The organism is Streptomyces sp. NPDC093568 (assembly GCF_044764945.1).
Classification (GTDB): Bacteria; Actinomycetota; Actinomycetes; order Streptomycetales; family Streptomycetaceae; genus Streptomyces.
Genome location: NZ_JBIWJD010000014.1, coordinates 61,043 through 117,550, shown reverse-complemented (window position 1 = coordinate 117,550; position 56,508 = coordinate 61,043). Strand labels below are relative to the sequence as shown.

The 56,508-nt window shown below is 69.1% G+C and carries 49 protein-coding genes and 5 pseudogenes (1 of these 54 running past the window's edge); 15 read left to right on the top strand and 39 right to left on the bottom strand.

Going from position 1 to position 56,508, the window contains the following annotated elements:
* On the top strand, window positions 1-551 hold the 3' portion of the coding sequence (locus ACIRD7_RS37665) for a hypothetical protein (RefSeq protein ID WP_403460424.1). It extends 1,120 nt beyond the left edge of the window; only the last 551 of its 1,671 coding nucleotides appear in the window; its start codon lies off the left edge, out of view; it ends in the stop codon at window positions 549-551.
* Window positions 552-666: 115 nt separating this feature from the next.
* On the opposite strand, the gene ACIRD7_RS37660 is transcribed toward ACIRD7_RS37665, so the two are convergent.
* Window positions 667-960, bottom strand: coding sequence for a hypothetical protein (locus ACIRD7_RS37660; RefSeq protein ID WP_403460423.1), 294 nt, complete (start codon window positions 958-960; stop codon window positions 667-669).
* 224 nt (window positions 961-1,184) lie between these two features.
* Here ACIRD7_RS37660 and ACIRD7_RS37655 point away from each other — a divergent pair, with 224 nt between their 5' ends.
* Window positions 1,185-3,347, top strand: a complete 2,163-nt coding sequence (locus ACIRD7_RS37655; RefSeq protein ID WP_403460422.1) for a DUF4139 domain-containing protein — start codon at window positions 1,185-1,187, stop codon at window positions 3,345-3,347.
* Window positions 3,348-3,351: 4 nt separating this feature from the next.
* Entirely contained in the window at window positions 3,352-4,911 is a 1,560-nt protein-coding gene (locus ACIRD7_RS37650; protein WP_403460421.1) for a mucoidy inhibitor MuiA family protein, read from the top strand.
* Window positions 4,912-4,963: 52 nt separating this feature from the next.
* Here the strand turns inward: ACIRD7_RS37650 and ACIRD7_RS37645 are convergent, their stop codons facing one another.
* The 5 genes from ACIRD7_RS37645 to ACIRD7_RS37625 all read right to left on the bottom strand — a co-directional run bounded on the left by ACIRD7_RS37645 (window position 4,964) and on the right by ACIRD7_RS37625 (window position 10,287).
* Window positions 4,964-6,193, bottom strand: a complete 1,230-nt coding sequence (locus ACIRD7_RS37645) for an MFS transporter (protein WP_403460420.1) — start codon at window positions 6,191-6,193, stop codon at window positions 4,964-4,966.
* Window positions 6,178-6,741: a GNAT family N-acetyltransferase gene (locus ACIRD7_RS37640; protein ID WP_403460418.1), complete on the bottom strand. Its 564-nt coding sequence runs from the start codon at window positions 6,739-6,741 to the stop codon at window positions 6,178-6,180. Before ACIRD7_RS37640 ends, ACIRD7_RS37645 begins: the two co-directional genes overlap by 16 nt.
* Window positions 6,738-7,931, bottom strand: coding sequence for a type III PLP-dependent enzyme (locus ACIRD7_RS37635; protein WP_403460416.1), 1,194 nt, complete (start codon window positions 7,929-7,931; stop codon window positions 6,738-6,740). Before ACIRD7_RS37635 ends, ACIRD7_RS37640 begins: the two co-directional genes overlap by 4 nt.
* A complete protein-coding gene (locus ACIRD7_RS37630; protein ID WP_403460494.1) occupies window positions 7,928-9,187 on the bottom strand; it encodes a DUF6271 family protein in 1,260 nt (419 codons plus the stop codon). The genes ACIRD7_RS37635 and ACIRD7_RS37630 overlap by 4 nt, the downstream gene beginning before the upstream one ends.
* A gap of 68 nt (window positions 9,188-9,255) precedes the next feature.
* Entirely contained in the window at window positions 9,256-10,287 is a 1,032-nt protein-coding gene (locus ACIRD7_RS37625; RefSeq protein WP_403460414.1) for a phytanoyl-CoA dioxygenase family protein, read from the bottom strand.
* 473 nt (window positions 10,288-10,760) lie between these two features.
* On the opposite strand from ACIRD7_RS37625, the gene ACIRD7_RS37620 reads away from it, so the two are divergent.
* Together ACIRD7_RS37620 and ACIRD7_RS37615 are read left to right on the top strand one after the other, a co-directional pair.
* Window positions 10,761-11,537 (top strand): GntR family transcriptional regulator, encoded by a 777-nt coding sequence (locus tag ACIRD7_RS37620; protein ID WP_403460412.1) that lies wholly within the window; start codon window positions 10,761-10,763, stop codon window positions 11,535-11,537.
* 443 nt (window positions 11,538-11,980) lie between these two features.
* Complete coding sequence (locus tag ACIRD7_RS37615; protein ID WP_403460410.1) at window positions 11,981-13,315, top strand: helix-turn-helix domain-containing protein; 1,335 nt, start codon at window positions 11,981-11,983, stop codon at window positions 13,313-13,315.
* Between the two features lie 462 nt (window positions 13,316-13,777).
* Here the strand turns inward: ACIRD7_RS37615 and ACIRD7_RS37610 are convergent, their stop codons facing one another.
* Entirely contained in the window at window positions 13,778-13,927 is a 150-nt protein-coding gene (locus ACIRD7_RS37610; RefSeq protein WP_403460409.1) for a hypothetical protein, read from the bottom strand.
* 407 nt (window positions 13,928-14,334) lie between these two features.
* On the opposite strand from ACIRD7_RS37610, the gene ACIRD7_RS37605 reads away from it, so the two are divergent.
* The gene (locus tag ACIRD7_RS37605; RefSeq protein ID WP_403460408.1) at window positions 14,335-14,907 is read left to right on the top strand and encodes a cutinase family protein; all 573 of its coding nucleotides are present in this window, start codon (window positions 14,335-14,337) and stop codon (window positions 14,905-14,907) included.
* 148 nt (window positions 14,908-15,055) lie between these two features.
* On the opposite strand, the pseudogene ACIRD7_RS37600 reads toward ACIRD7_RS37605, so the two are convergent.
* A pseudogene (locus ACIRD7_RS37600) lies at window positions 15,056-15,280 on the bottom strand (DUF5133 domain-containing protein); the annotation flags it as partial.
* A gap of 411 nt (window positions 15,281-15,691) precedes the next feature.
* Between ACIRD7_RS37600 and ACIRD7_RS37595 the strand changes: the two are divergent.
* Window positions 15,692-17,209, top strand: coding sequence for an MFS transporter (locus ACIRD7_RS37595; RefSeq protein ID WP_403460406.1), 1,518 nt, complete (start codon window positions 15,692-15,694; stop codon window positions 17,207-17,209).
* A 118-nt stretch (window positions 17,210-17,327) separates the two neighbouring features.
* Here ACIRD7_RS37595 and ACIRD7_RS37590 read toward each other — a convergent pair.
* From ACIRD7_RS37590 to ACIRD7_RS37580, 3 genes and pseudogenes are all read right to left on the bottom strand, one after another.
* Window positions 17,328-17,456 (bottom strand): annotated as a pseudogene (locus ACIRD7_RS37590) (NADP oxidoreductase); the annotation flags it as partial.
* Between the two features lie 443 nt (window positions 17,457-17,899).
* Window positions 17,900-18,232 carry a hypothetical protein gene (locus tag ACIRD7_RS37585; RefSeq protein WP_403460404.1) on the bottom strand — a complete coding sequence of 111 codons (333 nt, stop codon included), beginning with the start codon at window positions 18,230-18,232 and terminating at the stop codon, window positions 17,900-17,902.
* Between the two features lie 152 nt (window positions 18,233-18,384).
* Window positions 18,385-18,855: pseudogene (locus tag ACIRD7_RS37580) on the bottom strand (IS5 family transposase); the annotation flags it as partial.
* 105 nt (window positions 18,856-18,960) lie between these two features.
* On the opposite strand from ACIRD7_RS37580, the gene ACIRD7_RS37575 reads away from it, so the two are divergent.
* Window positions 18,961-19,218, top strand: coding sequence for a hypothetical protein (locus tag ACIRD7_RS37575; protein WP_403460403.1), 258 nt, complete (start codon window positions 18,961-18,963; stop codon window positions 19,216-19,218).
* Window positions 19,219-19,254: 36 nt separating this feature from the next.
* Here ACIRD7_RS37575 and ACIRD7_RS37570 read toward each other — a convergent pair whose 3' ends face one another.
* The 3 genes from ACIRD7_RS37570 to ACIRD7_RS37560 all read right to left on the bottom strand — a co-directional run bounded on the left by ACIRD7_RS37570 (window position 19,255) and on the right by ACIRD7_RS37560 (window position 21,768).
* Window positions 19,255-20,268 (bottom strand): alpha/beta hydrolase, encoded by a 1,014-nt coding sequence (locus ACIRD7_RS37570; protein WP_403460401.1) that lies wholly within the window; start codon window positions 20,266-20,268, stop codon window positions 19,255-19,257.
* Window positions 20,269-20,581: 313 nt separating this feature from the next.
* Window positions 20,582-21,367, bottom strand: a complete 786-nt coding sequence (locus ACIRD7_RS37565; protein WP_403460400.1) for an SDR family oxidoreductase — start codon at window positions 21,365-21,367, stop codon at window positions 20,582-20,584.
* Window positions 21,368-21,405: 38 nt separating this feature from the next.
* Entirely contained in the window at window positions 21,406-21,768 is a 363-nt protein-coding gene (locus ACIRD7_RS37560; RefSeq protein ID WP_403460398.1) for a nuclear transport factor 2 family protein, read from the bottom strand.
* Window positions 21,769-21,846: 78 nt separating this feature from the next.
* On the opposite strand from ACIRD7_RS37560, the gene ACIRD7_RS37555 reads away from it, so the two are divergent.
* A complete protein-coding gene (locus tag ACIRD7_RS37555) occupies window positions 21,847-22,641 on the top strand; it encodes a MerR family transcriptional regulator (protein ID WP_403460396.1) in 795 nt (264 codons plus the stop codon).
* A gap of 293 nt (window positions 22,642-22,934) precedes the next feature.
* A pseudogene (locus ACIRD7_RS37550) lies at window positions 22,935-23,822 on the top strand (transposase).
* Here ACIRD7_RS37550 and ACIRD7_RS37545 read toward each other — a convergent pair.
* Window positions 23,703-23,996, bottom strand: coding sequence for a hypothetical protein (locus ACIRD7_RS37545; RefSeq protein WP_403460394.1), 294 nt, complete (start codon window positions 23,994-23,996; stop codon window positions 23,703-23,705). The pseudogene ACIRD7_RS37550 and the gene ACIRD7_RS37545 sit on opposite strands and share 120 nt — an antisense overlap.
* Before the next feature lie 453 nt (window positions 23,997-24,449).
* Here ACIRD7_RS37545 and ACIRD7_RS37540 point away from each other — a divergent pair, with 453 nt between their 5' ends.
* A complete protein-coding gene (locus ACIRD7_RS37540; protein WP_403460393.1) occupies window positions 24,450-25,289 on the top strand; it encodes an MBL fold metallo-hydrolase in 840 nt (279 codons plus the stop codon).
* A 308-nt stretch (window positions 25,290-25,597) separates the two neighbouring features.
* Here ACIRD7_RS37540 and ACIRD7_RS37535 read toward each other — a convergent pair whose 3' ends face one another.
* From ACIRD7_RS37535 to ACIRD7_RS37525, 3 genes are read right to left on the bottom strand one after another with little or no spacing between them, the layout of a single operon-like run.
* Entirely contained in the window at window positions 25,598-26,311 is a 714-nt protein-coding gene (locus ACIRD7_RS37535) for an LmeA family phospholipid-binding protein (protein WP_403460390.1), read from the bottom strand.
* Window positions 26,308-28,647: an MMPL family transporter gene (locus ACIRD7_RS37530; RefSeq protein ID WP_403460389.1), complete on the bottom strand. Its 2,340-nt coding sequence runs from the start codon at window positions 28,645-28,647 to the stop codon at window positions 26,308-26,310. Before ACIRD7_RS37530 ends, ACIRD7_RS37535 begins: the two co-directional genes overlap by 4 nt.
* 12 nt (window positions 28,648-28,659) lie before the next feature.
* Window positions 28,660-29,229 (bottom strand): hypothetical protein, encoded by a 570-nt coding sequence (locus tag ACIRD7_RS37525; protein ID WP_403460387.1) that lies wholly within the window; start codon window positions 29,227-29,229, stop codon window positions 28,660-28,662.
* Between the two features lie 157 nt (window positions 29,230-29,386).
* Between ACIRD7_RS37525 and ACIRD7_RS37520 the strand changes: the two genes are divergently transcribed.
* The 3 genes from ACIRD7_RS37520 to ACIRD7_RS37510 all read left to right on the top strand — a co-directional run bounded on the left by ACIRD7_RS37520 (window position 29,387) and on the right by ACIRD7_RS37510 (window position 31,754).
* Window positions 29,387-30,073, top strand: coding sequence for a response regulator transcription factor (locus ACIRD7_RS37520; protein ID WP_403460385.1), 687 nt, complete (start codon window positions 29,387-29,389; stop codon window positions 30,071-30,073).
* Window positions 30,070-31,464: a sensor histidine kinase gene (locus tag ACIRD7_RS37515; protein ID WP_403460383.1), complete on the top strand. Its 1,395-nt coding sequence runs from the start codon at window positions 30,070-30,072 to the stop codon at window positions 31,462-31,464. The genes ACIRD7_RS37520 and ACIRD7_RS37515 overlap by 4 nt, the downstream gene beginning before the upstream one ends.
* 119 nt (window positions 31,465-31,583) lie before the next feature.
* Window positions 31,584-31,754: a hypothetical protein gene (locus ACIRD7_RS37510; protein WP_403460381.1), complete on the top strand. Its 171-nt coding sequence runs from the start codon at window positions 31,584-31,586 to the stop codon at window positions 31,752-31,754.
* A gap of 100 nt (window positions 31,755-31,854) precedes the next feature.
* Here the strand turns inward: ACIRD7_RS37510 and ACIRD7_RS37505 are convergent, their stop codons facing one another.
* The 20 genes and pseudogenes from ACIRD7_RS37505 to ACIRD7_RS37410 all read right to left on the bottom strand — a co-directional run bounded on the left by ACIRD7_RS37505 (window position 31,855) and on the right by ACIRD7_RS37410 (window position 50,673).
* On the bottom strand, window positions 31,855-32,067 hold the full coding sequence (locus tag ACIRD7_RS37505; protein WP_403460379.1) for a hypothetical protein: 213 nt from the start codon (window positions 32,065-32,067) through the stop codon (window positions 31,855-31,857).
* 129 nt (window positions 32,068-32,196) lie between these two features.
* Window positions 32,197-32,610, bottom strand: a pseudogene (locus ACIRD7_RS37500) (hypothetical protein); the annotation flags it as partial.
* Window positions 32,611-33,071: 461 nt separating this feature from the next.
* Window positions 33,072-33,725: a hypothetical protein gene (locus ACIRD7_RS37495; RefSeq protein ID WP_403460377.1), complete on the bottom strand. Its 654-nt coding sequence runs from the start codon at window positions 33,723-33,725 to the stop codon at window positions 33,072-33,074.
* Between the two features lie 58 nt (window positions 33,726-33,783).
* Window positions 33,784-34,614, bottom strand: a complete 831-nt coding sequence (locus ACIRD7_RS37490) for a glycoside hydrolase family protein (RefSeq protein WP_403460376.1) — start codon at window positions 34,612-34,614, stop codon at window positions 33,784-33,786.
* A gap of 18 nt (window positions 34,615-34,632) precedes the next feature.
* Window positions 34,633-35,130, bottom strand: a complete 498-nt coding sequence (locus tag ACIRD7_RS37485; RefSeq protein WP_403460374.1) for a CAP domain-containing protein — start codon at window positions 35,128-35,130, stop codon at window positions 34,633-34,635.
* Between the two features lie 133 nt (window positions 35,131-35,263).
* Window positions 35,264-36,517 carry an ROK family protein gene (locus tag ACIRD7_RS37480; RefSeq protein ID WP_403460373.1) on the bottom strand — a complete coding sequence of 418 codons (1,254 nt, stop codon included), beginning with the start codon at window positions 36,515-36,517 and terminating at the stop codon, window positions 35,264-35,266.
* 86 nt (window positions 36,518-36,603) lie between these two features.
* Window positions 36,604-37,302, bottom strand: a complete 699-nt coding sequence (locus tag ACIRD7_RS37475; protein ID WP_403460371.1) for a response regulator transcription factor — start codon at window positions 37,300-37,302, stop codon at window positions 36,604-36,606.
* Window positions 37,193-37,438: a winged helix-turn-helix transcriptional regulator gene (locus tag ACIRD7_RS37470; RefSeq protein WP_403460493.1), complete on the bottom strand. Its 246-nt coding sequence runs from the start codon at window positions 37,436-37,438 to the stop codon at window positions 37,193-37,195. Before ACIRD7_RS37470 ends, ACIRD7_RS37475 begins: the two co-directional genes overlap by 110 nt.
* A gap of 192 nt (window positions 37,439-37,630) precedes the next feature.
* Entirely contained in the window at window positions 37,631-38,506 is an 876-nt protein-coding gene (locus tag ACIRD7_RS37465) for a helix-turn-helix domain-containing protein (protein WP_403460369.1), read from the bottom strand.
* Between the two features lie 163 nt (window positions 38,507-38,669).
* Window positions 38,670-40,157 (bottom strand): sensor histidine kinase, encoded by a 1,488-nt coding sequence (locus ACIRD7_RS37460; protein ID WP_403460368.1) that lies wholly within the window; start codon window positions 40,155-40,157, stop codon window positions 38,670-38,672.
* A 160-nt stretch (window positions 40,158-40,317) separates the two neighbouring features.
* On the bottom strand, window positions 40,318-41,802 hold the full coding sequence (locus ACIRD7_RS37455) for a sulfatase (protein WP_403460367.1): 1,485 nt from the start codon (window positions 41,800-41,802) through the stop codon (window positions 40,318-40,320).
* A 249-nt stretch (window positions 41,803-42,051) separates the two neighbouring features.
* Window positions 42,052-43,077, bottom strand: a complete 1,026-nt coding sequence (locus ACIRD7_RS37450) for a trypsin-like serine peptidase (protein WP_403460366.1) — start codon at window positions 43,075-43,077, stop codon at window positions 42,052-42,054.
* A 148-nt stretch (window positions 43,078-43,225) separates the two neighbouring features.
* Complete coding sequence (locus ACIRD7_RS37445; protein ID WP_403460364.1) at window positions 43,226-43,960, bottom strand: chitinase; 735 nt, start codon at window positions 43,958-43,960, stop codon at window positions 43,226-43,228.
* 61 nt (window positions 43,961-44,021) lie between these two features.
* On the bottom strand, window positions 44,022-44,438 hold the full coding sequence (locus ACIRD7_RS37440) for a cysteine/serine endopeptidase inhibitor (RefSeq protein WP_403460363.1): 417 nt from the start codon (window positions 44,436-44,438) through the stop codon (window positions 44,022-44,024).
* Window positions 44,439-44,542: 104 nt separating this feature from the next.
* On the bottom strand, window positions 44,543-45,748 hold the full coding sequence (locus ACIRD7_RS37435) for a beta-1,3-glucanase family protein (RefSeq protein WP_403460362.1): 1,206 nt from the start codon (window positions 45,746-45,748) through the stop codon (window positions 44,543-44,545).
* A 269-nt stretch (window positions 45,749-46,017) separates the two neighbouring features.
* Window positions 46,018-46,545, bottom strand: a complete 528-nt coding sequence (locus ACIRD7_RS37430; RefSeq protein ID WP_403460491.1) for a methyltransferase — start codon at window positions 46,543-46,545, stop codon at window positions 46,018-46,020.
* A 723-nt stretch (window positions 46,546-47,268) separates the two neighbouring features.
* Window positions 47,269-47,730, bottom strand: coding sequence for a hypothetical protein (locus ACIRD7_RS37425; RefSeq protein ID WP_403460361.1), 462 nt, complete (start codon window positions 47,728-47,730; stop codon window positions 47,269-47,271).
* A 466-nt stretch (window positions 47,731-48,196) separates the two neighbouring features.
* A complete protein-coding gene (locus ACIRD7_RS37420; RefSeq protein ID WP_403460360.1) occupies window positions 48,197-48,760 on the bottom strand; it encodes a cysteine hydrolase family protein in 564 nt (187 codons plus the stop codon).
* A gap of 519 nt (window positions 48,761-49,279) precedes the next feature.
* Complete coding sequence (locus tag ACIRD7_RS37415) at window positions 49,280-49,441, bottom strand: hypothetical protein (protein WP_403460359.1); 162 nt, start codon at window positions 49,439-49,441, stop codon at window positions 49,280-49,282.
* A 632-nt stretch (window positions 49,442-50,073) separates the two neighbouring features.
* Entirely contained in the window at window positions 50,074-50,673 is a 600-nt protein-coding gene (locus ACIRD7_RS37410) for a hypothetical protein (protein ID WP_403460358.1), read from the bottom strand.
* Window positions 50,674-50,923: 250 nt separating this feature from the next.
* Between ACIRD7_RS37410 and ACIRD7_RS37405 the strand changes: the two genes are divergently transcribed.
* Window positions 50,924-54,712: a helix-turn-helix domain-containing protein gene (locus ACIRD7_RS37405; RefSeq protein WP_403460357.1), complete on the top strand. Its 3,789-nt coding sequence runs from the start codon at window positions 50,924-50,926 to the stop codon at window positions 54,710-54,712.
* A 372-nt stretch (window positions 54,713-55,084) separates the two neighbouring features.
* On the opposite strand, the gene ACIRD7_RS37400 is transcribed toward ACIRD7_RS37405, so the two are convergent.
* Window positions 55,085-55,393, bottom strand: a complete 309-nt coding sequence (locus ACIRD7_RS37400) for a hypothetical protein (protein WP_403460356.1) — start codon at window positions 55,391-55,393, stop codon at window positions 55,085-55,087.
* Between the last annotated feature and the right edge of the window lie 1,115 nt (window positions 55,394-56,508).

The following is a 56,508-nucleotide window of genomic DNA, read 5'->3' as shown; positions in this document are numbered from 1 at the left end:
GCTCACGCCGGGTCGTCATGCCGGACCTTCTCGGCGAGAGCTTCGACGACGCCTCACGTGTCCTCGACGACATCGGTATGGCTCACATCGCAGCCTGGCACGCTCACACCGGTAAGCGTCTCGATGAAAGGTCGCAGGACCTGGACGACTGGCGGGTGTGCCGGCAGGAGCCGGAGCCCGACAGCGAGGTCCTGGCGTCCGTGCAGGCCGGCCTGTGGTTGATCGGCCCCGGTGCCCCCTGCACTCAGCCAAGTCCGAAACCGACCCCCAAGCCGAAGCCCAAGCCCGAACCGAAGCCGCGCGCCGATCCCCCGTCCCGCTCCGGCACCGTCGCAGGCACGACAGGAGGCGGCTCCGACAACGGTGGCTCGACCGGCGGTTCTTCCAGTAGCTCGGGCGGTGCCACCGGCGGCACCGGCAGCCAGGCAGGGATCCAGTTCGGGCAGCACTGCTCCCCGGTGGGCGCCACGGCGACCACCGATGACGGGCGCCCCGCGAAGTGCTTCATGGGAAAGGACGGCCGGCCTCGGTGGGGCTACAACTCAGGGTGATCCGCAGGATCGGTACTCCGGGAGACCGCGATCTGTGAGGCAGTCGGAGCGTGCCCTTGCCGGAGCCTGCTGCTGCCCGTCGACCGACCCCGGCGCCAGGCACGCCCGGCAGTTGTCAGGCGCGGGCGTGGCGCGCGGTAGTGGCTCCCTGTGCGACCGCTCGGTCCTTGACCCCCGCTCCCGCGACCGGCGCCATGCGCCGCAGCCACCAACTCGACAGCGCCAGCAGACCGGTGAAGACCACCAGGAGCAGGACGGACGTCCACATGGGCCCACTGCCGGGAGACGACCACGCCGTCACGATGCTCGACGCCGCCCACAGCAGCGCGCCCGCGGCGTACAACGCACGCATCCGACGCAACTGCCGTACGACCGGCCAGAACCCCAGGGACTCACTCTGTGCAGCCATGGGACGCCGGGTACCCCTTCGCTCCCTTTCACACCTGTCACATCATCAGGCGCTGCGGTGGGGGACCGTGTCGTCGCGCGGCTGAGTCGATGCCTCATCGGTGTTTGCGGCCGGCAGTGGGACTGCCAAGTTCCACCCGGACGGTAGAGGCGATCAGAGAGTAGCCGTGAAGGCATGGCCTGGGCGTAGGCTTCGGTCGGCTGGGGACACGGGGGGCGGAGTGCATGAAATCTGAAGCTGCAGCGGAGTGGGCGTCATCGCTCGACGCGGTTGTGGTGTACGCGCAGGGTGCGCTCTGCACCCGGGTGGCCAGGGGAAGCGTCCCGGCGGACGGCCGGGTGCGAGTGACTGGGCTGCCCCGGTCGATGGACGCCGGCTCGCTGCGGGCGAAGGTCGTGGGCGATCGCGGCGTACGCGTCACCGAGGTGCGCGTGGAGGTCGATGCCGAACCGTCCGGCTCCGACACCGCTGGCACCCTGCGGCAGGAGATGGAGAGGCTCCGCGACGCGTGTGCCGCAGCGCAGGGGCGGCGTGACCGGCAGGTGAATCTGATCGCGGAGGTGGCGGGGCTCCGTCCGGTTCCGCCGGCCCGCAAGCGGGAGGACCCGCCGCGCCGTACGGCCGCCGATGCCTGGCTGCGGCTCGCCGAGTTCGTCGACGAGCGGCTCCGAGGGCTGCACGAGCGGCTCGTCGAGCTGGAGGAGGAGCTCCGCCGGGTCCAGCACGAGTTCTCGGTTGCCACGGACCGCTGGATGCGTGCCTCCACCGACGATCCGTCCGAGCATGTCGCGACCACCGTCGTCGCACTCCTGACGCTCGACGGAAGCGGAAACGGGAGCTGGACCGTGGAAGTGGAGCTTGAATACGGTGTGCCGGGAGCCGTCTGGGTACCGGCCTATCGCCTGACCCACCATCAGGGCGACGACAGCGGCACTCTGGTGTTGCGTGCTTCGGTCGCCCAGCGCACCGGCGAGGACTGGAACGGGGTGCGCATCGCCCTCGCCACCGCGGACCTGCGGCGCCGCACCGATCTGCCGAGGCTGCGTTCCATCCGGGTGGGACGGCGCCAGCCCGCGCCCGCGCCCTCCGGCTGGCGCGAGCCGCCCGCAGGGCTCGCCGACCTCTTCTCCGGCTACGACGCGGCGGGCCCCCGTCCCGCTCCGGCCGTCGCACCAGTCCCTGCGGTCGCGCCTGCGCCCGGCCCCGTCCCCCCATTGCCGCCGCCCGCACCTCACGGGTACGGCATGGCCGGCCCGGAGTCGACCGGCATCGTCAGCGCTCCCCCGGCAGCCTTCGGCGCCGTACCGCCACCGCCGCCGCCCGCGCCGCAGGGGTACGGCATGCCGCCGGCCGCGCTCCCAGAGCCGTCCGGTCCCGCCGCTGCTTCGTCGGCGGTCTTCGACACCGCCGTGCCCCGCCCGGCATCGCCGGCGCGGTCGGGACGACCGAGTGCAGGGGCCGGGCCCGTCGCCGGCCTCGGCGCTGCTCGTCCCGCCATTCCCCCGGCGGCCCCTCCGCCACCCCCGCCGTCGGCGCCGGCGCCGTCCGGTCCGCCACGGCCGAACGGTGCGGAGCTCGACTACGCCGGGCTCGAGCTGTCCGGCGCGGACGAGCCCGGCGGCCGAAGAGGCAAGCTCTTCCCCCGCGCTCCCCACGACCCGGTGGCGGACGAGCACCGCCGTCGCGCCGAGGCGGTGGCCGCGCTGCCGTTGCCCGGCCATGCCGTGCGGCCCCGCGAGTCGGCGGGCTCCTTCGACCACCGTTACGACGCCGTCGCCCGCGCCGACATTCCTTCCGACGGCACCTGGCACACCGTCACCGTGACGGAGATTCCCGTCGGGTTGCGCACCGAGTACCTCTGTGTGCCCTCGGTGGAGCAGAACGTCTACGCCACCCTCGTGCTCTCCAACGCCACCGACCAGGCCCTGCTCGCCGGGCCGGTGGAGGTCACCAGCGACGATGACTTCCTGACGACCGCCGCCCTGCCCACACTCGCCCCCGGCGGCGTCCGCCGGATGGGCTTGGGACCCGCCGAGGGCATCCGGGTCACCCGCCGCACAAACCTGCGCGAGTCGACCTCGGGGCTGCGCAACAACACCACCGTGCTCGCCCACCAGGTCCATGTGGAGCTCTCGAACCGGCTCGCCCAGGCCGTCACCGTCGAGGTCCACGAACAGGTTCCGGTCACCTCCGAACCGGACGTGCGGATCGACGAACACGCCGACTGGACAACGCCCCAGCAGGACAGCGGACCCGACCGGCATGCCCCGGGCACCCGCGTCTGGCGAGTGGACCTGCCCGCCGGCGGCAGCGCCTCCCTCGACGGCGGCTACGACATCCGCATCCCGGCCGCCAAGGCCGTGGTCGGCGGCAACCGCAGGAGCTGACACCATGCCCACGGACACCCAGCCGATCCCCCTGCCGGTCACAGCGGTCACCTGCCTGGAGGACCGCGCCCACATCGAGCGGACCGCCGAACTCGACCTGCGCGCCGGCGTCCAGCGGCTGCGCCTCGGGCCGATCAGCGCACTCGCGGTCGACCGCACCCTCCACGCGGAACTGACGGGCGAGCATGCCGCGGCCGTCCTCGACGTACGGATCGTTCGCACCTGGACGCCTCGCGGGCCGCTGCCCGCCGACGACGATTCCCCCCTGCGGACGCGGATCCGCGTCCTCGAGGAGGAACAGGTCACCGTCGGCTACACCCTTGACCGGCTGCGCACCCGACTCGACCTCCTCGGCCACCTCGCCACCGATCTGCTGCGGGACATCTCCGAAGGGACGGGTCACGGCGAGACGGACGAGGCCCGCTGGACCCGCGAACTGGACCGGGTCGACCGCGAGCGGGATGCCTGCGGCGAGCAACTCCGGGCCGCGGAGGCACGGTTGATGGCCATCGCGGGCGAGCTCGCACAGGCTCAGCAGGCCATCCACCTCGCCGAGGAACGACCCGCCGAGCTGATCGGCCATGTCGAGCTGACCGTACGGACCGAGGTCGCCGAACGGGTCCGGATGCGGCTGACCCATCTCACCTCGTGCGCACTGTGGCGCCCTGCCTACCGGGCCGTACTGGACGGGGACGCGGTGACGTTGGAGACCGACGCGATGGTCTGGCAGCGGACCGGCGAGGACTGGTCGGACGTACGGCTCACCCTGTCGACGGCCCGCTCGGCGCTGACCACCGATCCGCCGCGGCTGACCGAGGACCGTCTCACCCTCAAGGACCGCTCCGCCGCGGAGCGCCGCACGGTCGATGTGGAGCTCCGGGAGGAGGAGATCGCGGAGCCGGGTCCGGTCCCGGTGCTCGGCCTGCCCGGGGTCGATGACGGCGGTCAGACACGTGTGCTGCACGCGCCCGCTGCCGTCTCCATCCCGACGGACGGCCGCGCCCACCGGGTGCCGCTCACCACGGTCACCGCCGTGGCGAGCAGCGAGTTCTCTTCCTCGCCCGAACTGTCGCCGCTGGTCACGCAGGTTGTGCGGTTCGACAACGCCTCCGGCCACGCGCTACTGGCCGGGCCCGTGGACCTGGTGCGCGGCAGCGGCTTCACCGGCCGTGGCACGCTGAGTTTCACCGCGCCGGGCGCCCCGGTCGAGCTGGCCTACGGCAGCCACGACGACTACCGGGTGATCCGGCACACCGAGGAGTCCCACGACACCGCGGCGTTGACACACCGAACAGTGATCACCCACACGGTCCGCCTCAATGTGTCGCGCTTCTCGGCTCCGGGAGAGCGCGGTGAGCAGATCGTCACCCTCCGGGAGCGCATTCCCGTATCCGAGGTCTCGGCGGTCGAGGTACGCGTGCGCAAGGAGGCCTGTGCACCGGAACCCGACGAGGTCGACGCCGACGGCATCGCCCGTTGGGGCCTCCGCCTGGCGCCCGGCGAACACGGCACCGTCACCCTGGTCTACGAGATCTCGGCGAGCGGCAAAGTCAGCGGCCTGTGAACCGTCACTTGGCGGGGGCGTCCGCCCAAGGCCTCCGATCCAGCCAGGGCGGTCACGTGGCCCCCTCTTCGACCACCTCCGTCTTCATGCTCCCCTCGGACGCGGCCTTCGCGGGGGCCCATTGGAGGCGGGTCGAGCACACGGAGACGATGACGGCCGAGGCTGCCACGACGGCCATCCCCCAGGTCAGATCAGTGGCTTCGGCGACGAAGCCGATCAGCGCCGGGCCGACGAGGAGGCCGGTGGTGCCCGTGGCGGCGACCAGGGAGAGGGCGTCCGGGCCTTCGGCCGCGGCGGCGACGTAGAGGCACGGCGTCACGGCGGCCACGCCCAGCCCCACGCACGCGAAGCCGAGGAGGGCGGGCACGACGCCTCCGGCCAACAGGGCCAGGGCCAGTCCGATGCCGGCCACGGCGCTGCCGACGCGGACGACGACGGCGTCGCCCCAGCGGCTGCGCCAGCCGTCGCCGAAGAGGCGCGCGAGGACCATGACGACCGAGATGACGGCGATGCCCAGCGGGGCGACCTGGGCTGATGCGCCGACGACGTCCTTGAGGTAGAGCGCGGACCAGTCGTTCATGGAGCCTTCGACGACCTCGACGAAGACCATGGTGCAGCCGAGCCAGAGCATCACCCGGGTCGGCCTGGCCATCTTGCGACGGCGCTTGCCCTCCGCCTGCTCGGCCGTCGGCTCGGCCGGCTCCTTCGCGGGGGCGTCGTCGGGGAGCAGGCGTGGGCGCGCGCAGGCGAGGAGCAGCAGGAGTACGGCAGACGCGACGGCGAAGTGGGTGGCGATGCCGAAGGTCAGTGCGGTCACGCCGGACGACACCAGGGCGGCGAGGAACGAGCCGGCGCTGAAGGTGGCGTGCAGTTGCGTCATCGCCGTACGTCCGTGGGCCGCCTCGAGGGCGGCGCCCTGTGCGTTCATCGCCACGTTCAGGCAGCCGACGGCCACGCCGTCCGCGCAGAGGATCACCAGTGTCACGGGGTAGTTGGGTGCCACGGACAGCGCCAGGAGGATCGCCACCAGGCCCAGCCCGGACAGCAGGGCGAGGCGGCGCGCGCCGAGGCGTTTCATCAGGAACGTGACGAGCGGGAAGGAGGCCGCTGCGCCCGCCCCGGTGACCATGAGCAGCAGGCCCACTTCACCGGCGCTCAGGTCGAGGCTGGTCTTGAGGGCGGGAATGCGGGAGATCCAGGTGGCGTACTGGAACCCGAGGAAACAGAACAGCGCCGCGATCGCCAACTGCGTGCGTCTGAAGTCGTCTAGGACACGGGGCACGGGAACCGGGCCACCTCCTTCGAAGGGCCGGTACCGCTGACGGGCACCGGGATGGACATGTACACGGCGTTGTCGCCGTAGCTCTCCGGGAGCCGGACCCGCGGGTAGGCCCGGTAGCCGTGCGCGGCCCAGAAGGTGGCCATGCCGTCGACGGCGACGAGCGAGATGTGCTCGAACCGCGGTCGTGCGGCGGCCGTCAGCCTGGCGAGCAGGCCGCCGCCCCAGCCCCTGCCCCGCTGCTCTTGCGCGACGACGATGTCGTGCAGGTGGAGGTTGCGCGAGTCGTGTGCCGGCTCGTCGGACCGGGCCAGCGCCGGGTAGCGGAACCTCGGGTACGGCAGCGAGAGGAGGTATCCCGCCACGTGCCCGTCGACGTCGAGCACGAAGCAGGTGTCCGGCGAGTCGCGCCCCTTCGACTCCAGCGCCGCGCGTCCCTCGATCAGTGAACTGCCCGCGTAGGCCGCCGCCTCCAGGGCGGCTATGCCCGGCCAGTCGCCGTCGCGCACGCGACGGATGCGCCCGTCGAGGCCCGCCCCTCCCCCGCTCATGCCGGCGCCCCCGTACGCCCGATCCCGTCACGTACCGTCGTGTGCGGAAGGGGTCCGAAGCCGTTGAAGCCTTGTGTCATGTAGCTGGTGGCGTAGGCGCCGGCGGACAGGACCCAGACCGGGTCGCCGGAGGCCAGCGATTTGGGCACGAGGCGGTGCGCGGTGCCGTAGGCGTCGTCGCTGTCGCAGGTGGGACCGGCCACGACGGCGGCGACGTACTCGCCGTCCAAGTGGCCCGGGAAGACGAGCCGGTGGCAGAGTTCGTCCATCTCGTAGAGGCCGTTGAACTTTCCGCAGCTCAGGTACAGCCAGTGCACGAGCTCGCCGTTGGGCTGGCGCCGTTCGGTGAGCCGGTAGACGTGCGCCCGGATCGCGCCGTGATCGGCGACCAGATGGCGGCCGGGCTCCATGACGAAGTCGAGCGGCGCCGCGTTGAGGCGCCGCAGTTCGTCGATGCCTTCGCGCAGAACGGCGAACATCTTGTCCAGCGGCGGCTCCAGCCTGCGGCCGTGCCGGTCGAGGTAGCCGAGGGCGGGCAGTCCGCCGCCGAGGTTGACGTGGTCGAGCACGATTCCCTGCTCGCGCAACGCCACCATGGCGTCGGCCACTTGGTCGACTGCCTGGCGCCATGCCTCGTACGTCATCTGCTGCGAGCCGACGTGCACCGAGAGTCCCGCCGGGGTCAGTCCAGCGGTCCGGGCCGCCGTCAGCACGCGGACGGCGTCGTCCTGCGAGCAGCCGAACTTGCGGCTCAGTCCCCACAGGGCGCCGTCGCCGCTGGTGGCGAGGCGGCAGTACACGCGGGCGCCGGGGGCGTGCGCGGCGACGGCCGCCACGTCCTGCACGCTGTCCGTGGCGAAGGTCCGCACGCCGAGCCGGTGGGCCTCGGCGATGCTCGCGTCGGACTTCACGGTGTTGCCGTAGTGGATGCGGTCGGCGGGTACGCCCAGCCGCAGCGCCTGCACGATCTCCGCGGGGCTCGCCGCGTCGAAGCCGGCCCCCCGGTCGGCGAGGCAGGTCAGTACCTCGTCGACCGGGCACGCCTTCATCGCGAACCGGACGATGACGCCGGGCAGTTCGCGCAGCAGGTGGTCGTACTGGTTCCCGACCCCGGTGAGATCGAAGACGACGCGGTCCGACGACGCGGCGGCCAGGGCGGAGGCCAGTCGCGCGCCCAGGTCCACGCTCACGCGTCCGCACTCCCGAGGCCGTTCTCCCGGGCGGCGCGCACCAGCGCGGGCCAGGCGTCGATCAGCAGCGCGAAGTCCTCCGTGTCCCGCCGTGCCTCGTCCAGCACTTGGTCCCGGCGCGCGTCCATCAGGTCGGCGAACGTGGCGTAGCGGCCGCCCAGTTTGCGGTACGAGGTGCTGACCCGGTCCAGGCGCCAGATGTTCTCCGTGCGGTCCAGAGCGGCGCTGTCGCGCAGGAAGCGGGAGATGACGTCGCCGCGGACGTGCTCCCGCTCGTCCAGCAGTGCGGCACCGGCCGCGCCCATCCGCTCGTAGACGTCGTTGAAGTAGAGCATCGACAGCAGGAACTTCACGAACCGCATCTGGTAGGCGCGAAAGCCCGCGTCGGTGCGCCGGAAGGGCGTGTAGAAGTTCTCGATGTGGCGGTTGTGCAGCACGCCGGGCAGCGCGGCGTCGTGCACGAGGTGGATGAGGAAGTAGTCGCTGCCGATGGTGTCCGTCGCCGGTGGCAGCGGCACCCGCTCGTACACGTCGTGGTCGAAGGCGATGTTGCTCATGTCGACCCGCATGGGGTCGACCAGCGTCAGGGTGGAGTGGTCTGCGGTGAAGGGGGTGGTTCCGGCGCCCTTGAACGACTCCTCGACCAACTGTTCCTTCTGCTCGTCCGACCAGTCGGTGGGTGCCCACAGGCTGACGACGTCGTGGTAGACGCCCGGGTCGAGCTGCTCGATCTCGGCGATGTCCACGGATGGTTCTCCGATGAAGGAGGCCCCGACCATGGACACCGGACGGTGGTCGTGGCCGGCGGCGAGGACGGTCTCGGTCACGGCGGCCGACGCCTCGGCGGCGGGCTTGCCGAGCGAGGACAGCTCGTGGTGGATGGGGAAGATCTGTTCGCCGTCCAGCACTTGGTAGGTGCAGTCCGAGTCCCTGCGGTGCACGGACCGGCAGCCGAGGGCACTGGCGATCAGGAAGGCACGGTTGGTGCAGGCGCCGTAGGAGAGCGCGGCCGGCAGCATGAGGCCGAGCAACCGCTTGGGCACGGCGACGTCGGAGCGCTGGATCGCACGGCGCAGGAAATCCCGCTGACGTGGCTCGTCGAGGTGGTGGACGATCACGTTCGGGGTGGCGGGCAGGCCGGCCACGACGCGGGCGTGCTCGGCCCGCGTGGTCTCGTCGCAGGAGTCGAGGATGAGCAGGTGCACCTCGGTGCCGAAGGTGCGGGCCGCGTAGGCGGCCTCCTCGCCGATGCCCATGATGGCGTCCGAACACGCTCTGTTGGTGGGCAGGGCCAGGCAGATCCGGTCGGTGCTGGTCTGTCGGTTCACTTGGTGCTCTCTCGTTCGCTCCAGGAGTCGAGTCCCAGGAGTTTCCTGCCGAGGTCGTCGAGCGTGGCGGGGCCGTACCGGAGCGATTCGTGCCGGTCGGCGTCCCCCAGCAGCGTGCCGTTCCAGTCGGGCGTGCTGAGCGTGCGCCACGACTCGACGCGGGAGCGGCGCAGGTCCTCGTGCTCCTCCAGCGCCGGCATCATCGACAGGTACTGCACGGCACGGACGCCGTGGTCGGACGTGTTGGGCGCGACTCCGTGTGCCAGGAGTCCGTTGAAGATCAGCAGGTCACCGGCCTGCAAGTCGGGCCGCACCACGGGGAACTCGGCGCGGTCGATCGCGGGCCTGATCGGGTCCCGGCCGGCCGGCTGCGCGACCCGCCACTCCTCGAACTGCCGGAACAGCTCGGGCGCGCACTGGAATCCGCCGAGTTCGGGCTGGGTGTCGTTGAGGGCCAGGATGCCCTGCACCCGCTGCGGCAGCACGCCCAGCGTGGTGTCGACGTCCCAGTGCAGCTCGATGTCGAAGCCCTCGTCGGTCGGCGCGATGAGGGAACGTGAACGGCTGCCGCGGTTGGGCGGGTTGAGGTTCAGCCGGTCGAGGGTGACCCACAGCTCGTCACAGTCCCAGACGTCGGCGAAGGCGTCGTAGACCCGCTGCGTCTGCCGGTTGTCCCACATCAGCTGGTGGTGGTACGCCTCGACGAAGCCGTAGACGTGCAGGTCGCGGTCGAGGTCCGAACGGAACTCGCGTTCCTCGTACCAGGTTTCCGGCCGGTCGGGGTCGAGTCCCTGGAACTCCCAGGCGAACTCGTACAGGCTCTTCGCCTCGCCCGGCGAGACGGCGTTGCGCACCACGACGTATCCGTACGTCTGCCAGAAGACGAGGTCCTCTTCCGACAGCACGCGCAGCGGCTGCGACTTCTCGATCTCTCTGAGCTGCGTCTGTGCGAGGTAGGTCTCGCCGTCGGCGCTGAAATAGGGGCGCCGGGTCGGGGCGCGGTACAGGTAGGGGTCGGATGTCGGCATGCGATCACTCCAAGGCTCGAGTCCTCAGTGGCCGAGGGGAACTCCAGGCCGTCACTGATCGAACTGAGGTTCCTTCAAAGTGGACTGGACCAATTCGCGGTGTCAATCGCATCCCTGCGAAGTTGCCGCGAACTGCCTGCCAGTTGCCTGTTGTCGGCCGCTCCGCAGACTCGGGCCGCTCTGGGAGTGGCAACTCCCCGACGTCCCGTCCACTTTGAAGGCGCCGCCCGCAATGCCGCCGAGAGTCCTGGCCCGGTTCCGGCACGCCGGAGGAGGCCCAAGGCCGTAGACCCGCAAGGGGACTGGTCTAGACTTTTCAGTGCGCCAAGACGGCCCACAAGGCCACTCCGGTCGCTCCCGGGAGATCACGGAACCACCTCCGCCCCGCGACACGCCGCCACCCAGTTGGACTAGACCAAGGGCGAGTTGGGGGCTATAACGAATCACCTGCGAGTGCGCCCGGAAGGCAGGTCATGACCACCGACGTGAGCATCGTCCCCCACGACACCGCAATGCCCGGTGTCGTCGCACGGGTGCCGAAGTACTACCGCGTGAAGCAGCGGGTCCTCGCGATAGCGGAGTCGCTGACGCCGGGTTCACGCATGCCCGCCGAGCGATTACTCGCTGTCCAGCTCGACACCTCGCGCACCACCGTCCGGCTGGCGCTGCAGGAGCTCGTCGGTGAAGGCCGGCTGGACCGGATCCAGGGAAAAGGCACGTTCATTGCACGACCGAAGCTCTACCGCGTCCTCCAACTCACCTCCCACACCGAGGACATGCAGGCCCAGGGACTCGAACCCGCCTCACGCATCCTGGACATGCGTCACATCGAGGCCGACGAGCAGCTGTCGCGCATGCTCGACATCGATGTCGGCGAGCTGGTGGTGCGTATCGAGCGGCTGCGGCTGGCCGGTGGCGAGCCCATGGCCATCGAGACCACCCACCTCTCCGCACGGCGCTTCCCCGACCTGCGCGAGGCGCTGGCCAGGTACAGATCCCTCTACACGGCCCTCGCCGAGGTGTACGGCATGCACCTGTCGGAGGCCGAGGAGGGCATCGAGACCAAGCTCGCGACCCCTTACGAGGCCAGGCTGCTCGCGACGGACGTGGGCCTTCCGATGATGCTGCTGTCCCGGCACTCGCACGACACCGAGGGCAGACCGGTGGAGTGGGTCCGCTCCGTGTACCGCGGCTCCCGCTACAAGTTCGTAGTGACCTTGATGCCCATGACGGACCGTACGGACGACTGAGTCCCCGTCCGGTTCCGACCGTTCCACCTCGTTCCTCGCGCCCCCCACGTTCACGGCGACCCTGCACGCTGCCGCCCGCTGATCGCGCGACCGGCCCCCGACGCGGCCCGCCCCGGTTTGCGGCGGCCGTGACCGCATGCAGCGCTGAGCCTCCAGGCCGGCCCCCACGACCGGGCCTCTGAGGACCAGTCCCGCCCCGCCAACCCTGGGAAAGTCGTGACACGACAGGGTGTTCTCACCAGCCGTACCGAAGCCGTCCCGACATCGGTCGAAGCCGACCGACCACCAGCCGCCGGCAATCCGGAAGGGGCACGCCCCCGGATCCCAGGCCACGCACCGGCTACCGCACGAACGTCGGCCGAGGTCGCCGACACGCCGGAGGACCGCGCCTGGATGCCCGGCCGTTCGCCCGCCGCCACCCCGCGAGCGGAGGCCCGACTGCCGTGAAACAGACATCGTTGCTGACGACACTCGCGGACGCCCTGGTCACCGCACGTGAGGCGGCCTGCCTGACCCAGGAGGACCTCGCGGAACGGTCCGGAGTGAGTGTGCGGGCCATCCGCAACCTCGAGACCGGCCACACCTCACGCCCCCGCAAGCAGTCGCTGCTGCTGATCGCCAAGGCCCTCGGGCTGCCCCCGGACGAGGTCGGGCGGCTGATGCGCAGACCCGGCGCCGCGGAGCAGCAGCCACCACCCGGCCTCGTACCCGCCGAACTCCCCGCAGCGCCCCGCCACAACCTCGTCGGCCGGACGACACACGTCGACTCGCTGCGGGCACACCTGTCCGCCACGGAGCACGGCGACACCGGACGGCCCGCGGTCGTCGTCGGACCGCCCGGCTCGGGGAAGACCGCGCTGGCCCTCGAAGCGGCGCACGGCGTACGCGACCGGTTCCCGGACGGACAGGTCTTCGTGGACCTGCACCCAGGAGTGTCCTCCACGCCACTGACGCCGGACGAGATCGTCCCCCGCGTACTGCGCTCCCTCGGTGCCGGGCCGACGGCGGGTCATCCGGAGGAAGCGGCTGCCCGGCTGCGGGACGCGCTGAGCAGGAGGCGCGTCCTCGTCGTCCTGGACAACGCCGACAGCGAGGCGCAGGTACGGCCGCTGCTGGTGGACGGCTCGCGCAGCGCCGTACTGGTGGCCGCGCGCCGCGAACTCCCCGCCCTCACCGTCCAGTTCCGTCGGCACATCGGCGTCCTCAGTGACGGGGACGCCCTCCAGGTGCTGGAGGACCTGCTCGGACCCGCGCGCACGGGCGCGGAGCGATCGGCCGCGTCACTTGTGCTGCGATTCTGCGGGCGGCTGCCACTGGCCCTGCACATCGCGGGGCTGTGGCTGTCGGCGCGACCGCACCGGTCGCTGCGTGATCTGGCGGACCGGCTGACGAACGAGCAGGACCGGCTCCGCTTCCTGCATATCGGCGATCTGTCGCTGGAGGCCAGCGTGGCAGCCTGCCACAGCTCGCTGCCCGCCCCCGTCAGGGGCGCGTTACAGCGGCTGAGGACGGTGAACGGCGACTTCGATGTCGACGACATGGTGACCCATGTGACACCGGCGCGGGGGCTGGCCGCTGATCTCCTCGACGAACTCATCGACCGTCAGATGGTGCACGCGGTCGGACCGACCGCCGACGGCCGACTCCTGTACCGGCTCCACGACGCGGTGCGCCAGTACGTGGCGTACGGCCCGGTCGGCTCCTGGCACCCGGATCGCGTGGCGGGCCAGATCTGGCTCCCGCGGCAGGCTGTGGACAGCGGCAGAAGGGAGGCGTGAGCCTTCCCGCCGCCGCCACCCTTGGCCACCCGCCGGAGCGGCGCCCGGACGCGACGCCGCGCCTGCGCCCGGGCCGAGTAACCCTGCACTCCCCTGCCATCGGCCGGCTGGCGGTTCCTCACCGCCGCTGTCCGACGCGTGGCGCTGTGAACGCCTTTTCCCTGATGACCTGTTCGCTGAAGCGAACGCTCATCGGGGTGCATCCACCGTGTCGCGGCCGGGAGTTGTTTCCCGTCGACACCTCGGTCGAGGCCCGTACCGAGGCGTGATCGACGCCGCCTGCACTTTGTCGGCGCGACGGCGCGCGCAGGCCCTCAGGGGCCCGCCGCCACCCCACCTCTCTTGGAGAACTCTGTGCGCACGAGACTGCCCGGACACAGACGTGTCCGCACGCTCCTCACAGCTATGGCATGCGCCATGGCCCTGGCGCTCCCCCTGAGCCCCGCCGCCGCGGCACCCGCCTCACCCGATCACGAAGCTCGCGCCGAGGCCACCGCCCGCTTCGCGTGAGCGGGTCACGTCGCTCGTCCGCAGGGCGCAGGAGGTGAGGAGCAGGAGGTTGTGGGCGTCGGAGACGGGGCCGTCCCGAAGGAGACGAAGGGCGAGTGTCATCTCCTCGTACGTGGGCGGCAGTTGCTCGACTCGCGCAGGGGAAGCATCCCGTTTCTCGGGATCCGCGCCGCTCGCCTCACGCCCCACGCGCACCACCGCTCTCCGTGGCCTTGCTGTGCCGATGGTAGCGAGCGGCCGACAGGCGCGGGCCGCTTTGAGCGGCATCACCGGCTGCCCGTGTACGGGGGTGCGCCGGTGGCCGACTGGTGATTTCACCGATACGTGAGGGGCGCTGTGCTTCCTACGGTGCTGGTGCCCTCGGTAAACGGATTCGTCACGAGCGCTCGTACCACTGCTCGAGAAAGAGGAACCTCATGCGCCGTCATGCGTCACGGCGTCGTCTCACTCTCGTGTCCCTCGCAGGGGTCGGCGTTCTCAGCGCGGCCGGCATTTACGTTCTGCCCACCATGACGTCTGCCGCCCCGTGCTCCGACGTCGAGGCCGTCTTCGCCCGTGGCACCGGAGAAACGCCGGGGCTCGGCATCGCGGGAACCCCGCTCGTGAGGGGCATCAAGGGTGCGCTGCCGGGCAAGACCGTCTCGTCGTATGCCGTCGACTATGCGGCGAACTTCTCGCAGACGAGTGCCGGGCCCGGCGCCACCGACATGAGGGACCGCGTCATGTCGGTGGCGGCCGACTGTCGCAGCACGTCCTTCGTGCTGGGCGGCTACTCCCAGGGCGGCAGCGTCACCGACATCGCCCTGGGGATCCCAACGCGACTGGGCACCGGCCGCACCATCCCCACGGAGCTCGCCGCCCGCGTCAAGGCGGTCGTCGTCTTCGGCAACCCTCTGCGTCTGTCGGGCCGCACCATCGCCTCGGCCAGTGACGTGTTCGGCTCCAAAGCCAAAGAGTTCTGCAACAACGGCGACCCGGTCTGCGGCAACGGCCGCAACAGCGCCGCGCACCTGACCTATCACCGCAACGAGAGCGTCGAGCAGGGGGCCCGATTCGCCGCCGCGCGGATCGGCCGAGGCTGAGCCCCAGGCCGGACGACCGGCTGGAGTCTTGTGACACAGCCCCGCGAGCGATCACGCATCATCACGCGCCGGTCGACTCCAGCCGCGAGGTGTCCGACGCGGCCTCGACGGGGGCTGCTGAACGCGGCACGTCGACGACCGCCAGGATCTCCGACGAAACGGCCGCACGGTCGGCGCAGTAGCGCTGCAACAGCGCATCTGCCGCGACCAGAGCCTCATCGAGGCTGCGGGAAGAGGTCATCACACAGAGCCTGTACGTGGCGTCCTCCAGAGCACGGCTCGTAGCACCAGTCGGGCGCACGTCGTGATCGATGCGCGCGGAAGCGAACCGGGCCAGCGCAGCGCGCAGCTCTCTCTCAGCCGGAAGGATCATGAGATTCCTCTTTCCCGAAGCGCAGCTCGTACCCCGGCAGGTGCGACCGCCAGGAACAGGCTGCAAGCAGAATTCCCACGCCGTTGCTGACTGCCGAACAACGACGAGCAGACCTCCAAGTGCCCCAGACTGCCTGGTCTACGCCTGCCAGCGGATGTGATCACCGGTGCGTGCCGGCGCGGGGAGAAGCCCTTTGACTGCCCTGCCGGCCGTTATCCCGCCACACCGTGGGGTTCCGGTCGCCGCGCGGCGAAACAGCCGGACGGGCGCGGTGGCGGTGGCGCGCGCAGACCGTCCGACCGGTCGAAGAGGCGGACGTCGGGTACCCGGCATCACCCATTTGCAGACCGTCGGTGTGCACGCGCCGCAGCCGGGGAACAGGTTCGGCCGGGTCGTGCGAGAGGACTACATGTGACAGCGGCGGCGTCAGCGGCGGGCGACCAAGCCCCCGATGGCCGGAAGGACGAGTACCAGCCGGATCCACGCCGGTGGCGGGCGCTCTGGGTCACTTTGGTCGCGGGCTTCATGAGCCTGCTCGACGTCACGATCGTGGCGGTCGCGCTACCCACAGTCCAAAACAGCCTGCACGCCTCCCCCGCACAGGTGCAGTGGATCGTGTCCGGCTACACCCTCACCTTCGCCCTCGCACTCGTAACCGCCGGACGGCTCGGCGATGCCCTGGACCGACGCCGCATCTTCCTGGTCGCACTGTGCGGTTTCGTCGTCTTCAGCGCAGCCTGTGGTGCCGCCCCCAACATCACCCTGCTCGTCGTGGCCCGCCTCGCGCAGGGACTGGCGGCCGGGTTCATGGCTCCGCAGAACTCCGCGTTCATCCAGCAGTTGTTCCGCGGCGCCGAACGCGGCCGGGCCTTCGGCTATTTCGGGGCGACGGTAGGCATCTCCTCCGCGTCCGGTCCCCTCCTCGGCGGCACGATCCTCGCCCTGGCCGACGGTCAGCAGGGGTGGCGCTGGATCTTCTACGTCAACGTCCCCATCGGCATCCTCGCCGTCCTACTCGGACGCCGACTGCTGCCCCAAAGTCAGCGGTCCGGCCGGAGGCACGTGGACGTACCCGGCGTGCTGCTTCTCGGACTCGGCGTTCTCGCCCTCATGTATCCGCTGGTCCAGGCGGAGTCCGGCGGGTTGGGTCGCCTGTGGTGGATGTTCCCCGTCGGCGCCTCGATCCTCACCGTCTTCGTCCGCTGGCAGTATCGTCTCGTCACCAAGGGGACCAAACCGTTGCTGGATCCACGCCTGTTCACCACGGTGCGCGGCTACGCAGTAGGGGCCGGCGTCGGCACGCTGTACTTCATCGGCTTCAGCGGCGTATGGCTCGTCTTCGCCCTCTTCTACCAGAACGGCCTGGCCTTCTCCCCCTTGCAGTCCGGTCTCGCCGTCACTCCGTTCGCCCTCGGCTCGGCGGGTGCCGCCGTGGTCGCTGGCCGACTGGTGGGCCGGTACGGACGCCTGCTCACCGTCTGCGGCCTCGCCGGGGTGATCTGTGGTCTGGGCGGAGCCGCGCTGCTCCTGCGCTTCGCGCCCCTGGGCATCGCTCCATGGATCGCCGCTCCTGTCCTGTTTCTCGGTGGCATCGGAGGGGGCTTCGTGGTCTCCCCGAACATCACCATGACCCTCCGGGACGTACCCGTGGGCATGGCCGGCGCGGCGGGGGGCGCGTTGCAGACGGGACAGCGGCTCGGCGCTGCGGTGGGCACCGCCGCCCTGCCCGGTCTCTTCTACATGGTCCTCGGCAGCGGCGACGACTATCAAGGCGCCCTCGCCATCGCACTTGGCACCGCCATCGCCGGGATGCTGACTTCCCTGGCCTTGGCTGCCTTCGACTGGCGACGCGACCGGCGCATACGCGGGATACACGGGAAGTGCCCGGAGGAGGTCGCCAACAGCCCGATGCATTCCCGGCAGAGCTGACTCCCAGTGCTGGGCCGAAGGCGTGCGCGAGGGCCGCGCAGCACCTTCTCTCCACCGGAGCGAACCGGGAGGACCTCGTTCGCCCGGTCGCGTTTCAGGCTCGCCAATTCCTAACGACTCAACTGACGACCGAGATCGCGAACGACGCGAATCCGTGAGCCCGGATCACGTGGGGCACGAACAGGACGGCCGCCTCGGTGGCCCGTGCGGTCTCCACCCCACCGAGGTCCGTGATCCAGGCTGGTCGATCTTCCGGGTCTCCTTCATGCGGCGTTCCAAGACGGCAGGAAGGCATGCCTATTCGGGCAGTTGACCTTGCTGTCGATGGCTGGATCTGAGCGAGATCGCCGCTGTGCAACAGCCTTTAGAAGCCGTATCTCAACCGAACGTGATCCCATGATTTCTGCTGGTCAGGCATGGTTTCGCTCGGGTGAGGGAGGCATATCGACGTCTCGTGTCCGCTTCTTGGTCGAGGGGTGCGCGGTGATGGTCGGCCAGGAACGCGAACACACTCCCGGCCGGGATCAGATCCCGGCAGGTCTCCCACACGTCCGGCCCGCCCATCTCGCCGACCCACTCGCCCATCGCTAATGACGAGTCTGGCCCTGCCGCTCACGCGGCAGGGCCTGAACCCAAGAAGTTCATCGACCTTCTAGGGGGCTCCTGATGGATCTGGGCGTCCCGGGACGCTCAGCCGCCGTACTCGATCGCGACGCCGCCGACGCCGCTGCTCAACGGGCCGCATCCGATACTGACAGTGGTGGTCCCGCCCGGCGTCACATATGCCCAATTCGAGTAAGCGTCGGGGGACCAGCCGCAGATGGCGTGTACGGAGAACGCATGCAGCTGCGTCCCGGGGTTGTAGCACTCGCCGTAGGCGCGATTGTCCGCGACCCAGGCGCTGCACCGCAGCACATTTCCCTCCGCGGCCGCCGCGGGTGAGGCGGTCACAAGACCGGCTCCGCCGGCGAGAGCGAGCCCCGCTGCTCCGGTGACGAGTGCGCGTTTCCAGAGGATCTTCATGTCCTGCCCTTCTCTTCCGCCCTGTGCCGGGCGACCTGCGCGAAAGGGTAGGAGACAGGCAGGCAGGCGGGATCCTGACAGATGTCAGGGCTCCCGAGCATGGGCACGGCGAGGCCCGGTGTGCTGCGCACGATGGTCACCTCAGTCCTTGATTAGAGGGCATCTGATCTGGGTAGTTGGTGTTCCGGGATGTCTCCATTGGTGAGTCTTCGGTAGCAGATATGGGTGCAGGCGATGCTGGTGAAGGCCAAAAAGTGCTCTGCTTTGCGCTCGTAGCGGCGGTGCAGGCGGCGGCATCCGGCGAGCCAGGACATCGTCCGCTCTACGGTCCAGCGGCGGCGGCCCAGACGGGTCGAGGACTCAATGCCATTGCGGGCAATACGGTGCCTGATGCCGTGACCGCGTAACCATCGCCGCAGGTGGTCGAAGTCATATCCCTTGTCGGCGTGGAGCTTTCCCGGCCTGCGCCGCCGACGCCCGCGCCGGGAGCGGATGGGCGGTATGCCCTTCACGAGTGGGATCAGCGCCTGGCTGTCGTGGACGTTCGCTCCCGAGATTCCGACGGACAGGGGCAGACCGGTCCGCTCGGTGATCCGCACATCTGGACTTCCTCGCCGACCACGAGGATGCCGCCTTGAACATCATCCTGCGCAGAGGCCGAAGCCACGGACCTCGCCTGGGAGACCTTCGAAGCGGTCCGATACGAGGGAAACAAGAGCATCTGCGCGTTGCTCGACCTCGACGCCGACGCCCCCGAACTGCGACTGCCTGTGCGGGGATTCAGCGCTGCCTGTGACGAAATGACCCGCCAGTGGCTGAGAGACGGCCGCCCGATACCGGTCGAAGCACTCGTCGAGAGCTTCATGGCTTTCCTGGCAGGCGCCATCCAAGCTGCCCACGGACTTGCGCAGGCACCCGCCCTACGCCAGGCGCTCGAGGTGCTCGAACACGGGGGCCCCTACCCGCGGAACACGCTGCAGGCTTGAACGTACAAGTACCGATTACCTGGCCGAGGCTGCGGGTCAGACCAAGAGCTGACGGCGCAGCCATGCCGCTCGGGCGGCGTTGGCGTCCTGCGAGATCACGGCATGAGGGACCACGACGTCGAACCCGTGGAACCCACCGGGCCAGACGTGCAGTTCGAGGCGGCCGCCCGCCTGCCATATGCGGCTTGCGTAGGCGACGTCCTCGTCCCGGAACGTTTCGGCCGACCCGACGTCGATGAACGTGGACGGCAGGCCAGAGAGGTCTGCCGCACGGGAAGGCGCAGCGTACGGGGACACGTCCGGTCCTCCGCGGACGCCGTCGCCGAGGAGCGCGTTCCATCCGGTCTCGTTCGAGGAGCTGTCCCAGATACCGACGCCGCGCATCTGCTGGGCAGAGGGCGAGTCGTTGCGGTCATCAGGCATCGGCGACAGGAGCAGCTGGGCCAGGATTGCCGGGCCGTTGCGGTCGCGTGCCATCAAGGTGACACCTGCCGCGAGGCCGCCGCCGGCGCTCGCACCGCCGATGACGATGCGTTCAGGGTCGATGTTGAGCTCGTGGGCTTGATCCGACACCCACACCAGGCCCGCGTAGCAATCCTCGACGGGACCCGGGTGGGGTGTCTCAGGTGCGAGCCGGTACTCGACCGAAACCACGGCCATGCCCATCGGCTCGGCCAGGTTCAACATCTCGACGAGGCCGAACCGGTTGTCTCCGACGATCATGCCGCCGCCGTGGATGTGGTAAAGCGCCGGGGTCGGGGTCGTCGCATGCTTCGGGAGACAGATCAGCAGCGAGATGTCCGGTTCCCCGTCCGGCCCTGGCACCGCCCGCTCCTCCACGCTGTAGGTGCCACCGCGCGAAAGGATCTCGTCGGTCGGGGTCGCCACCCCGGGGACGGGCTTGCGCATCTCAACGATGTTGTCCAAACGGTACGCGTCGGGGGAGCGCAGGCTGGTCAGGATCTCAAGGACGGGAGCGAGCTCCGGGTCGAGGGGCGGAGGCGGTCCGACCGGTTGGGGGGATGACAGGTCCGTGATTTGCGTGGTCATGTGTTCTCCTTGCGGTGGTCGACTGGGTGTCTGCCTGCCCCAGCTCACGGGGCAGCGGCACATGTCACGTGACCGATGCGGCCCGCCATCTGGTGGGGCAACCTGAGCGCTCGACACGTGAACTGGTGACGCGCAGCGTCTGGAGACGCGCGGCACGATCGCGACGACCAGGCGAGCGCCGGAAGCGCGACGACGGCGTCGTCGACGCGCTTGTCGGTGTTGCGGCAGCGTCTGAGAGTTCTCCGTGTGAAGGAGGGGGTTCCGCCGTCGGATCGAGCTGTTCGCGAGTGGCTACTCGGAGCCGGTGCCTGGCTCAGACGGTCCGGACAGTGCCGCCGTCAATGACGTACTCCGCGCCCACAATGGATGAGGATCGGTCCGAGACAAGGAAGCCGACCAGGTCCGCAACCTCTTCCGTCGTTGCGAACCTTCCGAGTGGAACCCCTCCGAGGGAAGCCATCAGGCTCTGCTTCGCCTCCTCGCGGGTCAGTCCGTTGCCCTCGGCGAGCTGGTCGATGAAGCCCTCATACGCTCCGGTCTGAATCCCCCCGGGGCTGACAGCGTTTACTCGCACTCCTCGTGGCGCCAGTTCGTTCGCAAGACCCTTGCTGTACGTACGCAACGCACCCTTCGCTGACGCGTACGGCAACGTCGCGTCGTGCAACGGCATCTGACGCTGGATCGACGTGACGTGGACAACTACTCCTGATCCGGCCTCCACCATTGCCGGCAGCAGCGCCCGATCCAGTCGGACAGCTCCCAAGAAGTTCAGGTTGAGTTCCGCCAGCCAGTGCTCCTCAGTCGCTGCCGCGAACCCGCCAGGTGGGGTTGACGACCCTCCGACAACGTGCACCAGGATGTCCAGCGCACCTCCCTCAGAGATCTTGGACACCACAACCTCTACACCACCCACCGTGGAAGTGTCCGCCTCGATGAATCGGTCGGGGCGCTCGTAGCCGCCGGGCATAGTGCGTGCCGTGGTCCACACGTCGGCACCCATCTCTCGCAGTCTCTCTACGACGGCCTTGCCCGAGCCCTTCGAACCGCCCGTGACCAGCGCCCGGCGACCGTCGAGACGATCGCGATCTGAACTAGACATTTTTCTCTCCAATGAAGATCGAGGTGGTGCGGGTTCGGTCAGGCTGGGTGGTTGGCGATGACGAGTTCGGCGATGAGGTCGTCCCGCAGCGCGAACCGGTAGTCGAGCTCGGCGACGCCCCCCGGGAAGGTGCCCTCGAGCCGCACGGCTACCACCCAGTGGGCGTCATCGACGCGGTGAGCGCCGATCTGCTCGGTCGTGTACTCGAACTCGGCCCCGGCATCCCGCAGGAACGCGTAGGTCTCCTCTCGGCCGCGGAAGGTCTCGTCCTGGTCGACGATCACCGCATCCTCGGCGAGGAACGACGAGGCGGTGTCGGCGTCGCGGGCGACGTGGGCGGCGAAGAACTCGCGCACGGTGGTCGGGAGCAGATCGGACGGAAGGTCGGTGTGCTGTGTCATGAGCCCACCGTGTGACCTCGCGGGGCGGGAGGGTCAAGCCGTGGACTCTCCCCCAGGGGGAGTGTTTAGAGTGACGGGATGCTGACCATCGGAGAGTTCTCGCGGCTGACCCACTTGAGCGTCCGGACCCTGCGCCGATATCACGAAGCGGCCCTGCTGGAACCCGCCGTGGTGGACGAGACCACCGGTTACCGCTACTACGGCGTCGACCAAATCCCGACCGCGCAGGTCATCCACCGGCTCCGCGAGCTCGACGTCCCCCTGAGCGATGTGCAGCAGATCCTGCGGACCCCCGACCCCGGTGTCCGCGCGGCCCTGGTCACGGATCACCTGCAACGCCTCGAGGACGCACTCGACCGCACCCGCGCCGCGGTCGTGTCGCTGCGCCGCCTCCTCCGGCCCGACCCTGCGCCGATCGACGTCGAGCTGCGTGCAGAGCCCGCCCGGACGGTCGCGGCCGTAGAGGCCGTAGTCGGGCATGGCGACATCGCGACCTGGTACGCAGGCGCGATGGCCGAATTGGAGGCGGCCGTCGGCGCCGCCGTGACCGGACCGCCGGGCGGCAGCTACGACAACGCCCTTTTCGAGCAGGAGCGCGGTCACGCGGTCGTCTACCTGCCGACCGATGCGCCACCTCGCACCGGACGCGTGCACCCCACGACTCTGCCGGCCGCGGAACTGGCCGTCACCACCCACGTCGGCGAGCACGACGGCATCGAGGTCACGTACGGCGAACTCGGGACCTGGGTCGTGGAGAACGCGATGTCGGTGGCCGGGCCTGTGCGGGAGCGCTACGTTGTCGGCCCCCGTGACACCAGCGATCCCGCCGCATGGCGCACCGAGATCGGCTGGCCGGTCTTTCGTGTCACCTGAAGCGGTCAGTGCGGTGCGGAGCCTTGGAACAACGGAGCGCACGCCTTAATAGTGAGCGTTTGATTCTGGTATTGGATTGTTCGTGGGGAATTTCAGGTGCCAGGTCGAGCCCTCAGTCAAGCGATTCACCGGAAACATCACTCTGCGGCAATCGACGGAGCTGTAATACGCCCGCTTCCACCCAAGGGCTCCCGTCTCATTTAGAAATCTACCGGTTCATCGGAGATCGAGAATGCACGCTCCGGTGCACCCGGCACCCCCGCACACGCCCTACTCAGGCCGGCCGCCGCCGCATACCCAGGCACCATGCAGCCCGCCCGGCCTACCCCAGCGACCTGTCCGACGCCCGCTGGGAACTCATCCGCCCCACCCTCGAAGCGTGGCGTCAGGCCCGCAACGGCATCCGCAAGCCCAGCTACGACCTGCGCGCCCGAAGGAAGGCTCTTCGACCAACTCAACGGCCTGCTGGGACGCCTGGTGCGCGAGGCAGAAGGCCGGGATGCCGAGCCGAGCGCCTGCGTGCTGGATGCCCAGAGCATCAAGACCTCCGCCAACGTGCCTGCGGCCGGCCAAGGTATCGATGCGGGCAAGAAAATCGCAGGTCGCAAGCGCCAAATCGGCGTCGATACCCTCGGCCTCCTGCTGGCCGTCTGGGTGACCGCCGCCAGCGTCTCGGACAACACCGGCGGCATCCACCTGCTCTCCCAGATTTCCGCCGCAACCCCTCGCGTGACCAAAGCGTGGGCCGACACCGGCTACCGCACCAAGGCCATCGACCACGGCGCCCGCCTCGGCATCGACGTCGAAGTCGTTCAACGCGACCCGGCATCAAAGGGTTCAAGGTGATCCCCCGACGTTGGGTTGTCGAGCGGACCTTCGGCTGGATGATGCACCACCGCCGTCTCGCCCGCGACTACGAAACCCACCCCCACCGCTCCGAAGCCATAATCCAGGTCGCGATGATCGACCTCATAAGCCGCAGACTCACCCGTGAATCCACCCCGAACTGGCGCGACACCTGTACCTCGAACCAAACACCCTCGCCGGGACGAAACGCTCTATTAGAAGGCGCTGTTGTTACAACCCATGGTCGAGCCCAGGTGCGTCTTCTGCGCACCTGCGTCGCCTTCGCCGTTGAGCGCGCTGCCCAGCAGCCCGTTGAGCAGGCCGACCTGGCCTAGGATGTCGAGGTTCAGGTCGTGGGACTTGCAGTTGCTGCTCTGCAGCACGCTGTAGCTGTTCCCGCCCTTGTCGCCGTGGCCGTCGAGGCCCTGGGCGGTGGCGGTGCCGGCGCTGAGGAGTCCGGCGCTGCCGAGGGCGACGACCGTGAGGGCAGCCTTGCGAAGCTTGTGCATGTCATCTCCGATGAGAACGAGGCGATCTCTGAGGGATCGGCTTCATACGATCACGGAGGATTAAAATAGGAATCCTCGAATTTCTCTCAGTGACACACCGAGGGTGTCGTTCTCGGGCAGGCGCTATCAGGCGAACGGCCGGTTTTTATTCCTTCGGGAACTGCCTTCCGGCATTGCCCTCTCAATCTCCGCCGGATCAGGCCTCGCGGACGGTGCCGGGCCACCACCAACATGCCACGATCCGAAGGACATGCCCTATCCCGCCGCCCTACCTGCGTGCGCGCGAGGCCGCCACGGCCGCCACGTCCCGTGCTGCCCGGAGTTGCTGATCAACTCGCACCTGCGGGCCCTGCACCAGACACTGGAGCAGGGGTGGAGCCCTTCGCGGCAGCTCGCCCGGACGTAGGTGTGCTGTACCGCCGGGAGCGTAGTGGCGAGAAGGGGCACGCTCTCATGACGCCATTGACGTACAGCACGCTCGTGCTGGACGGCATCCAGCGGGCCGGCGACCAGCGTATGCCCAGCGGTGACCCGCTGGTCTCCTCTCCCTTGACCAGCACCCTGATCATGGGGGAGGCCACGGCGGTCCTGGTGGACCCTCCCCTGACCCAGGAACAGACACGCAAGGTCGGGGACTGGATCAAGCATTCCGGTAAACAGCTGGCGCATATCTACATCACACATGGCCACGGCGATCACTGGTTCGGCACCGGCGATCTGCTGCGGCGCTTCCCCACCGCCCAAGCCTGGGCCCCGCCGGACGCGATCGCGATGATGCACTACCAGGCCACCACCGGCCGCGCCTTGCGATGGGACAAGGACTTTCCCGGCCTCATCGGTGACACCCCTGTCGTAGCCCGTCCCGTGCCCGAAGAGGGTCTCCTCCTCGAGGGCCACGTACTGAAACCCGTGCCCACCCACCACACCGACACCGACCACACCAGCGTGCTGCACGTTCCCGACCTTGGCCTCGTGGTGGCCGGCGATGCCGTCTACAACAACGTCCACCTCTACCTCTCGGAGGGCGCCAACGGTGGCTTCGCCGCGTGGCTACAGGCCCTGGACACGGTCGAAGGTCTGCGCCCGGTCGCGGTGGTCGCGGGCCACCAGGACCGCAGCCGACCCGACACACCGGAGACCATCGCGCACACCCGCGCCTACCTCAAGGACGTCGAGTACCTCCTCGCCCTGCGCCCGCCTCCGACGGCCTTCTACCAGGAGATGCTCGTTCGCCATCCGGGCCGGCTCAATCCGTCGCCGTTGTGGTACGGCGCGCAGACCCTTCTCGGCTGAACCGGGACGTGGTTTCAGGCCGGTCGAGGTGACAGACGCACAGCGGTAAGTTCGTCGTGGTGTTGCTTCGTGACCGCCGGTTTATGTGTGCGGATGGCTGCTGCTGCCCGCGCACGTCCTTCGCCTGGCAAGTCCCAGGTCTCGCCCGCCGGTTCGGGACAAGGACTCAGCGGCTGCGGGCGACTGGTCCCAGGCGACGCCGTGCTCGGCCCCAGCCGCAACGGCCCCCGACTCGTGACGAACCTGAGGTTGATCATCGCCGCGAGCTGTCGCCCAAAGAGCTCACAGCCCGTCCGATCTGACCGGCATCACGCTCTCGTCTTTCCCGTTAGCCGGGTCGGGCCCGCGTCCAGGCTGACGGCTAGTCCCGTGGCAGTGACGTCGAGTGTGGTGGCCTTCAGTCCCAGGGGGTAGTCCACACCGTTCCGGGTTGTCAGCGTGTCCTGGATTCGGTCCACCAGCCGGGGTGGCGCGGGACTTCCGAGGATCTCGACGTCGGCCAGGTGCAGGGTGACCCGTCCGTCCTGGAGACGGGGCTGGAGGGTGGCCTGCCCGAGCCCACCCTGGCCGAGGTCGAGGGTCACCGTGTCGGCCTGATCGTCCAGATGTACGGCGGTGACGGGGAGCCCGCCGTCGGACGTGCCGGCCATGTGTTGGAGTGAGGCGGCGGGCACCGTGACGTCGGCGTGGGTGCGGGCGACTGTGCCAGAACGGTCGGTGGTCAGCCGTAGGTCCTCCAGGCGGGCATGGACGGAGACGCCGGGAATGCGGCCGAGGGCTGCGTGATCGTTGGTGATGGTCACGGCGTCGATGTGCCGGTCGACCAGGGCGAGCAGCGCCGGACTGCCCTCGATGTCGACGGCGGTTCCCTTGCCGAGGGCTTGGTCGGCGACGGCGGCCATTCGGCTGTGCAGCAGGGTTCGGGCAACGAGTTCCGCGGTGGTGGCGGTGAGCAGGACTACCGCGAGGGCGGTGGACGTAAGCGCGGCGGCGCGGTGCCGCCTGAACGCGGAGCGGATCATCGGCGATCCCCCGATGCGGTCCGGGCAGGGGCCATCGCGTCCGCATCCTGGTGCGGGGGCAGGGCGGCAGTCGGGGTCGGGCCTTCGGGATCCAGGTGCGGCAGGAGCCTGTCCAACCACCGCGGCAGCCACCAGTTGGCCCGCCCCAGCAGGTACATGGTGGAGGGGACCAGGATGAGCCTGACGACGGTGGCGTCGATGACGACGCTGACGCCCAGGCCGAGGGCGAGCATCTTGATGACCACGTTGCTGGAGAGCAGGAACGCGAGGAAGACGCTGGTCATGATGAGGGCGGCGCAGGTGATCACACGGGCGGTGCCGGCCAGTCCGGTGGCCACGCTGAGGTGGTTGTCCTTCGTGTGCAGCCACGCCTCGCGGATGCGTGAGAGCAGGAAGACCTCGTAGTCCATGGACAGCCCGAAGACGATCGCGAACATCATCATCGGCACGTACGACTCCACCGGTACGGGTTCGTCGACGCCGAACAGGCCGCTTCCCCAGCCCCATTGGAAGACCGCGACGACGACGCCGTACGCAGCGGCGATGGACAGCAGGTTGAGCAGGGCCGCCTTGAGGGCGACAAGGAGGCTGCGGAAGACGGTGAGGAGGAGCAGGAAGGAGGCGGCGACGACCACCGTGACGATGACCGGCAGGCGGTCCACGACCACGTCCCTGAAGGCGAGTTGGGCGGCGGTGACGCCGGTGACATAGCCCTGCGCGCCCGAGTCGGAGAGTACGTCGGGGAGCGTGTCGTTCTCCAGGCGGTGCATGAGGTCCGAGGTGGCTTCCTCCTGGGGGCCGGTGTCGGGTGTCACGGTGGCGATGAGGAGGGCGCCGTCTTCGCTGGTGACGGGAGTGGTGACGTGAGCGATCCCGGGGGTCGCCGCCAGGGCGTCGTGCAGCGGTCCGGAGAGCTCGCCGGGGTCGGTGCGGGTGTCGGCGAGGTTTGCCACGACCGTGAACTGACCGTTGGTGCCGGGTCCGAAGGCGTCGGCGATCAGGTCGTGGGCGCGGCGGTCGGTGTAGTCCATGGGGTTGGCGCCGCTGTCGACGTGGCCCAGGCGCATGGAGGCGGCGGGGATGGCGAGCACCGCCAGGATCAGGGTGCCGACGGCGAGGAAGAGCCAAGGTCGGCGGCCTACCGTGGCGGCCCAGCGGTGCCAGGTGTCGGCTGTGTCGCTGGGCTCGTCGGCCGGGGGGCGTACCCGCCAGCGGTCGATGCGGCGGCCGGTGACGCCCAGGAGTGCTGGGGCCAGGGTGAGGGCGGCAGCGGCGGCGACCAGGACGGTCAGGCCCGCGGCGACGCCGAGGGTGCCGATGAATGTCACGCCGGATGCGTACAGCCCGCCCAGGGCGAGGGCGACCGTGGCCGCCGCGACGATCACCGCACGGCCGCTGGTGGCCATCGCCCGCCCCACGGCCTCGGCGGGGTCGTCGACGTCGTGCAGCAGTCGGCGGTGACGAGTGATCAGGAAGAGCGCGTAGTCGATACCGACGCCCAGACCCATCATCGTGGCCAGTGTCGGAGCCGCGTTGCCGAAGGTGAACGCCGCTGCCAGGAGACCGAGCAGCGCCATGCCTGCCAGAAGTCCGACAACGGCCGTCAGCAGCGGCAGCCCGGCGGCGGCAAGGCTGCCGAAGCCGGCCAGCAGCACGACCACGGCGGTCGCGAGCCCGATCACCTCCGACAGCCGGTCCTCGGCCTTCGGGCGGGCCAACTGGCCCAGAGGCCCTCCGTATTCGACGTCCACGCCGTCGGCTCGCAGGCCGTGCACGGCGTCGTCGACGCCGTCCAGGTAGGAGGTCTCGAAGCGGGCCGGGTTCTCGGCGAAGCGGACCGTCACGATGCCGGTGGTGCCGTCGGCGGAGACCCCGCCCAGCGTGCTCAGCGGATCGGCCACCGAGACCACCTCGGGGAGCTCCTTCAGCTCGGTCACCGCGGTGCCGACGGCGTCCCGGTGCGCGTCGAGGAAACCGGTGTCCGCGTGCAGCACGATCTGGGAGGCCGTGCCGCGCTCTTGGTCGCCTCCATGGGCGTCGAGCAGGTCGGCCCCGGTCTGCACAGCGGTTCCGGGAAGGGCGAAGTCGTCGTCGTAGGTGCCTCCCCAGGCACGGTCGGCGCCGAGGGCGGTCAGCAGGACCAGCAGCCAGGCGGTGATCACCCACCATGGCCGCCGGGCGCACCAGCGGCCGAGCCGGTGCAGCCGACCGACATCTGAGGGTGCTTCGCGGTGGTCGGGTTCCGGGGTCGTTTGCGGTGCGTCGGTCATTCCGTCGTTCCTGGTCAGGCCCTCGTCGGGCAGGCCGGGGTCGGTGATGCGGTGAGCAGGAGTCATGCGTGCCGGCACTCAGTCCTGCTGCCAGAAGTCGCCGCGCCGCTCCGCCCAGCGCTGCACCTGCCGGCCGTACTCGCCGGAGAGCGCCTTGTCGCGGATCTCCGTCCGCTGCTCGGTCCGCTCCGCCCCGCTGAACCCCCGCAGCTCCTTGATGTCGTCCTGGAGCTGTCCGGGCAGCGCCCGGAAACGCCGCTGTGCCTCCTCGGCCCGGAGCTGCACCCGGGTGCCGTAGTGGCCGTCCAGTGCGTCCTGCCAGATTTGCGCCGCCGCCTCCCGTCGTGGTGCGGGCTCCAGGTTGCGCAGTTTGCGCAGATCGGCGCGCAGTGCCTCGGGCAGGCGGCCGGGCGCTCGGAGATTCTCGGACAAGCGGCCGGGCAGGGGCCGCGGAACGTCGGCGACGAGGCGTTCGTCGGCGACCAGGCCGATGGTGTCGGCGTCCGCCAGGCCGACTGCCGAGGCGGTCGGTGCCGTCGGGGGTCCGGACGACGACGTCGTCCACACGAGTCCGGTCACGGTGGCGGCCGTGACGGCCAGTACCGCGGTCACGGCCCGGCCGGACACAGCGCTGCGGATGCGGTTCACAGGGTCCTCCCCTTGTTCGATCTCGGGCGTCAGCCTCGCCGCGGCATGCGAGCCGGAGGTTCGGCGAATGTTCGGGGCGTGTAAGGGCCGGTCGTGAAAGCGCTCGCGTGGGGCGGAGCTGGCTAGCATCGGGGACTGAGCTGCGAGAAGAGGGCACATGGCGGAGAGCAAAGGGCTCGTCCTGGTCGTGGAGGACGAGCGGAACATCGCCGACCTCCAGCGCCGATATCTGAGCCGCGAGGGTTTCGGTGTGCATGTCGAGACCACCGGTGACGCCGCCCTGGCTGCCGTCCGCCGCATGCGCCCGGCCACGATCGTGCTGGACATCGCGCTGCCCGGTATGGACGGCATGGAGGTCTGCCGTCGGCTGCGCGAGGACGGCGACTGGACTCCCGTGCTGTTCGTGACCGCGCGGGACGAGGTGACCGACCGTGTTCTGGGGCTGGAACTGGGCGGCGACGACTATCTGACGAAGCCGTTCTCCCCGCAGGAACTGGTCGCCCGGGTCAAGAGCCTGCTGCGACGCGCCGCCGGGCCGCGGCACGACCCGGTGCGCAAGGTCGGCCGCCTCACGCTCGACACCGGCCGCCGTACCCTGCACGTCGACGACCGGGAAGTGGAACTGACGACCACGGAGTTCAACCTGCTCGCCTTCCTGATGCACCATCCCGGCCAGGTGTTCACGCGCGACCAACTGCTGGCCCAGGTCTGGGGGTACGCCGGCTACCGAGACACGCGCGTGATGGACGTGTACGTCTCCCAGTTGCGCGCCAAGCTCGGTGACGCCAGCCCCCTGCGCACCGTCCGCGGGGTCGGCTACAGCATCTCCGACACCGGCCGATGAGCCCCGTGGACGGCCGCGGCTCGCTGACCAGGAGCATCGTCCTGCTCACCAGCGCCGTGGCCACGGTCGCCGTACTGCTGACCGGGCTGTTCGCCTGGCGGACGATCCGCACCAACGCGGAGGCGCAGGAACGTGACCAGCTCTCCCGGCAGGCAGAAGTCCTCGCCCGCACCCCTCCCCTGGCCTCCTGGATGCTCGAACGGCAGCAACGCATCGCGGGCCCCGAAGACATCAAGCTCGCCATCGTCCAGCCTTCCGGCAAGATCGACGGTCCGGCGGCCGGCGCCGTCGACGCCGGCGGCCGTGAAGCACTGCTCTCCGGGGACAGCGTGTCCACGACCGCTCGCCTCGACGGCGACCACGTACTGGTGGAGGGAGCACCGACCCTTACCGGCGGCGGCCTCGTGCTCACCCAGCCGATGAGCGCCGTCGACCAGGCCACCGACCGCATGCGCGGCAGCCTCGTACTGCCCCTGATCCTCGGCCTGACCGGCGCCGCCCTCGCTGGTGCTCTGCTGGCCCGGCGCCTGGCGCGCCCGCTCGTCACGGCCGCACGGACCGCACACCGGCTGTCCGAGGGCGCCCGCGGCGTGACGGTTCCCGCCGAAGGTCCTGCCGAGGTGGCGGAACTGGCCGGTGCACTCAACACCCTGGACACAGCGCTGACCCATAGCGAGAACCGTCAACGCGACTTCCTGCTCTCCGTCTCCCACGAGATCCGCACCCCGCTGACCACGGCACGCGGATACGCCGAGGCCCTTGCCGACGAAGTGATCACCGGCGAGGAGGTGCCCGAGGCCGGCCGCATCCTGCGCACCGAGATCGAGCGCCTCGAACACTTCGTCGGCGATCTGCTCGCTCTGGCGCGACTGGAGGCCGACGACTTCCGCCTCGACATCGTCGAGGTCGACCTCGACGCCCTGGTGGCGCAGACCGCGACCGCCTGGTCGGCGCGCTGTGCCCGGCACGATGTCGACTTCCGCGTCGAGCGCCCGGAACGCCCTGTGCTGATCACCACCGACGCCTTTCGCGTACGTCAACTCCTCGACGGCCTCGCCGAGAACGCCTTGCGCGTCACGCCGGCCGGACAACCCGTCGTCCTGGCCCTGCGAGCGGACGGCCCCGGCGCCCTGCTGGAAGTCCGTGACGGCGGCCCAGGACTCACTGACGACGACATCGAGGTCGCCTTCGTGCGCGGCGCCCTCACGGACCGCTATCGAGGCGTCCGCCCCGTCGGCAGCGGCCTCGGGCTGGCCATCGCCCACCGCCTGGCGGGCCGACTCGGCGGCACCATCACCGCGCGGGGAGGCGCGCCCGAGGGTGGCGCCTGGTTCACCGTCAAGCTGCCGCCTTACCCCGGTGCTCCTTACACGCCCCTGACAATCGCCTGACGGAGTCGTTGCCTCGCCCGGTCACGCTCCTGCCCGAAGCCGTGCGGAGGAGGAGCGGGATGAACTGGCTGTTCGGTAAAGGGCTACGACCTCGAGTCGCCACCGCCAGGGCACGAAGCATGCCGCAACACCTGCGCCAGGACCTCGACCAGGCGCTGGCGCTTAGGGACGACGCGGACCGGCGAGCGGCCGTCGACCGGGTCGTCCAAGGAATCACCAAGGGCACGTACGGGACGACCTTCCAACGGCAGTCGGAGAGCGCGACCATGCGCGGTCGTTCCTCGTCCTGACATCACCCATGGCACAGCCAACAGGTGGCAGGTCGTCTTTCTGGCGACCGCCGCTCTTCCTAGCGCAAGTTCTGGATAGACACCTCAGGCGCCTAACTCGTCAAGTCGTGTGCATGCCGCTTGCCTCGGCGTCGAACAGCGCGTCCAAGGTGTCTCCGATCCGGATGAGGTCTTCGGTGGAGAGATTGGGTGGAACCCAGTGCTGTGCGCGTGCGTGGTCGACGCACGCCTTGTCTAGCTGGACGTGGTAGGGCCCGACGTAGTGGGCGAGGTCTGAGTACCAGAACCACTCGCCGTCGGTAAGCAGCTCCAACGCGCCGATGAGTCCCTGCCGCTGCTCAGCACGTCGTGGACCCGTGCACCGGTGACTGCGAGCGCCGATCCTGAACGGAGGTAGCGCACGAGTTTCTCCCCGTCCGGGGAAGCTTGGTCACGGACGTTCGGTTTTCGGGTAGTGGTCCGCGTCGGTGCCCTTCGCCCACAGCGTCGGCGTGAGGGTGTTGACGGTGACGCCGCTGCCCGGGGACTCGGCGGGCATCTGGGGCGGGATGTTCACCGAGGAGATCTTCACCGCCGGGCCCGGTAGACCGGCGGAGGTAAAGCGGCTCACTCCGACATCGTCCATGGTCCACTGCACGGTGTACGTGGCCGGCGTGAGCGGGGCGATCTTCGCGTCCAAGATCACGCTCTCGCCGGGCGAGACCGCCTCCGGCATCGACGTCCACCGGATCTTCGAACTGTCCGTGATCTCCTTGCCGGAGGAGTCGAACAGGTTGTAGCGCAGCTTGTAGTCACCACTGGCGGGCCAGGTCTCCTGTCCCTGCTTGGTGACGATGACCTTTTCCACGCCCTCGGTGAGAGACCGCGCTCGCCGTGCCGTACTTCTCCGAGAGGTGGACCCACTGCGTTCCGGTCTGGAACTTGAAGGCGATCGCGTCGATCACCTCGCGGTGATCCCGCCAGCGGCCACCCGCTTCGGCGTCTGGTCCGGGAGTAACGGCTCGATCCGCGCCCACTGCGCATCTGTTAACGGCACACCCGCACCAACGACCGACTGATCCAAACGAAACTGCCTAGGACCGGTGGGCCCGGTAGGAGATTCCTCCCGCCGGGCCCACGGCTTTCTGCTAGGGCTTGGGAACGGTGCAGTTCACCGTCGCCTTGGTAGCGTCGCAGTGCCCGAACTGGGGGAAGTCCACCCAGTAGGGTCCTGATCCAGCAACCGGTACTTGCCGGAGAAGTCCGAGCTAAGCGCGCCGCCCCCGCCATCGAGTGCCCCAACGGATTCGTCGTCCGGGTGTGGCTATGGCCGCCGTGCTAGCAGCTCATCGCCTTCACCTGGTCGGCCAGGGAGTCAAGCAGCCTGCGCTCGCCGGCCTTGGTGTACTCCTTGTTGTCGAACGCCAGGAACGAGTTCCTGCCGAACTCAATGGCGCGGTTCTTCACCTCGAGCAAAAGGCTGAACCCGGACGGAACAACTCCGTTGTCGTTCTTCTTGTAGTGGGCGGCGACCCCGAGGTTGACGATCTTGTAGCTCGCGTTGCACTGCAGGGTCTTGCTCTCCACGGCCTTCAGGATCCTGTCCGCCGACTTGGTGACCGGGACGACATTGGCGCGGTGTCCGGCACCTTTGACGCCGGCGGGGATCATGCGCGCGCCCACGTGCCCGGGACGGCCCCACTCACCCACGGTGGTCTCGCACGCACCGGGCTTCGGGTCCCGATCCACCGCCCCGACCCGGATGGAGGCGTGGGCCGGCCTGCCCAGTTTGTCCGTCTTGTAGGTCTGCCAGGACGGGCCCGCGGGGTCCGTCCGGTAAGTGTGCTTCTTCTGGAGGTACTTGGCGCAGGGGATCTCCGCCGCCGCCTCCGAGGAGGCATTGGCCGATGAGCCGGCGCCCGCCATCACGGTGAGAGAGGCGGTGGCGGCCAGTACGGCCAGGACACGCCCCGTGGGCTGACGATCGCGCATTTCGCGTCCTTCCTGAGAAAAGAAGAGAAGAGGGGAATGAAGAGAAGGGGGCATCTTGTTACCGCGCAGCGCGGTAGGCGGCGCCCACCCGGTTGGCTTTCGCGCCGTTGTAGAGGCCGGTGCCGTGGCCGCGCTGCGTGGAAAGCGTGAACCACGCGTATCTCTTGACGTACGGCTGTTTCTCCAGCATTGCGGTCGACTTCTTCACGAAGGCGGCCTGCCGCGCCTTGGTCGGATACTTCGGCGTGCCGGTGGAGAAGTCGATCAGCGCGTACTCCGTCAGCCAGATGGGCTTCTTGTAGCGCTGGTACACGGCACGGAGGTAGTTCTTCAAGTGCTCGGTCGCGGCTTGGGGGTTGAAGTCCGAGCCGTACCAATGCAGGGGAATGAAGTCGACCCGGTAGCCGCGGGCGGCGGCGCCTTTCATGAAGCGGTCGAGCCAGCCGCCGGACAGTTCACCGCCGGTGGCAACCGCGGGTGCTCCGAGGCGCATTCCGGTCGACTGCAGTCGGGGCCACAGGTCGAGCGCCTCCTTCACGGACATCTTCGCCTGGTCCGCACGGTCGGGTTCGTTGAATCCGAGCAGGTTCTTGCCCTGGGCCTTGGCCCGTTTGAGATGAGCGTCGGTCACGAAGTCGCGGCCCCAGATCATGGGCACGAACTCGACGCCCGGCGGGGTCTTGATCTTCTGCTTGTCCGAGGCCCAGGTGTAGAACCAGCCGACCTTCGCGTCGGCCATGGCCCCGGTGACCCCGTTGAATTTCCAGGCGCTGATGCCCTTTTTCTTCACCGCGGCGGCGGATGCGCTCGCGTCGGCCTGGTTGCTCCCGGTGGAGGCGAGCATGGTCAGGACGGCCAGCAGCACCACGAGTAGGCGCAGCTTCCGCATGGCTTCCACGCTCCCGTGTCAGAACTTTGCGCCGAAGTCCTGCGTCCAGTAAGTCCCGTGTGTGGTGCCGGACTTCTTCACATAGCCGACGCCCAGGTGCTTGAGCGAGCAGTTGAGGATGTTGGCCCGATGCCCCGGGGACTTCATCCAGCTCTTGACGACCGCGGCGGCGCTGTTCTGACCCGCGGCGACGTTCTCCGCGAGGGAACTGAAGCCGGTGTAACCCGCCGCTCTGGCCCTGGTCACCATGGTGCTGCCATTGGAGCCGTCGTGGCCGACGAAGTTGTGCCTGGCCATGTCGGCGGAGTGCCGCTGGGCGGCCTTGGCGAGCGCGGAGTTGTTCTTCAGCTTGGGGCAACCGGCCTTGACCCGTTCGGCGTTCGTCAATTTGAGCACGCCGGCTCGCAGCGCTTCGGGGGACGGTGCCGCCGATGCGGAGGTGGCGGAGGTAGCCGACAACGCGGTGGTGGCCGCGGTGACCGTCAATACCGTCGCGAGATACCTGGATATGCGCATTCTTCCGTTCCCATCTGGTCGGAGTTTCGAGTGACGAGCAGCCCAAATGGTGCGCACCGAGCCGCTGATTCGACTCATTTGAGCTTTCCATTCCAGATGGAATGCGGTCAATTTAATCCGGCTCCGCTGGCCTTTAATTCGCGCGCAGGCCGCCCGACATCCTGACCGTCGCACCAAAGCCCTTTCCGTCGGAATGCGAAGGAGCCCTTCCGGGCTTCCGCATGAGTGACACGGCCCCGAGGGCGGCGGCGTGGTCGCCCAACTCCGCGGGCCGGACGAGCAACGACGGCCGCGAGCCGCACCGCACGACGTTCGCGAGCAGTTCGCGCCGCACCGACTCCATGAGGGTCGGACCGGCGGTGACGAGTTCACCGCCCACGACGACCATGCCGGGTTCGAGCGCGTTGACCAGACCAGCCAGCACCCTTCCCACGTGGGTGCCTGCCCGCCCTAGCACCGCATGGGCGGCCGGATCTCCGGAACCCAACGCGGCCACCAGGTCCGGTAAGTCCGCCCCGGGTCGGTACGCGTTCAGCATGGCCGTGGTCGACGCGACGGTCTGCAGACAGCCCTGGCCACCGCAGGGGCACTGCGCGCCTCCGGGCTCCGCGGTGATGTGCCCGAACCCCCCGGACCGGCCGTGCGCGCCACGATGCAGCACGCCACCGCTCACCAGCGCCCCACCGACAGGGTCCGACAGTTCCAGGTAGAGCACGTCCCGCTGTCCCTGGGCCGCGCCCCAGACCGTCTCGGCCAGTGCCGCGAGCCGTGCGGCGTTGTCGAACCGCACCCGTGTGCCGAAGCTGCGGCCCATCATCACCGCCATAACCCGCTGGTCGACCGCGGCGGGCGAGCTGGTTGCCGGGCCCGTCACCGCGACTCCCACCCCGTTCAGGGCGTCGAGTCGCAGTCGTCCACCGGTCAGGGTGCCGGCGAGCCTACGAGCGATGGCGATACGGTCCGGCCACCCGGCTGTGGGGGAATGCCCTTCACTCGCGGTAGCGATGGCGTCGTGCCCCAAGCCGTGGCACTCCAGGTCATGGCGCTCCAAGTGGTCCCGCCGCAGGTCGTCGTGGTCCCCCGCCATCGCGACCACGCGAACGGTCCGCCGCCCGAAGTCGATGCCGAGCACCCGGCCGGCGTCCGGGTTCAGAACCAGCTTCTCCGCCGGGCGCCCCCTCCTGCGCGGAGTGCTGTCCGGCACCGCGGCGATCACCTGGCCACTGTCCACGAGCCTGCTGACGACCTCGTACAGCGTGGTGCGCGACAGTCCGGACAGCTCCCCCAGCTCGCTCCGCGTCAGCGGGCCGAACTGGCGCAGCAAGCGCAGAATCTGGTCCCCGTACTGTCCCCGTGCCCCTGTGGCGTTGCGAGTCGCGTTCGGCACTTCTACCCCCTTCTCGCGGCAGACCCGGCCTGCCGCAAGCAGGAAAGTAGGGACCGTTCTTGTGGAATCTTTGTGACCGTGGCCGTTCAGGCCGGGCCGTTGTCCACCCGCAGAACGAATCCGACACCGCGCACGGTGTGCAGGATGCGGGGACGCCCGTCTGTCTCCGTCTTGCGCCTCAGATAGCTGACGAACGTGTCCACTGCGTCTGTACGGACGCGGGCGTCGTAGCCCCAGACGTGTTCGAGCAGCTGGTCGCGGGTCAGGACCAGGCCCGCGTTGCGGGCCAGCATCTCCAGAAGGTGGAACTCGCGGGGCGTCAGGTGCAGGAGCCGGCCGTCCAGCCATGCCTGGCGGGCGGACGGTTCCACGACCAGGCCGCCGACCCGGACCCGGTCCGTCGCGGCAGGAGGGCGGCGCCGCAGGAGGGCGTGCAGGCGCAGCGTCAGTTCCTGCAGCGCGAAGGGCTTGACCAGGTAGTCGTCGCCGCCGGCCTGCAACCCGGCGATCCTGTCGGCCACTTCGTCCAGTCCGGAGAGCATGAGAACGGGCACGTCGTCCCCGTTCTCGCGCAGTGTCCGGCACACGTCGATGCCGCTCAGGTCGGGCATGCAGACATCGAGGACCACGATGTCCGGACGGAGTCTGGTCATCGACTCCATCGCGCCACGGCCGTCACCGGCCAGCGTCACCTCGAAGCCCCCCAGCCGGAGTCCGCGCTCCAGCGAGCGCCGCGTGCTCACGTCGTCGTCGGCCACGAGAACTCGTCCGGCCCTGCCGGCCATGCGTCGCTCCTCTCACCTCACCGTCCCGCTCCAGCCCGCGGAGTGTCTGCGTGAGCATCTTCTCCCTCACGCCCTCCAGCTTCCTGCGCAGAGCCGTGGAGCGCTTGGCGCCGGATTCCGCCAGCTCCCCGACCACGAGCAAGGTCCACTTGTCTTCGATACGGTGCAGGACGTCGCGGGACGAGAGCCCCCGGCGTACGGGTCCCACTCGGTGCGCGATTCCTTCGTCATGCCCTCACCCGCCATGGCCTCACCCCTCATCGCCTGCACGTCCCGCTGCCGCGGTAAGCGTATCCAGGGGGAGGAACTCTCTGGAGCGACGGGCACTCTACGCCGGAGACCGCCTGGCCACGTGCGCCTCGGACCGCATCGCGCGGTACTGCGACGGTGTGCACCCCATGACCCGGCGGAAGCTCCGGGAGAAGTGCTCGGAGCCCGAGAAACCGCAGCGCTGGCCTATGGCCGCGATGGTCTCGGTGCCGTTCTCCAGATGCGTCCGCGCCGACGCGATCCTCAGCTCGGTGAGATACCGGTAGGGCGTGGCACCCGTTGCGTTCTTGAAGCAGCGCAGGAAGTGGAAGCGGCTGAAGGAGACCAGGGCGGCGAGATCGTCCAGCGTGATGGGGAGCGCGAAGTTGGCCCTCATGTACGAGGTGATGGTCTCCAGTTGCTCCTGGGTGAGACTGCCCCCCGGCTCCTTCGCTGCTGCGGCGTGCGACCACGGAATACGAAGGTGGGCGAGGATGAAACGCGCCGCCGAGTCCGCGTACACGTCGTCGGCACCGAGTTCGCCGGCGGCCACCACCGCCTTCACCATTTCGGCGAGCACCGGGTCGGAGGTGACCGCCGGACAGGGGTGCGGGGACTGGCGCTCCTCCATCCGGAATTCCTCTCCGAGGAGCCGGCGCACCGCGGCCTCGGGAATTGTGAGGGACGCGATCACGGCGGGCCTGTTCCCTCTCGGGGACACGACCAGCGGCCGGTTCGGCTCCGCGGGGGTGACGCAGACGTCCTCCGGCAGCAGGATCGTCTCCCGCGTGTCCCTGCGGCCCCCGTGGACGGCGAGGATACCGCTGACGTGCACACTCAGTCCGATTCCCGTCGACGGCGGCAGCGTAAGCGTGTGCACGCCCTTGCCCAGGGTCCGCTTCCGCACATGCAGCGCACGCCACCTCGTGTGGGCCACCGTGGTGGTTCCGTTCAACGTCGGCGTTCCTCTCCTTCTCGCTCCGGCAGCTCTCTCCGGAACCATTGCAAGGAGGAAGTGTCGTTCTCAAGGAATCCCAGCGGGAATAATCGAAGCCGGGCGGGATTAATTCGGCACAGGAATTCGAGCCAGCAGGGATCAGCCTCGGGCGGGATTTATTTCAGCTTCGGGCGGGATTTATTCCGGACGCCTCCGCCGCACCGCTCAGCCAGTCGCGGCGCAGCAACGGCAGTGTGTGCTCGAACTCCGGCACCCTGGTCAGCGGCAGCCGCACTTCGAAGCGTGTGCCGCGCTGCCCGTCCGGGCGGTCCGAGATCGAGACCTGCCCCTGGTGCAGGGCGACCTGCTGGGCGACGAGGGTGAGGCCCAGCCCGGAGCCGGGGCTGTCCGGACCGTGCCAGAACCGGTCGAAGATCGTCTCCCGGAGTTCGGGCGGGACTCCGGGGCCGTCGTCGTCCACGGTGAGGACCGCGATCCGCTCGCCCGGCCGGTCGGACTGCCGCAGGGTCACCGCAATAGTGGCGGCACGTTCACCGACCCTGCCGTGCACGCGGGCGTTGGTCAGCAGGTTGTCCACCGCCGAGCGGAGCCCCTCCGCCCAGCCGTGCGCGATCAGTCCCGACGCCGCTCGCACGGACACCTCGGTCCCGGGGTGGGCGCGGCGCAGTCCGGCGACGCAGGAGTGCACCAACTCCCCCAGGTCCAGCGGCGCGAACGCCTCCGCCTCGACCAGATCGCCCTGCGCCAGGGTCCGCAGCATCGTGAGCAGGCCGACCAGCCTCTCCTGCTCGGCCACCAACTCGGCCAGCACCTCCGCCCGTTCCGCCGGGTCGAGCTCGAAGGGGCCGGCCAGGATGTCCAGGTTGGCGCGGATGCTCGTCAGCGGCGAACGCAGCTCGTGGGATGCCGCCGCCGCGAACGACCGGGCCGTGGCCAACGCCTCCCCGGTACGTGCCACCTGCTCGTCGTAGCGGTTGAGCACGGTCTCCAGGGTGAGCGCGAGGTCGTCGACCTCGGCGATGTGGGTGGGGCGGTGCTCCAGCCGGGCGGAGCTGGTGCGCGGGTCGAGTCCGCTGGTACGGCGTTGCAGCCGGCGCAGCGGCAACACCGCCCGGTTGGCGATGGCCCATGCCGCCGCTCCCGCCAGTGGCAGGGCCAGCGCCGCCCCGGCGTACACCCGTCGGCGCACCAGCGCCAGCTCCTCCTCGACGGTGTCCGGTGAGAACAGCCAGAGGTTGGGCCGGTCGTGCTTCCGGTCGATCGCGACGGGCAACGACAGGATCAGCCAGTCCCGGCTTTGGACGGTCACCCGCAGCGGTTTCGGGGCGCTGTACGGCAGCTGCGCAGGCGGGAGTTGGGGACCGGCTCGCAGCGTGCCCGTCGGTCCGGTGACCGCAACGCCCATGCCGCTGGCGGACTTGATGAGCCGCTGCCGGCGAGCCTCCTCGATCACCGGCTGGCCGGTCCCGGCCGCGTCCAGATAGTTCTTGGTGTTCTTGGCCACGACGGTGGCACGGGCCTGCAGTTGGGCGTCCTGCTGGCGGTGAAGGTCATCGGTGATCAGACTGAGCAGCAGCCATCCGCAGGCCACGATCAGCACGGGTACGCCGCCGCCCACGGTGAGCGCGAGCCGAGTGGAGAGCTTCACCGGCCGCCACCGGTCGTCTGCTCACTGGCATCCGTACGCAGGATGAATCCTCCGTCGACCATCAGCTCTCGCCACCCGCACTCCGACGACCCGGCCCGTCCAGTGCGCGCGCGGACGGCCCCGCCAACATTACGCGGCGGGGCTTCCGCGGGAAAAGGATCTACGGGTTCCCGGCGCTCCAACAGCCGTCGCCGCGACAGTTCTTGAGTCGGGTCAGGGCGTCGTGCAGGTTCTCCAGCCGGGCCCGGCTGAGCTGCCCCACGGTGTTGTGCAGCTGGTAGGGGTCGGTGCGGAGGTCGTAGAACTCCCTCGCTCCGCTGCCGTACTCGACGTAGGTGTAGGAGTTGGTGCGCAGGGCGTGGTAGTTCGGCGGGCTGATGCTCTCCCCGCCGTCGTTGTCGGGGTCTCCCGGCGCCCTGTCGGCGTGGCGGTGCTCGATGAGGTTGGTCGTGCGCCAGTTGGCGTCGGAGCCGCCGTCCAGGAGCGGAAGCAGACTGTGCCCGTCCACTCGGGACGACACCGGGGCGCCGCCGATCCGCTGGAAGGTGGGCGCGAGGTCGATGTTCGACACCTGGGCGTCGCTCGTCCGGCCGGCCGCGACACCGGGTCCGGCGATCACCAGCGGAACCCGGACGTCGGTGTCGAATGCGGTCTGCTTGCCCGCCTTGAGGCGGTACTCGCCCAGGTGGAAGCCGTTGTCGGAGCCGAAGACGATGTAGGTGTTGTCGGCGACGCCGGCCCTGGTGAGGGCGTTGCGCAGGTTCCCGATCATCTCGTCGACCGACTGGAGCGCCTGGACGCGCTTGCGGAACTTCCGGTCGATTGTGTTCTTCTCGCGCTGGGTCAGCCGGTCCTGCCGGGCCAGCCACGGCGGGGCATCGGTCGGCAGCCTGTCGAACGCGGGGCTGCGCGGGGCTTCAAGGCCGGGGAAGGCGTTCTCGTGGCGGGGCGCCGGCGTGGAGGGGCCGTGCGGCGTGAAGAGCGCGATCTCCAGCAGGAACGGCTTGTTCGCCGCTGCGGACTTCCTGACGAACGCCGTGCCCTTCTTGCTCAGCACGTCGGTCAGATAGTCCTTGGGCTTGTCGCCGTGGGACTCGATCCTGTGGTTCTGGGCGAGCTTGTAGTTGTAGCCCTCGTAGCCGCCGCCGACGACGTCCCACTGGTTCCAGCCCGGCGGCACGTACGGCTTCTGGCCCGCGACGGTGTCGGTGGGGCTGTACCCGTTCAGGTATTTGCCCATCATGGCGGTGCGGTAGCCCTTGGCCTGAAGTGCCGTGGCGAAGGTGTCCCGCTCCTCCCCGCCGCGGTGGAAGGCATCGAATCCGCCGTTCGGGCCCTCGTTGCTGAGGACTCCGGTGTTGTGCGGGTACCGGCCGGTGAAGATGGACGCGCGGGACGGGCAGCAGAGCGAGTTGCTGACCACGAAGTCGCTGAACGTCATGCCCTGCGACTGGAGTTTCCGGACCTCCGGCATGTACGGCAGGAGGTTGGAGGACATGTCGTCGGTGAGGACATAGACAATGTTCGGCTTTTCCGCTGCGGCCGCGACCGGCTGTGTGGCGACGGCGGGATTGTTCGTTGTCCCGCCCATTCCACTCAGGGCCGCCAGGGCCATTGCCACTCCGCCGACTGTCAGGGCCAGCATTTGACGAGTATGAATCATATCTAAAGCGTGGCAGCCGAATTCAGCGCCGGTCAACACCCATAAGTGCCGAGGGATATATTCCGGGATTTTTTCCGGGCTCCATTCCGGCTCTGCGGCCAATTAGTCCGGCACGCAAAGCAGAACACCGGGCGCCGGCACGAAAACCCGTGACGGCGCCCGGTGTTCCCTGAAGCCCAGAGGTGGGGGAAGGGAGGGGACCGCCACCCCCGGGCCGGGAATCGGAAGGGATCAGGCTCTGCTCGCGGCCTTGTAGAGCTTGCGGGCGCGGTCGCCGAGACGTGGATGGTACTCACTGACGTCCGTACCGACGGCGATGTTGCCGACCAATACACCGACACCCTTGTCGGCCTTGAACTCGGCGAGGAAGGCTCCGCCGCTGGATCCGCCGGTCTGTACGCAGTCGATGCCCCACATGGTGGAGCCGGGGCGCCCGAGGTCGCGGTGTTCCTTGCCCTGGCAGTGGTTCAGCCGCTCGCCGTTGCCCTCGGCGCGCGAACCGCCGTAGCCGAAGGAATGGACGTAACGCCCGTTCGGGCCATTGAACTTGATGCCCTGCGCACCGCCCACGATCTTGGCCAGCGGGCGGCCGTCGCGTGCCCGCAGGGTGGCGAAGGCGACATCCCAGTTGGCGTTGCCCTGGCTGGACACGTACGACTTCAGGTGGAAGAGCTTCTTCGCGGTGAAGGTGCCGTGCGGGCGCTCGCCCTTGTGGTAGCCCGGGATGAAGATCCACTTTCGGAAGACCTCGCCGGTTCGGGCGTCCACCACACAGTGCCCGGCGGTGAGGACGACCGACTTGTTCCGGCTGTTGGCGACGGTGGCCGAGCAGGCGAACAGGTCACCGGCGGCGTTCTCGAAGAACACCTTGCCCGCGGTCCTGCTGATCAGCCCGCCCCGCTTCCAGGCCTTCGGCTTGGAAGCGAGCGTGGACACCGGCGTCTCGTCGGCGGCGGACGCGGTGGTCCTCGCGTCCGGGAAGACCACCGGCGGGACGGACAGCCCCGGACCGGCGTCATCGGTGAGGGACGACGTGGCGGCCGGTGGCTCCAGGGCGGCGGCGGGCGCGGCCATCTCCTTGGCGGCGTTGAGCCGGGCCTCGGTCCAGAACTCGAGGGCGGTGTCCTGCTCCCGGTCGGAGAAGGCGGTGGCGCGGGTCTCGCTGTCGGCGGGTGCGGGCCCCGCCTGCGCCGGCCCGACGGTGGCGCCCAGGGCGGCGAGGCTGAGGGCGCTGACCAGCAGCGCGGTACGACTCATGGATTCGGCTCCGAAGAGGGTTGGGGGGCTACGGCATGGGTGTGGCGTTGGGATGCCGGACGCCCGGGAGTTCACGGGCGTCCGGCACGGGGTCAAGGGCTCAGCGGGTCAGCGGGTCAGCGGGTCAGCGGGTCAGCGGGTCAGCGGGTCAGCAGCTGAGGTTCCTGCCCGGCTTGACGTCGAGGATCTTGGTGAACTTCTTGTACGTGTCCACGCGGCTCCGCACCTGGGCCGGGTTGCCGCCGTTGCACTCGATGGCGCCGTTGATGCTCCGGATCGTCTGGCCGAAGCCCTTGCCCTTGACCATGGCGTCGTGCGGGGTCATGGCGCCCGCGCCGGACTGGGTCATCCAGAACCACAGTCCCGTCTTCCACGCCACGACGGGGTTCTTCTGGACCAGCCCCGGCTTGTGGAGCAGGTCGATGCCGAGCGCGTCACCGGCGGCCTTGTAGTTGAAGTTCCAGCTGAGCTGGATCGGCCCGCGACCGTGGTACGCGGACTGCCCCGCAGGGCAGCCGTACGGCTGCGTGGTGTCGCAGTACGACGGCCAGTTGGCCTGGTTCTGCTCGACGATGTAGCGCCCGCCGCCGGTCTCGTGGTGGACGTTGGCGAGGAAGGCGGCCGCCTCACGCTTCTTGGTCTTGGCGTTGCCCTTGTCCGCGAAGGCCGGGTACTTCTTCATCGCCTTGACCAGGGCTTCGTAGTTGTAGAAGGGCTTGTGACGGGGGAACATCTTGTTGTACTCCGCCTTGCTGACGACGAAGTCACCTCGGGCGGCGGGCGCGGCAGCTTCGGCGGGCGCGGCGGAAGCGGTCGCCGCGGTGAGGCCGGCCCCGGTCGTCGCCAGTAGCACGGCGGTCAGAAGGGCATGAGCGGTACGCATCTTCGGCATGGTGGAAACTCTCGATTCAATGGGTTGGTCACCGACGGAATGAATCGGTGGGTCAGCGGACGAACTTCCACTTGACGTTGTGAATAACGCCCTTGGCGGGATTGGCCAGCTTCGCGAAAGCCGGCTGGCTGAGGTCGATGTGCTTCGGCCCGCATTCCATGCACTTGTCCCTGACCGGGACCGTGATGGTCTTGCCGCGGAAGGTCAGCCGGACCTTGACCTTGCAGAGCGGGTCGTTGTTGGGGTTGGCGGCCTTCCACCACTTCGGTGAGACCGCCACGAGCATCTGGTTCGAGGCGTCGAGCGGCTTTCCGCAGGCCCCGGTGCCGGCGTCGTTGTAGTAGGTCGCCTTGCCCTGGCGGACCTTGCCGATGGGGACGGCGGAGGCGGGCGACGCCTGGGCGACTCCGAGAACGGCCGCCGCCAGGGTGACGGCGAAAACCGACTGCGTACGACGGGAAACAGGCATGACAGATCGCCTTTCGTCGGAGGATCGAAAGAGGTCGGACCCGATCGGAAGAGATCCGAAGAGATCGGAAGAGATCGGAAGAGGAGAGCGGCCGTACCGGCCCGTCAGAACGGGGTCAGCGTCAGGTGCATGGTCTTCGGCTGGCGGTCCTCGATGTAGGGCGCCCAGTCGGCGACGTCGTCAAAGGCGAAGCCGTACGCCTTGCCGTTGCCCATCTGGGCGTGGACGGCCCGCGCGTAGTGGTTGGTGAGCTCCGGCTTGTAGAAGGTCGTCGCGCGGGTGGTGGGCTGCTTGGGATGGCTGAGCAGCGTGGAGCGGTTGAACGCGGCGCCCACGATCGCGGCGACGGGACCGAGGACCCCGTCGTTGGGGGCGGCGAGCGCGCCGTCGCAGAACAGCACGTCACGGGTGGAGGGCTTGGCGATGGAGACGGTCGCGGGGCCGTGGAAGACGAGCCTGCCGTTGTCGACCCGGCCGGTGAACGCGCCCGCGGTAGTGCGGACATGGAGCGGCTGCCGCCGGTAGGCCTGCCAGACCCTGTCGATGTACGGGTCGAAGTAGTGCTTGCCGAACCGGCCCGCGTCGAGTCCGTGACTCGGCGCGATGACCCGCCGTTCGCCGACGACCAGCCTGCCGAAGCCGGGGGTGTTCTCCATGGCCCGGAAGATCCGGGCCCGGCCGCCTTGCCGCATTCTGCCGGTGGTCTGGTCCCGGTTCCCGGACAGCCGGATCATCAGCGGCACGCTGAACATGTCGACCGTGGTGGTGTTGCAGAACATGCCGGACGCGTTGTGCGTGAACTCCACGAAGTCGTGCAGCACGGGGAAGTTGGGGTCAGACTCCACCCACCCCGCCGGGTGCTGGAGCGCGGGCCGCCCGGCCCCGTCCCGGACGACCTTCAGCTTGAGCTTGCCGCCCAGGGAGACATAGATCCGGCCGGACATGAGCGGCAGCCGGATACGCGTGGTGCCGCGGGTGTCGAGCGGGATGGCGTAGTCGGTGAAGCCGTTGTCCTTGTTGTCGGAGACCTTGACCGGCTCGACCGTGCCGCGGGGCGTGACCCGGACCTGACGGTCGCCCCGGCTGCCGACTATGTACAGGTGGACGTTGCGGTTGGCGAACTCACCACTGTTGTTGTGGATGACCAGAGGCAGGCCGCCGGCGCGCCCCTCCACGAAAGCCGGGCCGTCCTCGTCCGCGGCGAGGGCCGGACGCGTGCCCGCGGCGAGCGCGGCGCCGGCCACGGCGGCACCGGCCAGCGAGGTGAGCGCCCTTCGGCGGGAGAACACCGGTGAATCAAGCGACACCATGCGGGAATTCCCTTCCTTTACCACGGGGCATGTCCGTTTCCTTTCTCGAACACTGCTTGCGTGAACGCGGTCAAACCTAGCCAGCGGCGACGCGGGGCGGTCGTCAAAAGTTGCTGCGAGACGGACAGTTGTTGCGCGGACGGATATTGCCCGGACAGTTCTTGCGGCGACCATGAATGACGCAAGGGCTGTGCCTGCCCGACACTTTCGACGAAAGCGGCGGGCAGGCACAGCCGAGGGAAATGCGCGTGGAAAGGGTGGAGCGGGATTCAGCGCAGGGTCGCCTCGATGAACGAGAACGGCGTGGGGGTGGCGACTATGCGGTCCAGGGTGAATCCGGCCGCGTCGAGCAGCGCCTCGTACTCCTCTGCGGTGCGCTCCCGTCCGGTCAGCATGGCCAGCATGGTCAGATCGACGAACTTGGCGGGGTGCGGGCCGTCGCCTGGCGGGATCACGGACTCGACGAGCACGATCCGCGCGCCACGAGCGGCCGCCGCCTTGACCGTCCGCAGGATCCGCAGACAGGACCCGTCGTCCCAGTCGTGGAGGATGTAGGAAAGCACGTACACGTCCGCCTCGGGCACGGACTCGAAGAAGTCCCCGCCGGCGACGTCCACCCTGTCCGCGAGCCCGTGTTCGGCCAGCACCTTCCGCGCCGCGGGCACCACTTCGGGCCGGTCGAAGACGATGCCCCGCCGGTCCGGCTCACCGGCCAGGAACTGACAGATCATGGCCCCGTCAGCTCCTCCGACGTCGGCGACGACACCTCCTTCCGGCAGCGAATAGTCATCGAACATCCCGGCTCGCAGGCTCTTGGTGACACCGGCCATTGCACCGAAGGGCGCGTAGTGGGTCTCCATCCAGAACAGCGCCAGGTCACGGACCGAGCCGGGCTGTCACAGCGAACTGAACCACCAGGGAGGCGCACCCAACGCCCGGGCAGCTGCCCACGCCGCCATCGAGCAACTCGCCATCCCTGCCGCGGCGATCGCCGAAGCCATCGCGCTGGCCGTCGCCCAACCCCCGAGCGTGGGCGTCAACGAACTCATCGTGCGCCCCACCGCACAGCACTGACCCTCGCGCCTCGCCCACCACGCCCGCCCCGGCACCTCGGCCATCTCGCCATCCGCCAGGGCGCCCACGTCCGCTTCGCCAAGACCAGCCGTGTCCTTGCAGACCTCGCCGGCGGGTCACGCGGACCGCACCTGGAAGAAACCGCTCCGCGAACTAGTCCGCCCCGATGTCAGCATCCTCGACGACCTCGCAAGGCACCAGCTCAACGCGACCCCAGGCTGACGACCACTACGAGCTGGTCAGCGAGCGGCAGGGAAGGTCTGTGATCATCACCAGCAACCGGGCGCCCAGCGACTGGTGGACCCTTCTTCCCCAACCCCGTCGTCGCCGAGTCCCTTCTGGACCGGCTGATCAACGCCAGCCACCTGGTGATCAGGAACGGCCCCAGCCGTCCGAACAAGCGACCCAAGAACCTCACCGACAAACCCTCGATCAAATGACCCGGATCAGTCCCACCAGTTGAACATCAGCTCGCCAACCGTACTGGGACGCCAGTAGCGCACCTGTTCCAGTTCTGCTTCGGCGAGCTCGCTGGTGTCAGCTGCGGCCAACGGCATGCTCAGTTCTTCAACTTCCAGCAGCTGGAACCCGCCCAACTCAAATGCGTCCGCCCACGCCGGTGGGGATGTGAAGTCCGCCAGAGGCGCACCAGCCTGCGGAGGACTCGCCGCAAAGGCAACAACCGGGACTACCTCGTGGCACAAAACGGTCGACCGGACGCCTGGGCCGGTGATCAGAACCGTGTGGAAACTCGGCGTGACGCCGGCCGGAGTCACTTCGCCGACCGTCGCACGAATCGACCGGGCCACGATGTGGCAGGCAGTCTTGAAGGCTACGACGTCCACCTGCGACAACGGGTCATCACCATGCCCCCAGAAGCCGGTGGCTCCTCGCGCGACGCGGATCAACGCACGACTCACCTCTCATTCCGTCCGTCAGGTCTGACAAGGATGCCACGCAACCGAGCTGAGTGATCGCGCACCGACTTCGCCAGCCGACAAGGCCCCCTTCGGGGACCCCTCTCAGTCACGACGGTGGGGAATTACGACGCTTTCCAGCCTCAGTCCACGTCTGCCGTGCACGCCTTCGAAGACATCAGTTGCTCGTCCTCGGCGAGCCCCGTCTTCCACGCCCAACCTCGCCGTCCGGTCGGGCGGCTGGGCAGCACCCCTTCACGGCCCGCAGGATTCCCATCGCCTCCGACCGCTGCTACATCGCGTGCTCGAGGCCGCATACGAGAGACCGGCACCGAATCCCACCGCCTGGCCCTCACCCAGGCCCGGGCAGCAGCGCACAACGCCGCTGGCTGACGTCCCCCGGCCTATCGGAGCGCTTCCAGCTTGCCCCAGTCGCGAGAGTCTGGGCGGCATTCCGCTATTGCGGTGCGATGGTTTTGACCCAGTCCTCGACCGCGAGGACATCTGCCCACTGCGGGAACAACCTTTCGGTGAGCATCCGGTGCACCTCGGGGTCGGTGTCGAGGCAGGCATCCGCCAGGACGGTGAGGCCGAAGTCCAGGTCGATGGCGTGCCACAGGGTGGACAGCACTACAGCGCTGGTGGCGATGCCGGTGAGAACAAGGCTGTCGATATCGCGAGCCCTGAGTACCAACTCGAGGTCGCTGCCCGAGAACGCGCTCCCCCGCCTCTTGGTGACCACGACATCGCCCTGCTGGGGCGCGACGTCGTCATGAATCTCGGTGCCAGGCGCACCCTCGGTGAACAAGCCGGCCCGCACAGCGTTTGTCATCACCTTGTTGCGGGGGCTGACTTCTGGATCGCCCGGCCGTAACCCGAGCACCACGTAGATCACGGTGATACCCGCAGCCCGGGCACCCTCGATCGCCCTGCGCAAGCGCGGCAGATATCCGGAACCGTCATCGGCGATGGCCACGACGTCCCGTTGGACGTCCATCACCAGAAGTGCGCTGTTCGCCACGCTTGCCATCCCTTCTCCGTTGGGAAACAGGAGCAAGTCTGGTGGATCAACCGAGTTGCGGTGGAGGTTTCGCCAGATCCTCGCGGCGTCGCGCCGCCGCACGCCTACAACCGGTGTCAGTTCTCATCGACATTTTCTCGCCCTGTGATCATCAAGTGCTGTCCGAACTCAGTGGTAAGGGGTGTCGCCTGTCAGTTACGAAGCCATGCAGCGGAATCCCGGGGGTGAGATCGCCGTGCAGACGCTGCTGCTCGATCCAGGACAGAGCCTCGGCGGCTTTGTTGGAGTTATGCGCCGCCTTCCAGGACTCAACAGCAGCGCTGACCGCGCAGAAGACCGCCTCGGTGCTCTGGCGGGACCACTGCTGGAGTGTCGGTATTGGACAGTTGCGGTATTCGCCCGCAAAGCGAGCAACCCTCCAGATCAAGCTCAGTCGCCGTCGATGATCTGGTATAGGTAGATGATGTGGGACTCAGCGTCCGGCATCGTGTTCACGTCTGGCTCGCCGTCGATCCGGAATTAGAACTCGGGGGACTTGAGGCCACCGAGCTCGCCCTTGTCCTGCATCTTGGCAAGCTGCTTGACGAACGTGTCGGCGTCCGGTGTCTTGGTGTCCAGATCGCTGGCGAGCGTGTCGCCCACGACCACCTTGAGGTGGCTGTCGTCGAGAAGTACGTCCATCGCGGCCCCGGTCGCGCTGGCCGGCTGAAGACGGGGCCCTCGTCGCCGCACTCGTACTGGCCGAGGACGAGCCCGATCGTCGTGTTGGGGGCCTCGCCGCCGAAGTCGACGGACTCGATCACCCCGTAGGGACCCTGACCGCCGTTGTCGCAGACCGAGCCCTGGGGCGGGGCCTGCCGGTCCGCACACTCGTAACTGCCGCCCTCGCCGCCCCAACCGCCGGTGTTGGAGCTGCCCGTCTTCTCCGGATCGGGCATACCAGTCGTGCCGGGGTCGGTTTGCTCTCGCCGCCCGAAGCACCGGTGTTCGCGCCACCGGAATCGGCGTCCGGCTTGCTCGGGGCGCTCGTGGACGGGCTCGTCTTGCCGTCGGACTTTCCCCCGCGCTCGCTCGGCTCGCAGGCCGTGGTGGTCAGGGCCGCCGCGACGGCCGCTGCCAGGGCGTACAGCTTCATCGTCGTGCGGGTGGCGCGCATGTACGGTCCCCCGGGTCAGTGCGCACGTTGAGTGCGTCAATTCATCGGTGGCCGGGAAGTGTCCCTGTGGAACCGGGTGTTCCCCGCCGGCCGTCGCGCGTCTGTGGCCGGAGTACGGCATGGAGGTGCCGCGCTCCGGCCACAGACGGCATAGGTTCTAGCCGCAGGGGATTACGTAGCGGACGGGCATCCAGTCGCCGTGGCGGTCCTCGCTGTACGCCCGCGGCGTCTTGTAGATCATGTGGCCGCTGGGGTTGTACATCCGGGCCCGGCGGCTCTCCAGGTCGCGGGTCTGGTCGTTGATCCAGGAACCGCCCCTGCCCCAGGTGGACACGTAGTACTTCGTATTGCACCGGAACATATCGATCCGGGTCCCCTTGAAGTCATCTTTCCGGTAGGCACAGAAGTTCCCGGACACCCCCGGAGAAAGGCACGGGTCGGCGGCGGCGCGCATCCCGTTGCCCGAGGCGAAGTCGCGCGGGTGGTCCTCGCCCGGCAGGGCGACGAGGACCTCGCCCCTGCCGTTGAGGTCGATCTTGTTGAGCGCGACCTGGGTCCCGCCCATCTTCTTCAGGTAGCGGTCCACGTCCGCCTGCAGCGCCGTGGTCTGCTCACCGGTCAGGTGCGCGGACTCGGCCTGCTGGGCGAAGCGCGAGGCGGCCGGCGCCGCCGGTCCTGCCTCGGCCGCGCCCACGCCCGTGACGAGCATGATCAACCCGCCTGCCGCCGCGATACCGCTCTTGTGCATGTACCCCATATCTCTCCTCCGACTCACGGGCACGGCTTGTGCCCAAGGCCGCACGCCGCCGGATTACGGGGCGTGCCGTTCGGTTGGTTCGGCACCGAGTTCACCGGGCCAGGGGTTGTTGCTCAGCCGGGTCCCGGGCGTGAAACAAAGCAGGTCACAGGAACGGGTTGGCGAGATGGCGCCTTTCTCGGTGGTGGGGCGCGTGTTGGGATGAGACGCCGCTGCCGGTCAATAGGGCGGCACGGGGGAAGGAAGCGATATGGGGCGTCCGGAGACGGACCTCGATCCAGGACGGGGGCCGGCTCAGCGGTTTGCGTCCGAGTTGCGCAAGCTGCGTCAGAAAGCGGGCGGCATCACCTATCGCCAGATGGCCCGGCAGGTGGCCGTCTCGGTCTCCACCCTGTCGAGAGCGGCCAACGGAGAGCAACTGCCCTCCCTGCCGGTGGCCCTGGCCTACGTGCGGGCGTGCGGCGGCGATGAGCAGGACTGGGAGAAGCGCTGGCGCGAAGCGGTCACGGAGCAGGCCCGGGCTACCGACCTCATGGCGGACGAGAGCGTCCCTTCTCCCTACCGTGGCCTGGCCCGTTTCGACGTGGGCGATGCGGAGCTCTTCTTCGGCCGGGACGAAGTGACCGACGCGCTGGTCCGCACGGTGACGGAGCACCGCGTGTTCGCGGTCTTCGGACCGTCCGGCAGCGGCAAGTCATCCCTGCTGCGGGCGGGGCTGATTCCCCGCCTGCGCAGCCTCGACGGGCCGCACCGGCCGGCGGCGGTGCGGATCCTCACCCCGGGCGAGCACCCGCTGTGCACCCACCACACGGTGTGCGACCCAGCACCGGGCGAGGGCGACACCTGGCTGGTCGTGGACCAGTTCGAGGAGGTCTTCACCCTCTGCCGCGACACCGCAGAGCGGGCCGGCTTCCTCGCCCGCCTGCTCGCCGCCGCCGAGCCCGCCAGCCGACTGCGCGTCGTCCTCGGCGTACGCGCCGACTTCTACGGACGCTGCGCCGAGCACCGTGAACTCGCCGACGCCCTGTCCGAGGCCAACCTGCTGGTGGGACCGATGAGCCCGGCCGAACTGCGCGAGGCCGTCGTCAGACCCGCCCAGGCCGCCGGGCTGATCGTCGAGCGCGAGCTGACCGCCCGCCTCGTGGAGGAGACGGCCGGCGAGCCCGGCGGCCTGCCGCTGCTCTCCCACGCACTGCGGGAGACCTGGCGGCGCCGCCGCGGACGAGCGCTCACCATGGAGGCATACGAGGCCGCGGGCGGCGTGCACGGCGCCATCGCGCAGACCGCCGAGGACATCTACACCCGCCTCGCTGGCGACCACGCGGAGCTGGCCCGGCTGATCCTGTTGCGGCTGATCTCCCCCGGCGAGGGCTCCCAGGACACCCGGCGCCCCCTCGACCGGAGCGAACTCGACCTCGGCACCGCCTCCCAGGACGACATCGCCCTCGTCCTGGACCGACTGGCCCACGCCCGACTGCTCACCCTCGACGAGGACACCGTCGACCTCGCCCACGAGGCCCTGATCTCCGCCTGGCCCCGGCTGCGCGGGTGGATCGAGGAGGACCGCGAGCGGCTGCGGACCCATCGCCGCCTGACCGAGGCGGCCCGCGCCTGGGACGACCTCCGACGCGACCCCGGGGCCCTGTACCGCGGCACCAGGCTGGCCACCGCCGAGGAGGCGTTCGGCCCGCACGGACACAGCGCCGCCCTCACCGTGCTGGAGGCGGACTTCCTCACCGCGAGTGCCGCTGCACGCGATCAGGAGCGGCAGGCGGCGACCAGGGCCGCACGCCGGCTGCGCACGCTGGTCGGCTCACTGTCCGCTGTGGTGGTGCTCGCCCTCCTGGCGGGCATCGTCGCCTGGCAGCAGACTCAGTACAGCGACCAGCAGCGGGTTCTCGCCGCCGCCCGCAGGGCCGCCGCCGTGGCGAACGGGCTGCGCTCCTCCGACCCCCGGCTGGCGCTCCAACTCAGTGTTGCCGCCTGGGAACTGAGCCACACTCCGGAGACCAAGGCGGCACTGATGGGCGCCCTGCAGCAGCGGGAGCGCGCGAGGTTCGAGCCGCCGGCCTCCGACTACGACTACGCGCAGTTCCTGAGCGGCGGTGGCCGCACCTTCACCCGCATCGAGAACGACAAGAGGCGCATCACGGTGCGGGACGCGGAGACGGGCCGGGTGACCGGCACCTACCCCTCGGTGCCGGGTCACACGGACCCGGAGGCATTCGTCCCTCCTCAGCACAGCCCCGACGGCGCGACGCTCGCCGTTCCCACGGGCGCCGGCATGCAGGTGCGTTTGTGGGACATCCGCGCCGGGCGGTACCGAGGCCCCGCCTTCGGCCCCTCCCGTTCCGCCACCACGTTCTCCACAGGATTCAGCAGCAGCGGGCGGGCGATGTACTTCAGCACCGACGACCGCGGCACAGAGGTGTTCGACACGCGCACCGGGCGGCGCCTGCGCTGGGCCCCGGATGCTCCACACGCGGTGGCGGCGGACGTCAGCGCGGACGGCCGCCTGCTGGCTCACTGCACCGAGGACGATCACGTCGAGCTGTGGGACCTGCGCCAGGACCGCCCACCGGCTGCCGAGTGGACCACGAAAGTGCCTTGCTCGATCCTGCAGTACATACAGTTCCCGCCTGACGGAAACACCCTGGCGGTGGCGGACGAGCAGGGACTGCGGCGCTGGCGGCTCTCCTCCGGGAAGGAACTGCCCATGCTCCGCCAGACGGGCCCGGAGCAGTATGCCTTCAGCGACGACGGCAAGTTCGTGGCGGGCGCGAGCAGGAACGAGATCCTGCTCTGGCGCCTTGACCGGCCGCGGGCCCCCGTCTTCCGTCACACACTGACCGACGAGTACGGATACCCCGGCAGCATCGAACTCGACATGAGTTCCCGTGCGATCCGCTACCTCGGAAGCGGAACCGGCAACCGACCCGTGGTGCACACGCTCGATCTGGGCCGGTCCATCACCTCCTCCTGGCGTGCCCGTCCTGTCAACAACGCCAAGTTCAGCGCGGACGGCAGCACACTGTCCCTGGCCCACGCGGGCGCCCGCTCCGACCACTTCACCCTCCTGGACGCGCGCAGCGGCAAGACCGTCGCGAACGTCCCCGGGCTGGAGCGGTCTGCTCCGGCCGGGGAAAACGGCCCGTTCCTGCCGATGTCGCTGAGCGCCGACGGGGACCGCTTCGCTTACGGCCTCGACAACGCACCCATCCCGCACGGCGCAGACACGATCCGCGTGTGGAATACAAGAAGAAACCGTCAGGTCACGGCGCTCACCCCCGGTGATGCAGACTTCCAGTTCATGTCAGTCACCCTCAGCCCGGACGGCCGAGAGGTGATGACCACCGGAGCGGAAAACGGAATCAAGGTCTGGGACACCCGTAGCGGAAAACGGCTGCGCACCCTGCCCGAGCCCAACCGCGGCAACCACGACGAGGAGGCCCAGGGAGTCGGCGCGCTCAGCGCCGACGGCACCAGGCTCCTGACGGACACCGGTGCCCTGATCAGGGTGTCCGACGGCAAGACCCTGCCCGACGAACTCGGGGAATGCATGGACTGCGTGTTCGCGTTCAGCCCGGACGCGCGCCGGATCGCCGTGGCGGTGACGTACCAGGGAAAGGTGTCCCTGTGGGACGGCACCCTGCGTACGCCGCTGGGCACACTTTCCGGCACCCTCTCCCGCGCCACACACGGCGCACGCGAGGAACCGACCGCGATGGCCTTCTCCCCCGACGGCACCACCCTCGCCGTCGCCGGGGAACAGGGCACCCTGCGGCTGTGGGACGTGACCTCCCAGCAACCCCTCGGCCCCGCACTGCCCACCCCGGGCGACAGCATCCTGTCCCTGGCCTTCAGCCCCGACGGCGGCACCCTGTACGCCGCCGGTGAACACGTGCCGTGGCAGAAGTACGACATCGATCCCGACCGAGCCGTCGACACCGTCTGCGCACGCGCCGGAGCGCCCCTGTCCCCAGCCGCATGGAACAGGCTCCTCCCCGAAATCCCCCACCGGCAACTGTGTCGGCCCTGAACGCACACCTCCCCCACCACATCCACAAGACGCCCGACCCGAATCCGACCTCCACCCATGCGGACCTCCCCCGGGCGCTGCCCCGTCGGCACGCGTTCGGTCACCGGGGAGGTTCTCGCAGGTTGCCGCCGCGGTCGACGACCGCAGCAGTTGCGCGCACGTGGACCGGCGCGAAGCCGCCGCCGTCATCCACATGCGCGCCCCGCAGCGGGTGCGTGCACCATCGCTCTGTCGTGCTCCACCGCGCCGACCCGTGCGGTGCGGTGCGGGTGGTACGTATCCGGTGCGCACACCACGGGCCGGTGGTGTGCGCACCAGGTCCCGACGATGCCGCGCACCGCACCTGACGCGCACCGGATCAAGCGCTTCCCGCTACGTCGCCTGTCGGCCGTCAAGTTCCCGCCGGGCGGCGAGAGCCCTCGCCAGTACCTTGGCCCTGTACGGATTCGCGGCGCCGAGGGCCGTCGCCACCGCCACCGCCTCGTCCAAAAGGGCCAGCCGTTGCCCGGGCAGCTCCCGCACCAGCGGCGAGGCGCTGGCCTCCACCAGGACGTACGCCAGCTTCGACCCGTACACCTCCGGCTCGACCTGCGTCAGCACGCGGTAGATCCACAGCCCCTCAACACCGCGCACCACCCGCCGGTTGGCACGGAGCAGCCTGACCTTCGCTCGCAGAACCATGCCCTGATCCATCGATCCCCCATCGTTCGCTCACCCCCCGGCCCGCCCCGTCACGCGACGAGACAGCACAGCGAACGCGTCGGCAGCCGGGTACGGATGCCGACACGGACGTCGGAGAGTGGATGACGACGAGTCTGCGGGCGGACCACCACCTGCGACAAGCCCGAACGGACGTGCGCTCCGTCCTACCAAAACCGCCTCCGAACAGGCATGATGGATCTGACACTCGCTGAGGACCGACTCTGGGCGCGATCAGCGAAATCCGCGCATCGCACGTGGCGCCCAACGACGCCGAGGCCGACCGCGGGAAGCTCACTTCCCAGCTGGGCCCCGCCAGCCTGCACGTCCCTGCGCACCACCCAGTACAACGAGGCCAGCGGGGCACCTCGCCCTCAACCACCTTCAGATACCGGTGCAACGCCGCGACGTCCCCGCCCGCCTGCGCCACACGATGCCTACAGTCACCCCACCGACCCGGGTGCCCGCATGCACACGCACGGTGGTAGAGACTCCGGCCACACCGAACTCTCGCAGCCACGCCACCAGCAACCGCCTGCCCCCCGGTGCGTGCACTGCCGAGTGCTAGCCGGGCACCTGCGAGACGCGCTCCAAGTGGAGTTCGTTCACACGGTAGGCGGGCCAGTCGTATCCGTACTTGGCCCCGCGCAGGCGTGCCGCCCAGAGCTAGGCGGCCCGCCCACCCCGCCAGGTGCCCGGAGTTCGGCGGCGCCGAAGAGATGCCGGTCAGCCGGCTGTCGATCCCGGGGATGCATTTGGGTGATCCGTGCGTCTCCGTCTGCAATTAGGGGATGGGGGCCAAGTGGCCGACAATCCACAGCGGCGGGACCGGTTACGACTCGCGCGACAGCGGACGAGGCCGGATCAAGTCAGGGCTCGAATCCGTGATCGTGAACCGGGTTCACCAGGGGGTTGGTGGCGCCGTATCGCCTGGGCGCATTTGGGTGCTGTTCTGGGCGCCACCGCAGCCATCGGCGGTTTGGTGTTCACGGCCATCGCCACCTACTACAGCGCTGCAGTGTCTCAGGATCAACTGCAACAGTCGCGGGAGGAAGCGGAGCGCGAGCGGCGCAGCCAGGCGATGCGAGTGTCGCACC

Bases quoted from the DNA above. Each gene is read 5' to 3' on its own strand.
- ACIRD7_RS37570 (WP_403460401.1), bottom strand. From the start codon at position 20,268: ATGACCACGCAAATCACGGACCTGTCATCCCCCCAACCGGTCGGACCG.
- ACIRD7_RS37440 (WP_403460363.1), bottom strand. From the start codon at position 44,438: ATGCCTGTTTCCCGTCGTACGCAGTCGGTTTTCGCCGTCACCCTGGCG.
- ACIRD7_RS37455 (WP_403460367.1), bottom strand. From the start codon at position 41,802: ATGCTGGCCCTGACAGTCGGCGGAGTGGCAATGGCCCTGGCGGCCCTG.
- ACIRD7_RS37430 (WP_403460491.1), bottom strand. From the start codon at position 46,545: ATGTTCGATGACTATTCGCTGCCGGAAGGAGGTGTCGTCGCCGACGTC.
- ACIRD7_RS37510 (WP_403460381.1), top strand. From the start codon at position 31,584: ATGCCGCAACACCTGCGCCAGGACCTCGACCAGGCGCTGGCGCTTAGG.
- ACIRD7_RS37640 (WP_403460418.1), bottom strand. From the start codon at position 6,741: ATGAGCGGGGGAGGGGCGGGCCTCGACGGGCGCATCCGTCGCGTGCGC.
- ACIRD7_RS37475 (WP_403460371.1), bottom strand. From the start codon at position 37,302: ATGGCCGGCAGGGCCGGACGAGTTCTCGTGGCCGACGACGACGTGAGC.
- ACIRD7_RS37620 (WP_403460412.1), top strand. From the start codon at position 10,761: ATGACCACCGACGTGAGCATCGTCCCCCACGACACCGCAATGCCCGGT.
- ACIRD7_RS37410 (WP_403460358.1), bottom strand. From the start codon at position 50,673: ATGGGGTACATGCACAAGAGCGGTATCGCGGCGGCAGGCGGGTTGATC.
- ACIRD7_RS37625 (WP_403460414.1), bottom strand. From the start codon at position 10,287: ATGCCGACATCCGACCCCTACCTGTACCGCGCCCCGACCCGGCGCCCC.
- ACIRD7_RS37605 (WP_403460408.1), top strand. From the start codon at position 14,335: ATGACGTCTGCCGCCCCGTGCTCCGACGTCGAGGCCGTCTTCGCCCGT.
- ACIRD7_RS37555 (WP_403460396.1), top strand. From the start codon at position 21,847: ATGCTGACCATCGGAGAGTTCTCGCGGCTGACCCACTTGAGCGTCCGG.
- ACIRD7_RS37545 (WP_403460394.1), bottom strand. From the start codon at position 23,996: ATGCACAAGCTTCGCAAGGCTGCCCTCACGGTCGTCGCCCTCGGCAGC.
- ACIRD7_RS37530 (WP_403460389.1), bottom strand. From the start codon at position 28,647: ATGACTCCTGCTCACCGCATCACCGACCCCGGCCTGCCCGACGAGGGC.
- ACIRD7_RS37655 (WP_403460422.1), top strand. From the start codon at position 1,185: ATGAAATCTGAAGCTGCAGCGGAGTGGGCGTCATCGCTCGACGCGGTT.
- ACIRD7_RS37610 (WP_403460409.1), bottom strand. From the start codon at position 13,927: ATGACACTCGCCCTTCGTCTCCTTCGGGACGGCCCCGTCTCCGACGCC.
- ACIRD7_RS37485 (WP_403460374.1), bottom strand. From the start codon at position 35,130: ATGCGCATATCCAGGTATCTCGCGACGGTATTGACGGTCACCGCGGCC.
- ACIRD7_RS37400 (WP_403460356.1), bottom strand. From the start codon at position 55,393: ATGGTTCTGCGAGCGAAGGTCAGGCTGCTCCGTGCCAACCGGCGGGTG.
- ACIRD7_RS37650 (WP_403460421.1), top strand. From the start codon at position 3,352: ATGCCCACGGACACCCAGCCGATCCCCCTGCCGGTCACAGCGGTCACC.
- ACIRD7_RS37560 (WP_403460398.1), bottom strand. From the start codon at position 21,768: ATGACACAGCACACCGACCTTCCGTCCGATCTGCTCCCGACCACCGTG.
- ACIRD7_RS37520 (WP_403460385.1), top strand. From the start codon at position 29,387: ATGGCGGAGAGCAAAGGGCTCGTCCTGGTCGTGGAGGACGAGCGGAAC.
- ACIRD7_RS37565 (WP_403460400.1), bottom strand. From the start codon at position 21,367: ATGTCTAGTTCAGATCGCGATCGTCTCGACGGTCGCCGGGCGCTGGTC.
- ACIRD7_RS37495 (WP_403460377.1), bottom strand. From the start codon at position 33,725: ATGCGCGATCGTCAGCCCACGGGGCGTGTCCTGGCCGTACTGGCCGCC.
- ACIRD7_RS37405 (WP_403460357.1), top strand. From the start codon at position 50,924: ATGGGGCGTCCGGAGACGGACCTCGATCCAGGACGGGGGCCGGCTCAG.
- ACIRD7_RS37515 (WP_403460383.1), top strand. From the start codon at position 30,070: ATGAGCCCCGTGGACGGCCGCGGCTCGCTGACCAGGAGCATCGTCCTG.
- ACIRD7_RS37490 (WP_403460376.1), bottom strand. From the start codon at position 34,614: ATGCGGAAGCTGCGCCTACTCGTGGTGCTGCTGGCCGTCCTGACCATG.
- ACIRD7_RS37540 (WP_403460393.1), top strand. From the start codon at position 24,450: ATGACGCCATTGACGTACAGCACGCTCGTGCTGGACGGCATCCAGCGG.
- ACIRD7_RS37630 (WP_403460494.1), bottom strand. From the start codon at position 9,187: ATGGGCATCGGCGAGGAGGCCGCCTACGCGGCCCGCACCTTCGGCACC.
- ACIRD7_RS37660 (WP_403460423.1), bottom strand. From the start codon at position 960: ATGGCTGCACAGAGTGAGTCCCTGGGGTTCTGGCCGGTCGTACGGCAG.
- ACIRD7_RS37535 (WP_403460390.1), bottom strand. From the start codon at position 26,311: ATGATCCGCTCCGCGTTCAGGCGGCACCGCGCCGCCGCGCTTACGTCC.
- ACIRD7_RS37585 (WP_403460404.1), bottom strand. From the start codon at position 18,232: ATGAAGATCCTCTGGAAACGCGCACTCGTCACCGGAGCAGCGGGGCTC.
- ACIRD7_RS37415 (WP_403460359.1), bottom strand. From the start codon at position 49,441: ATGGACGTACTTCTCGACGACAGCCACCTCAAGGTGGTCGTGGGCGAC.
- ACIRD7_RS37435 (WP_403460362.1), bottom strand. From the start codon at position 45,748: ATGGTGTCGCTTGATTCACCGGTGTTCTCCCGCCGAAGGGCGCTCACC.
- ACIRD7_RS37445 (WP_403460364.1), bottom strand. From the start codon at position 43,960: ATGCGTACCGCTCATGCCCTTCTGACCGCCGTGCTACTGGCGACGACC.
- ACIRD7_RS37450 (WP_403460366.1), bottom strand. From the start codon at position 43,077: ATGAGTCGTACCGCGCTGCTGGTCAGCGCCCTCAGCCTCGCCGCCCTG.